Source organism: Xanthomonas sp. NCPPB 3761, assembly GCF_041475705.2.
Taxonomy (GTDB): Bacteria; Pseudomonadota; Gammaproteobacteria; order Xanthomonadales; family Xanthomonadaceae; genus Xanthomonas; species Xanthomonas phaseoli.
This window is the reverse complement of the sequence record NZ_CM191262.1, coordinates 2,933,504-2,989,434: the sequence shown is the minus strand read 5'-3', so window position 1 is coordinate 2,989,434 and position 55,931 is coordinate 2,933,504. Positions and strand designations below refer to the sequence as shown.

Annotated in this window: 54 protein-coding genes, 2 tRNA genes and 6 pseudogenes (2 of these 62 running past the window's edge); 55 read left to right on the top strand and 7 right to left on the bottom strand. The window is 61.0% G+C overall.

Annotated features, from left to right (window positions below; all coding sequences use genetic code 11):
• The 21 genes and pseudogenes from ACCQ00_RS13065 to ACCQ00_RS12965 all read left to right on the top strand — a co-directional run.
• Positions 1-31: the 3' end of a GPW/gp25 family protein gene (locus ACCQ00_RS13065; RefSeq protein WP_039575095.1), read on the top strand. 329 nt of this gene lie to the left of the window's left edge; 31 of the gene's 360 nt are visible here — the last part of the coding sequence; the start codon falls outside the window, past its left edge; it ends in the stop codon at positions 29-31.
• Between the two features lie 11 nt (positions 32-42).
• Entirely contained in the window at positions 43-1,209 is a 1,167-nt protein-coding gene (locus ACCQ00_RS13060) for a phage tail sheath protein (RefSeq protein ID WP_039575092.1), read from the top strand.
• A gap of 30 nt (positions 1,210-1,239) precedes the next feature.
• The gene (locus tag ACCQ00_RS13055; RefSeq protein ID WP_039436037.1) at positions 1,240-1,749 is read left to right on the top strand and encodes a phage major tail tube protein; all 510 of its coding nucleotides are present in this window, start codon (positions 1,240-1,242) and stop codon (positions 1,747-1,749) included.
• 44 nt (positions 1,750-1,793) lie between these two features.
• A complete protein-coding gene (locus ACCQ00_RS13050; RefSeq protein WP_039575090.1) occupies positions 1,794-2,096 on the top strand; it encodes a phage tail assembly protein in 303 nt (100 codons plus the stop codon).
• 8 nt (positions 2,097-2,104) lie between these two features.
• Positions 2,105-2,218 (top strand): GpE family phage tail protein, encoded by a 114-nt coding sequence (locus ACCQ00_RS13045; protein WP_005922203.1) that lies wholly within the window; start codon positions 2,105-2,107, stop codon positions 2,216-2,218.
• Positions 2,219-2,247: 29 nt separating this feature from the next.
• Positions 2,248-5,118 carry a phage tail tape measure protein gene (locus tag ACCQ00_RS13040; protein WP_372353947.1) on the top strand — a complete coding sequence of 957 codons (2,871 nt, stop codon included), beginning with the start codon at positions 2,248-2,250 and terminating at the stop codon, positions 5,116-5,118.
• Between the two features lie 12 nt (positions 5,119-5,130).
• Positions 5,131-5,529, top strand: a complete 399-nt coding sequence (locus tag ACCQ00_RS13035) for a phage tail protein (RefSeq protein WP_039575084.1) — start codon at positions 5,131-5,133, stop codon at positions 5,527-5,529.
• Positions 5,526-6,512, top strand: a complete 987-nt coding sequence (locus ACCQ00_RS13030; RefSeq protein WP_039575081.1) for a phage late control D family protein — start codon at positions 5,526-5,528, stop codon at positions 6,510-6,512. The genes ACCQ00_RS13035 and ACCQ00_RS13030 overlap by 4 nt, the downstream gene beginning before the upstream one ends.
• A gap of 229 nt (positions 6,513-6,741) precedes the next feature.
• Positions 6,742-7,844, top strand: a protein-coding gene (locus tag ACCQ00_RS13025) for an IS3 family transposase (RefSeq protein WP_099770619.1) whose coding sequence is annotated in 2 segments (ribosomal slippage) — positions 6,742-7,000 and positions 7,000-7,844 — 1,104 coding nt in all. Because the reading frame shifts where the segments join, the coding sequence is not laid out codon by codon here.
• A gap of 2 nt (positions 7,845-7,846) precedes the next feature.
• Positions 7,847-10,265 (top strand): annotated as a pseudogene (locus tag ACCQ00_RS13020) (toprim domain-containing protein).
• A gap of 323 nt (positions 10,266-10,588) precedes the next feature.
• Positions 10,589-10,807, top strand: coding sequence for a hypothetical protein (locus tag ACCQ00_RS13015; protein ID WP_039571414.1), 219 nt, complete (start codon positions 10,589-10,591; stop codon positions 10,805-10,807).
• Positions 10,804-11,091 (top strand): hypothetical protein, encoded by a 288-nt coding sequence (locus ACCQ00_RS13010; RefSeq protein WP_039571357.1) that lies wholly within the window; start codon positions 10,804-10,806, stop codon positions 11,089-11,091. The genes ACCQ00_RS13015 and ACCQ00_RS13010 overlap by 4 nt, the downstream gene beginning before the upstream one ends.
• Entirely contained in the window at positions 11,091-11,363 is a 273-nt protein-coding gene (locus tag ACCQ00_RS13005; RefSeq protein WP_039571362.1) for a hypothetical protein, read from the top strand. Before ACCQ00_RS13010 ends, ACCQ00_RS13005 begins: the two co-directional genes overlap by 1 nt.
• A 78-nt stretch (positions 11,364-11,441) precedes the next feature.
• The gene (locus ACCQ00_RS13000) at positions 11,442-11,867 is read left to right on the top strand and encodes a hypothetical protein (RefSeq protein ID WP_039571365.1); all 426 of its coding nucleotides are present in this window, start codon (positions 11,442-11,444) and stop codon (positions 11,865-11,867) included.
• Entirely contained in the window at positions 11,860-12,042 is a 183-nt protein-coding gene (locus ACCQ00_RS12995) for a hypothetical protein (RefSeq protein ID WP_039571368.1), read from the top strand. The genes ACCQ00_RS13000 and ACCQ00_RS12995 overlap by 8 nt, the downstream gene beginning before the upstream one ends.
• Entirely contained in the window at positions 12,035-12,307 is a 273-nt protein-coding gene (locus ACCQ00_RS12990) for a hypothetical protein (RefSeq protein ID WP_039571370.1), read from the top strand. Before ACCQ00_RS12995 ends, ACCQ00_RS12990 begins: the two co-directional genes overlap by 8 nt.
• Positions 12,304-12,528: a hypothetical protein gene (locus ACCQ00_RS12985; RefSeq protein WP_039571372.1), complete on the top strand. Its 225-nt coding sequence runs from the start codon at positions 12,304-12,306 to the stop codon at positions 12,526-12,528. The genes ACCQ00_RS12990 and ACCQ00_RS12985 overlap by 4 nt, the downstream gene beginning before the upstream one ends.
• Positions 12,525-12,797 (top strand): hypothetical protein, encoded by a 273-nt coding sequence (locus ACCQ00_RS12980; RefSeq protein ID WP_039571374.1) that lies wholly within the window; start codon positions 12,525-12,527, stop codon positions 12,795-12,797. The genes ACCQ00_RS12985 and ACCQ00_RS12980 overlap by 4 nt, the downstream gene beginning before the upstream one ends.
• Complete coding sequence (locus ACCQ00_RS12975; RefSeq protein ID WP_039571376.1) at positions 12,794-13,003, top strand: DUF7696 family protein; 210 nt, start codon at positions 12,794-12,796, stop codon at positions 13,001-13,003. Before ACCQ00_RS12980 ends, ACCQ00_RS12975 begins: the two co-directional genes overlap by 4 nt.
• 8 nt (positions 13,004-13,011) lie before the next feature.
• A complete protein-coding gene (locus ACCQ00_RS12970) occupies positions 13,012-13,218 on the top strand; it encodes a hypothetical protein (protein ID WP_099770618.1) in 207 nt (68 codons plus the stop codon).
• Positions 13,218-14,447: a site-specific integrase gene (locus ACCQ00_RS12965; RefSeq protein ID WP_372353946.1), complete on the top strand. Its 1,230-nt coding sequence runs from the start codon at positions 13,218-13,220 to the stop codon at positions 14,445-14,447. Before ACCQ00_RS12970 ends, ACCQ00_RS12965 begins: the two co-directional genes overlap by 1 nt.
• Before the next feature lie 77 nt (positions 14,448-14,524).
• Here the strand turns inward: ACCQ00_RS12965 and ACCQ00_RS12960 are convergent.
• Together ACCQ00_RS12960 and ACCQ00_RS12955 are read right to left on the bottom strand one after the other, a co-directional pair.
• A tRNA-Asn gene (locus tag ACCQ00_RS12960) sits at positions 14,525-14,601 on the bottom strand.
• 60 nt (positions 14,602-14,661) lie between these two features.
• Positions 14,662-15,189 carry a GspH/FimT family protein gene (locus ACCQ00_RS12955; protein WP_080948854.1) on the bottom strand — a complete coding sequence of 176 codons (528 nt, stop codon included), beginning with the start codon at positions 15,187-15,189 and terminating at the stop codon, positions 14,662-14,664.
• A gap of 154 nt (positions 15,190-15,343) precedes the next feature.
• On the opposite strand from ACCQ00_RS12955, the gene uvrB reads away from it, so the two are divergent.
• From uvrB to ACCQ00_RS12860, 19 genes and pseudogenes are all read left to right on the top strand, one after another.
• Positions 15,344-17,365, top strand: a complete 2,022-nt coding sequence (uvrB, locus tag ACCQ00_RS12950) for an excinuclease ABC subunit UvrB (RefSeq protein ID WP_039571390.1) — start codon at positions 15,344-15,346, stop codon at positions 17,363-17,365.
• 93 nt (positions 17,366-17,458) lie between these two features.
• Positions 17,459-17,533, top strand: a tRNA-Val gene (locus ACCQ00_RS12945).
• Between the two features lie 710 nt (positions 17,534-18,243).
• A complete protein-coding gene (locus ACCQ00_RS12940) occupies positions 18,244-18,486 on the top strand; it encodes a hypothetical protein (protein WP_011347916.1) in 243 nt (80 codons plus the stop codon).
• A 36-nt stretch (positions 18,487-18,522) separates the two neighbouring features.
• Complete coding sequence (locus ACCQ00_RS12935; protein ID WP_017155023.1) at positions 18,523-20,196, top strand: type IV secretory system conjugative DNA transfer family protein; 1,674 nt, start codon at positions 18,523-18,525, stop codon at positions 20,194-20,196.
• Between the two features lie 332 nt (positions 20,197-20,528).
• Positions 20,529-20,939, top strand: a complete 411-nt coding sequence (locus ACCQ00_RS12930; protein WP_039571393.1) for a TcpQ domain-containing protein — start codon at positions 20,529-20,531, stop codon at positions 20,937-20,939.
• Between the two features lie 125 nt (positions 20,940-21,064).
• Complete coding sequence (locus ACCQ00_RS12925) at positions 21,065-22,096, top strand: VirB8 family type IV secretion system protein (RefSeq protein WP_039571396.1); 1,032 nt, start codon at positions 21,065-21,067, stop codon at positions 22,094-22,096.
• The gene (locus ACCQ00_RS12920) at positions 22,093-22,860 is read left to right on the top strand and encodes a TrbG/VirB9 family P-type conjugative transfer protein (RefSeq protein ID WP_039571399.1); all 768 of its coding nucleotides are present in this window, start codon (positions 22,093-22,095) and stop codon (positions 22,858-22,860) included. The genes ACCQ00_RS12925 and ACCQ00_RS12920 overlap by 4 nt, the downstream gene beginning before the upstream one ends.
• A complete protein-coding gene (locus ACCQ00_RS12915) occupies positions 22,857-24,026 on the top strand; it encodes a TrbI/VirB10 family protein (protein WP_372353945.1) in 1,170 nt (389 codons plus the stop codon). Before ACCQ00_RS12920 ends, ACCQ00_RS12915 begins: the two co-directional genes overlap by 4 nt.
• Positions 24,027-24,031: 5 nt before the next feature.
• Positions 24,032-25,081 (top strand): P-type DNA transfer ATPase VirB11, encoded by a 1,050-nt coding sequence (gene virB11 / locus ACCQ00_RS12910; protein WP_005914233.1) that lies wholly within the window; start codon positions 24,032-24,034, stop codon positions 25,079-25,081.
• Positions 25,082-25,143: 62 nt separating this feature from the next.
• A complete protein-coding gene (locus ACCQ00_RS12905; protein WP_017158329.1) occupies positions 25,144-25,974 on the top strand; it encodes a lytic transglycosylase domain-containing protein in 831 nt (276 codons plus the stop codon).
• 57 nt (positions 25,975-26,031) lie between these two features.
• Complete coding sequence (locus ACCQ00_RS12900; protein WP_011051714.1) at positions 26,032-26,442, top strand: TrbC/VirB2 family protein; 411 nt, start codon at positions 26,032-26,034, stop codon at positions 26,440-26,442.
• A complete protein-coding gene (locus ACCQ00_RS12895; RefSeq protein WP_005914227.1) occupies positions 26,435-26,746 on the top strand; it encodes a VirB3 family type IV secretion system protein in 312 nt (103 codons plus the stop codon). The genes ACCQ00_RS12900 and ACCQ00_RS12895 overlap by 8 nt, the downstream gene beginning before the upstream one ends.
• A 101-nt stretch (positions 26,747-26,847) precedes the next feature.
• Complete coding sequence (locus ACCQ00_RS12890; RefSeq protein WP_039571408.1) at positions 26,848-29,301, top strand: VirB4 family type IV secretion/conjugal transfer ATPase; 2,454 nt, start codon at positions 26,848-26,850, stop codon at positions 29,299-29,301.
• 106 nt (positions 29,302-29,407) lie between these two features.
• Entirely contained in the window at positions 29,408-30,130 is a 723-nt protein-coding gene (locus tag ACCQ00_RS12885) for a hypothetical protein (RefSeq protein ID WP_039571411.1), read from the top strand.
• Positions 30,131-30,230: 100 nt separating this feature from the next.
• Positions 30,231-31,292, top strand: a complete 1,062-nt coding sequence (locus tag ACCQ00_RS12880) for a TrbL/VirB6 family protein (protein ID WP_372353944.1) — start codon at positions 30,231-30,233, stop codon at positions 31,290-31,292.
• Positions 31,293-31,310: 18 nt separating this feature from the next.
• A complete protein-coding gene (locus ACCQ00_RS12875) occupies positions 31,311-31,802 on the top strand; it encodes a DUF4189 domain-containing protein (protein WP_080948852.1) in 492 nt (163 codons plus the stop codon).
• 45 nt (positions 31,803-31,847) lie between these two features.
• Complete coding sequence (locus tag ACCQ00_RS12870) at positions 31,848-32,438, top strand: hypothetical protein (RefSeq protein ID WP_127446496.1); 591 nt, start codon at positions 31,848-31,850, stop codon at positions 32,436-32,438.
• Positions 32,439-32,474: 36 nt separating this feature from the next.
• Positions 32,475-33,800 (top strand): peptidoglycan-binding domain-containing protein, encoded by a 1,326-nt coding sequence (locus tag ACCQ00_RS12865; RefSeq protein ID WP_236493333.1) that lies wholly within the window; start codon positions 32,475-32,477, stop codon positions 33,798-33,800.
• A gap of 94 nt (positions 33,801-33,894) precedes the next feature.
• Positions 33,895-34,326, top strand: a pseudogene (locus ACCQ00_RS12860) (type IV secretion system protein); the annotation flags it as partial.
• Positions 34,327-34,430: 104 nt separating this feature from the next.
• Here the strand turns inward: ACCQ00_RS12860 and ACCQ00_RS12855 are convergent.
• A pseudogene (locus ACCQ00_RS12855) lies at positions 34,431-35,508 on the bottom strand (IS3 family transposase).
• Positions 35,509-35,651: 143 nt separating this feature from the next.
• Between ACCQ00_RS12855 and ACCQ00_RS12850 the strand changes: the two are divergent.
• The 4 genes and pseudogenes from ACCQ00_RS12850 to ACCQ00_RS12835 form a co-directional block, all read left to right on the top strand.
• Positions 35,652-35,942, top strand: a pseudogene (locus tag ACCQ00_RS12850) (DNA-binding protein); the annotation flags it as partial.
• A 133-nt stretch (positions 35,943-36,075) separates the two neighbouring features.
• Positions 36,076-36,252: pseudogene (locus ACCQ00_RS12845) on the top strand (XopE/AvrPphe family type III secretion system effector); the annotation flags it as partial.
• Between the two features lie 56 nt (positions 36,253-36,308).
• Positions 36,309-37,361, top strand: a complete 1,053-nt coding sequence (gene avrBsT / locus ACCQ00_RS12840) for a type III secretion system YopJ family effector AvrBsT (RefSeq protein WP_080949173.1) — start codon at positions 36,309-36,311, stop codon at positions 37,359-37,361.
• A 920-nt stretch (positions 37,362-38,281) separates the two neighbouring features.
• On the top strand, positions 38,282-38,614 hold the full coding sequence (locus ACCQ00_RS12835; RefSeq protein WP_039575256.1) for a helix-turn-helix domain-containing protein: 333 nt from the start codon (positions 38,282-38,284) through the stop codon (positions 38,612-38,614).
• 24 nt (positions 38,615-38,638) lie between these two features.
• Here ACCQ00_RS12835 and ACCQ00_RS12830 read toward each other — a convergent pair whose 3' ends face one another.
• Positions 38,639-38,767: a hypothetical protein gene (locus ACCQ00_RS12830; RefSeq protein ID WP_236493371.1), complete on the bottom strand. Its 129-nt coding sequence runs from the start codon at positions 38,765-38,767 to the stop codon at positions 38,639-38,641.
• Between the two features lie 121 nt (positions 38,768-38,888).
• Here ACCQ00_RS12830 and ACCQ00_RS12825 point away from each other — a divergent pair.
• Positions 38,889-39,391: pseudogene (locus ACCQ00_RS12825) on the top strand (IS3-like element ISXac2 family transposase); the annotation flags it as partial.
• Positions 39,392-39,429: 38 nt separating this feature from the next.
• Here ACCQ00_RS12825 and ACCQ00_RS12820 read toward each other — a convergent pair.
• A protein-coding gene (locus tag ACCQ00_RS12820) for an IS3-like element ISXac2 family transposase (protein WP_099770635.1) occupies positions 39,430-40,517 on the bottom strand; the annotation gives its coding sequence in 2 pieces (ribosomal slippage) (positions 39,430-40,265 and positions 40,265-40,517; 1,089 coding nt in all).
• 624 nt (positions 40,518-41,141) lie between these two features.
• Positions 41,142-43,046: a molecular chaperone HtpG gene (gene htpG / locus ACCQ00_RS12815; protein WP_039571786.1), complete on the bottom strand. Its 1,905-nt coding sequence runs from the start codon at positions 43,044-43,046 to the stop codon at positions 41,142-41,144.
• Positions 43,047-43,219: 173 nt separating this feature from the next.
• Here htpG and rsmD point away from each other — a divergent pair, with 173 nt between their 5' ends.
• From rsmD to ACCQ00_RS12785, 6 genes are all read left to right on the top strand, one after another.
• Positions 43,220-43,909, top strand: coding sequence for a 16S rRNA (guanine(966)-N(2))-methyltransferase RsmD (gene rsmD / locus ACCQ00_RS12810; protein ID WP_180301676.1), 690 nt, complete (start codon positions 43,220-43,222; stop codon positions 43,907-43,909).
• Positions 43,906-44,412: a pantetheine-phosphate adenylyltransferase gene (coaD, locus tag ACCQ00_RS12805; protein WP_008574388.1), complete on the top strand. Its 507-nt coding sequence runs from the start codon at positions 43,906-43,908 to the stop codon at positions 44,410-44,412. Before rsmD ends, coaD begins: the two co-directional genes overlap by 4 nt.
• Before the next feature lie 46 nt (positions 44,413-44,458).
• Positions 44,459-44,956, top strand: a complete 498-nt coding sequence (locus tag ACCQ00_RS12800; RefSeq protein WP_005931897.1) for a hypothetical protein — start codon at positions 44,459-44,461, stop codon at positions 44,954-44,956.
• A gap of 231 nt (positions 44,957-45,187) precedes the next feature.
• On the top strand, positions 45,188-45,472 hold the full coding sequence (locus ACCQ00_RS12795; RefSeq protein WP_003489796.1) for a YfhL family 4Fe-4S dicluster ferredoxin: 285 nt from the start codon (positions 45,188-45,190) through the stop codon (positions 45,470-45,472).
• On the top strand, positions 45,469-47,247 hold the full coding sequence (ggt, locus tag ACCQ00_RS12790; protein WP_372353943.1) for a gamma-glutamyltransferase: 1,779 nt from the start codon (positions 45,469-45,471) through the stop codon (positions 47,245-47,247). The genes ACCQ00_RS12795 and ggt overlap by 4 nt, the downstream gene beginning before the upstream one ends.
• Before the next feature lie 290 nt (positions 47,248-47,537).
• Complete coding sequence (locus tag ACCQ00_RS12785) at positions 47,538-49,298, top strand: glycoside hydrolase family 9 protein (protein WP_039571795.1); 1,761 nt, start codon at positions 47,538-47,540, stop codon at positions 49,296-49,298.
• 373 nt (positions 49,299-49,671) lie between these two features.
• Here the strand turns inward: ACCQ00_RS12785 and upp are convergent, their stop codons facing one another.
• Positions 49,672-50,304, bottom strand: coding sequence for a uracil phosphoribosyltransferase (gene upp / locus ACCQ00_RS12780; RefSeq protein ID WP_039571797.1), 633 nt, complete (start codon positions 50,302-50,304; stop codon positions 49,672-49,674).
• A 151-nt stretch (positions 50,305-50,455) separates the two neighbouring features.
• Between upp and ACCQ00_RS12775 the strand changes: the two genes are divergently transcribed.
• From ACCQ00_RS12775 to ACCQ00_RS12760, 4 genes are all read left to right on the top strand, one after another.
• The gene (locus ACCQ00_RS12775) at positions 50,456-53,014 is read left to right on the top strand and encodes a TonB-dependent receptor (protein WP_039571799.1); all 2,559 of its coding nucleotides are present in this window, start codon (positions 50,456-50,458) and stop codon (positions 53,012-53,014) included.
• Positions 53,011-54,132, top strand: a complete 1,122-nt coding sequence (locus tag ACCQ00_RS12770) for a phytase (RefSeq protein WP_039571802.1) — start codon at positions 53,011-53,013, stop codon at positions 54,130-54,132. Before ACCQ00_RS12775 ends, ACCQ00_RS12770 begins: the two co-directional genes overlap by 4 nt.
• A complete protein-coding gene (locus ACCQ00_RS12765; RefSeq protein WP_039571804.1) occupies positions 54,129-55,508 on the top strand; it encodes a purple acid phosphatase family protein in 1,380 nt (459 codons plus the stop codon). The genes ACCQ00_RS12770 and ACCQ00_RS12765 overlap by 4 nt, the downstream gene beginning before the upstream one ends.
• 375 nt (positions 55,509-55,883) lie before the next feature.
• Positions 55,884-55,931: the 5' portion of a glycosyltransferase family 32 protein gene (locus tag ACCQ00_RS12760; RefSeq protein WP_039571807.1), read on the top strand. It continues 660 nt past the right edge of the window; the window shows 48 of its 708 coding nt (coding positions 1-48); it begins with the start codon at positions 55,884-55,886; its stop codon lies off the right edge, out of view.

Genomic DNA, 55,931 nt, shown 5'->3' with positions numbered 1-55,931 from the left:
GACCATTCCGCTCCGCTTCCGCACGTCCTGATCGAGGAACCTATGTCCACTGCCTACCACCACGGCGTCCGCGTCATCGAAGTCAGCGCCGGCACGCGCACCATCCGTACCGTCTCCACCGCTGTCGTCGGCCTGGTCGCCACGGCCGCCGATGCGGATGAGAAAATTTTCCCGTTGAACAAGCCAACGCTGATCACCGACGTGCTCGGTGCAATCGCCAGCGCCGGCACCCAGGGCACCTTGCGCGCCACGCTGCAGGGCATCGCCGATCAGACCAATCCGGTGACCATCGTTGTGCGTGTGGCCGATGGCGAAGATGCTGCCAAGACGTCGAGCAATGTCATCGGCGAGGCCAAGTCCAGCGGCTATACCGGCCTGTATGCGCTGCTCGCGGCACAAGCACAGCTGGGCGTGCGCCCGCGCATCCTGGGCGCGCCGGGTCTGGATACGCTGCCGGTTGCCAAAGCACTGGCGACCATCGCAAAGAAGCTGCGCGCCATGGCCTATGTGCGCCCGGTGGCTGAGACCGTCGCCGAGGCCGTGACGTATCGCGGTCAGTTCAGCGACCGCGAGCTGATGCTGATCTGGCCGGACTTCCTGGCCTTCGACACCGCCACCAGCACCACGACCGCCGCGTATGCCACCGCACGTGCGCTCGGCCTGCGCGCCAAGATCGACACCGAGCAGGGCTGGCACAAGAGTCTGTCCAACGTGCCGGTGGCCGGCGTCACCGGCATCTCCAAGGATGTGCACTGGGATCTGCAGGATCCGGCTACCGATGCCGGTGTGCTCAACGAGGGCGACATCACCACGCTGGTGACGTTCAACGGGCAACGCTTCTGGGGGTCGCGCACGTGTGCGGAGGACAGCATGTTCACCTTCGAGACAGCCACGCGCACTGCTCAGATCCTGGCCGACACCATTGCCGAGGGCGTGGCGTTCTACGTCGATAAACCGATGCATCCCTCGCTGGTCAAAGACCTGCTGGAAACGATCAACGCCAAGTTCCGCGACCTCAAATCGTCCGGCTATCTGATCGATGCCAACGCCTGGTACGACGGCACCGTCAACAGCGCCACCACGCTCGCCGACGGTGCGCTGCGCATCGACTACGACTACACCCCGGTGCCGCCGCTGGAGAACCTGCAGCTGTACCAGAAGATCACCACCAGCTACCTGGCCGACTTTGCCGACCGCGTTAACGCGTAACGCACCTGACTTAGATTCCCGGAGAACCCCATGGCGTTGCCCAAGAAACTTAAGGCGCTCAACCTGTTCAACGACGGTGAGAGCTATCTCGGCCAGGTCGTCGAAGTGAAGCTGCCCACGCTGTCCCGCAAGATGGAGGAATACCGTGGCGGCGGAATGAATGGCCCGGTCGACATCGACTTCGGCCAGGAGAAGATCGAGCTGGAATGGAAGTGCGGCGGCCTGATGCGCGGCGTGCTGAACCAATACGGCGCAACCACCCACAACGCGGTACAGCTGCGCTTTGCCGGCGCCTACCAGCGCGACGACACCGCCGAGGTGGATGCGGTGGAGGTGGTCGTGCGCGGCCGCCACAGCGAGATCGATCCGGGCACCGGCAAGTCCGGCGATGACACCGAGTTTTCGGTCAAGACCTCGGCCAGCTACTACAAGCTGACCATCAACGGCGCCACCGTGATCGAGATCGATCTGGTGAACATGACCGAGATCGTCAACGGCGTGGATCTGCTCGCCGCTCAACGCCGCGCCATCGGCGCCTGACCTTTCCGGCCTGGCGCCGCCGGGCCTCCCCTTGAGACGTTCCGATGACCCCGACCTTTTCCCCCGCCATTTCCCTCGACCAGCCGATCGTACGCGGCGAGCAGACCATCACCGACCTCAAGGTGCGCAAGCCTGGCGCCGGTGAACTGCGCGGCCTCAAGCTCGCCGAGCTGCTTCAGATGGATGTCACTGCGCTGGCAACGCTGCTGCCACGCATTTCCTCGCCCACGCTGACCACCGCCGACGTCAATGCGATGGATCCGGCTGACCTGCTGACAGTCGGCCAGGAGGTCGCGCTTTTTTTCTTGCCGAAGGCACAGAGGGAAGCGGACTTCCCGACTGCGTAGAGGATGCGATGGCCGACATCGCGGCCATCTTCCATTGGCCGCCGTCTGAAATGGACGGCTGGTCGCTGCACGAACTCACGGCGTGGCGCGAGCGTGCCCGCCTGCGAAGCGGAGCCGAATGATGCCCCACCCGAACCATGAGGCCGCCTAAATGGCGGCCTCTGACAATCTGCGCCTGCAGGTCATCCTGGCCGCTGTCGATCGCGCCACCGGCCCGTTCCGCCGTGTGCTCAGTGGGAGCCGTGGCGTTGCCACCGCACTACGCAACCAGCGCGACGCGCTGCGTCAGCTCAACAGCCAACACCGCGACATCGGCGCCTATCGCGAGCAGGTCGCTATGGCGCAGCGCGCCAAGGCCGCGCTCGATGCGCAACGGCAATCGGTGCGCACGCTCGCCCAGCAGATCAAGGCGACCGGCACGCCTACCGCTGCAATGAATGCCGAGTTCGAGCGCGCTGTGCGCACCGCGCGCGAGCTCAAGACCGCACACGGCGCGCAGGAGGCCGGCCTACAGCGCCTGCGTGGTCGCCTGGAGACGGCCGGAATCAGCACCCGCGAGCTGGTCACGCACGAGCGCCGCCTGCGCAGCGAGATCGACAGCACCAATACCGCCATGCGCACCCATCAGCAGCGACTGGTGGCGATCGACGCTGCCCAGCGTCGCAGCGCCCGCATCCAAAGCGCCGGCCTGCAGGCGAGCGCTTATGGCGCCGGCATGGCGTTCGCCGGCCAGCGCGCACTGGGCGCATCTGTGCTGCCGATCAGCGATGCGATGGAGTTTGAGTCGGCCATGGCCGACGTGCGTAAGGTGGTGGACTTCAAGACGCCGCAGCAGTTCTTGCAGATGGGTCGCGATGTCGAGAACCTCTCGATGCGTTTGCCCATGCTGCCGGCCGAGATTGCCAAGATCGTCGCGGCCGCCGGCCAGGCGGCCATCCCGCGCCAGGAGCTGGTCCGCTTCGCCGAGGATGCGGCCAAGATGGGCGTGGCCTTCGACAGCAGCGCCGAGGAAGCCGGCCAGACCATGGCCACCTGGCGCACAGCGTTTCGCATGGGCCAGGCCGAGGTCGTCGTGCTGGCCGACAAGATCAACTATCTCGGCAACACGGGACCTGCCAGCGTCAACAAGATCAGCGCGGTGGTGAACCGCATTGGCGCCCTGGGCGAGGTGGCCGGCCTGCAGAGCGGACCGCTGGCGGCGCTGGGCGCCACCGTCGCCGGCATGGGCATCGAGTCGGAAGTCTCGGCCACCGGCATCAAGAACATGCTGCTCACCCTGGCCTCGGGCGAGTCGGCGACCAAAAGTCAGCGCGAGGCCTTCGAAAAGCTCAGCATCAAGGACACCGACATGGCCCAGGTCATGCAGAAGGACGCAGGCGGCGCGATCATGTCAGTGCTGCAGAAGCTGCGGGCACTGCCCAAGGCCGAGCAGGCCGCGACAATGACGCAGCTGTTCGGGCGCGAGTCGATTGGTGCGATCGCGCCACTTCTGACCAATCTGGAGCTGCTGCAGGGCAACTTCGCCAAGGTCGCCGACGCGCAGCGCTACGGCGGCTCGATGTCGGCCGAGTACGCATCGCGGGTGGCCACCTCGGCCAACTCGCTGCAGCTGCTGAAAAACACCGCTGTGGTGGTGTCGCAATCGATCGGTCAGGCGCTGCTGCCGCAGTTCAAGGAACTGACCGAGCGCACGGCTGGCGTGGTCGGCCAGGTCACGACGTGGATCCGCGCCAATCCGGTGCTGGTGGGTGCGATCGCCAAGACGGCGATCGCCGGCGCCGCGCTGGTCACGATCCTGGGCGGGCTGCTGGTGGCCGGCGGTGTGGCAGCGATGGCGTTCTCGCAGATCCACGGCGCCGTCGCGCTGCTGTCCGGTGGCGGTGGGTTCGGCGCACTGATCCGCCAGGTGCTGTCGTTCGGCGGCCGCGTGCTGCCGATGCTCGCCAATGGCGCACGCCTGCTGCTGCCGCTGCTCGGCGGCGTCAGCCTACCGGTGTTGGCGATTGGTGCGGCCGTCGCGGCGGTGGCGCTGCTGGTGTGGAAGTACTGGGGGCCGATCAAGGCCTTCGCCATCGGGGTGTGGCAAGGCATTGTCGATGTTGCCGCGCCGGTGCTGGCCGAGCTGCAGGCCGCGCTCGCGCCGCTCGGCCCGGTATGGGACACGGTGGCCGCCGCAATGGGCCAGGCCTGGGTGTGGGTCAAGCAGCTGCTGACGCCGTTTGAGGCCACCACCGCCCAGTTGCACGGTGCAACGCAGGCCGGGCGCGGCTTCGGGCAAATCCTGGGCGCGGTGCTGGTCACCCAGCTGCAGCTGGCGGTCAAGGCGATCGGCTGGCTGGTGCAGGCGTTTGTATATGTGCTGCCGGTGATCAAGCAGATCCTCGGCGGCGTCTGGCAAACCGTCCAGGGCACCTGGTCGTTGATCGTAGGCGTGTTCACCGGCAACGGCGATCGCATCCGCCAGGGGCTGCTGCAGCTATGGGCCGGCATCAACCTGCAGCTGGCCAACTGGCCGGCCCGGATGCTGCAGGCCGGTGCGGACATGATCACCGGCCTTGTGCAGGGCATCCGCTCCAAGCTCAGCGCCGCCAGCAACGCAATCGCCAGCGTGGGCACCGGCGTGGTCGATCGGTTCAAGGGCTTGCTTGGCATACACAGCCCCTCGCGCGTGTTCGCCCAACTGGGCGACTTCACCATGCAAGGCCTCACCGTCGGCCTACAGCGCGGCCAGGGTGCGCCTGTGCAGGCCGTCACGGCGCTCGGCAACCGCATGCGGGTGGTGGGCGCCGGCCTGGCTTTGGCGACGGCCACGGCGCCCGTGGCGGCGATCGACAGCCGGGCACCGCTATCGGCCCCTGTGCGCGCCGCCAGTGCGCCGGCAACCGGGAACAGCTACGTCATCCATGTCCATGCCGCACCGGGCATGGATGCCAATGTACTGGCGCGCGAAGTCGCTCGCCAGATCGAAGAGCGCGACCGGCGCGCCGCGGCGACCCGCCGCTCCAGCCTGCGCGACGACTGAGGATCCACCCCGATGATGATGTCCTACGGCACATTTGTGTTCGCCCTCGACAGCGCCGCGTTCCTGCAGCTGCAGCGGCAAATGAGCTGGCGCCATGCCACCAGCGAGCGCGTTGGCGCGCGGCCGGCCAGCCAGTTCTTGGGTCCGGGCGATGACACCGTCGAGCTGTCGGGCCTGATCGCGCCCGAACTCACCGGCACGCGTGCCTCGCTGGACACGCTGCGCGAGCTGGCTGCAGACGGCGAGCCATTGCCGTTGGTGGATGGTGCCGGGGTGGTCTACGGGCCGTATCTGCTGCTGACGGTCAACGAGACCGCGTCGCTGTTCTTCGAGGACGGCACACCGCGCCGGATCGAGTTCCAGCTCAGCCTGCGCCGCGCCGACGACATCGCGCCGGAGACGGCCGCATGAGCTACCCGATTCCACAGTGGCGGGTGGTGCTCGATGGCGTCGACCTCACCGAGCGCATTGCACCACGTCTGCTCGATCTCACCCTCACCGAATGCCGGGGCGGCGAAGCCGACCAACTGGATCTGCGCATCCACGACCACGACGGTAAGATGGCGCTGCCCAAACGCGGCGTACGCCTGGCTGTGGCGCTGGGATGGAAAGCCACCGGCCTGGTCGACAAAGGCACGTTTATCGTGGATGAGGTGGAGTACAGCGGCGCGCCGGACATCATCACTATCCGGGCGCGTAGCGCAGATTTGACTGCAAACATGCGCACACGCCGCGAGCGCAGCTGGCACAACACGACGCTGGGCGCCGTGCTCAATACGCTCGCCGGTGAGCACGGCCTGACGCCGCGCGTGGTGGAGGCGCTAGCGCGCATCAAACTGTCCCATCTTGACCAGGCCAACGAGAGCGATATGAATCTGCTCACTCGGCTGGGGCAACGGTTCGATGCGGTCGCGACGGTCAAAGCTGGGGCGCTTCTGTTTACACCGATTGGTGCCGGCACCACGGTGAGCGGCAAGCCGCTGCCGACTGTCACCCTGACACGGCGCGATGGCGATCAGCATCGCTACTCGGTGGCTGATCGCGACGCCTACTCCGGCGTGCGCGCCTACTGGGCAGACAAAGGCAAGGCGCGGCGGCAATCTGTGCTGGTAGGAACCGACGACAATGCTAAGAATCTTCGTGAGTCATATGCCGATGAAGCAACAGCACGCCAGCATGCGCATGCAGAGTTGGAGCGAGTCAAACGCGGCTTGGCGAAGTTCGACTACACGCTAGCAATAGGACGGGCAGATCTATTCCCCGAGCAAATTGTCATGGTGCGTGGGTTCAAGCCTGAAATTGATGCTCAAGCATGGTTAACTGCCAAGGTAACTCACACTATGGATAGCAATGGATTCAAAAGCTCCACAATCCTGGAAAGCGTACTCAGCTAGTGCGTTTGCTTATCTAATTTGGATATGGTGCATGCGGATGAAGTTAGGCCGGACCTCGATGCATTCACCCCAACAACAAGGATGGGCATGTTTAATTTAATAATTTCCTCCAACCCAGATATTCTGAAAGATAATTCCTTTGAACTGGACAGGAATCGCGTCGACGTCCCCCCGATTTTGAGTAGCACCGCAGTTTGGAGTCCAATTCCCTACCCCGAGGAGATTGGACGTGAAGAAGCGCTTTTCCGAAGAACAGATCATTGGCTTCCTGCGCGAAGCCGAAGCGGGCGTGGCGATCAAGGACCTGTGCCGGCGCCATGGCTTCAGCGAGGCCTCTTACTACCTGTGGCGCAGCAAGTTCGGCGGGATGAGCGTGCCCGATGCCAAGCGGCTCAAAGACCTTGAAACGGAGAACGCGCGGCTGAAGAAGTTGCTGGCCGAGCAGCTGTTTGAGAACGATCTGATCAAGGATGCGCTGCGAAAAAAGTGGTGAGCGCGCCGGCGCGTCGTGCGCTGGTGCGCGAGTGGATGGGGTGCGGTGCCAGCGAGCGCCGCGCCTTGGCAGCGATCGGCATGAGCGCCAGCGCGCTGCGCTACTGCCCACGCGAAGATCGCAACGTTGAGCTGCGCGAGCGCATCGGTGCGTTGGCGCATCGCCATCGCCGTTATGGCGTGGGCATGATCTATCTCAAACTGCGACAGGAAGGCCGCATCGTGAACTACAAGCGTGTGGAGCGGTTGTACCGCGAGCAGCAGCTGCAAGTCCGCCGCCGCAAGCGCAAGAAAGTCCCGGTAGGCGAGCGTCAGCCGCTGCTGCGGCCATCGCAGGCCAACCAGGTATGGTCGATGGACTTCGTGTTCGACCGCACTGCCGACGGTCGGGTGATCAAGTGTCTGGTGATCGTGGACGACGCCACGCACGAAGCGGTCGCCATCGAGGTGGAGCGCGCAATAGCGGGCCATGGCGTGACGCGTGTGCTGAATCGGCTCGCCATCCGCCGCGGCTTGCCGCAGGTGATCCGCACGGACAACGGCAAGGAGTTTTGCGGCAAGGCGATGGTGGCCTGGGCGCATGCGCGTGGCGTGCAGTTGCGACTCATCCAACCCGGCAAGCCGAATCAGAACGCCTACGTTGAATCGTTTAACGGCCGCCTGCGCGACGAATGCCTCAACGAACACTGGTTCCCGACACTGCTGCATGCACGCACCGAGATCGAGCGCTGGCGCCGCGAATACAACGAGGAGCGACCCAAGAAAGCAATTGGCGGCATGACGCCCTCCGCGTATGCCCAACAGTTGGCCAACGCCGCTATCATCAACCCCGGACTCTAAACCTGGCCGCTACTCAGGGCGGGGGGACGTCGCTGGCACCGCTGAAAGGCCTCTACAGCCAGGACAGCCACTACGATCGCAAAATCAGCGCCGGCACTGCGACCGTGCGGTTTCCGTTGGTCAAAGGTGGTTGGTGGGAACGCCTGATCGATCGCCCGCACCGCTTCGGCAAGCAGAAGGCGCGCTTTGCGCCGGGCCAGAGCTATGCAGGGGTGTGGTGGGCGGCGCCTGCCGCACTGACAGCCATGCAGACCGCGCGCGAGGTGTGGATCGTTGAGGGCATCTTCGATGCGATCGCGCTCCTGCAGCACGGCGTGTGCGCAGTGTCGGCCATGTCCTCCAACGCCTTTCCAGAAGAATCGCTGCGCGAGCTGGCAAAGGCACGCATGGCCGATCTTCCGACGCTCGTGTGGGCACTGGACAATGAGCCGGGCGCCCGTGCCTACACGCACAAGCACATCAAGCGCGCATCGGCGCTGGGCTTCGACTCGCGGGCGGCGCAAATCGTCCAGCGCGATGGCAAGAAGACCGACTGGAACGACCTGCACCTGCGCGCGATCGCGTCCGATGATCCCAAGCAGTGGGACAACGACGTCAAGGAAGCCCGCTATCAGGGCGACTTGCTCGTCGCCCGTTCGGCAGTCGACAAAGGCCTGCTGATGTTCGAGCACGACGGCCGCAATGACTTCTGGTTGGAGTACCGCTCCCGCCTGTACTGGTTCGATTTCGACACCCAGCGCTTCGACAAGCTGCGCAAGGAGAAGCTGGGCGACATCGATGCCGACGACGGCGACGAGGTAGCAACCGAGGATCTGAGGAAGATCAAGCGCGCTGCCTGCTCCGTCCAGAAAATCGCCAACTGCTACCCGGAAGCCCTCTATTTCCAGCGCCAGGAGGTCACCGACGAAAGCTGGTACTACTTCCGTGTCGATTTTCCGCACGACGGCCCCAGTGTAAAGGGCACCTTTACCGGCGGTCATGTCTCCAGCGCTTCTGAGTTCAAGAAGCGCCTGATTTCCCTAGCGGCCGGCGCCATGTTCACCGGTACCGGCCACCAGTTGGACCGCTTGATCGAAGAGCAGACCGAGGCGATCAAGACGGTGGACGCCATCGATTTCGTGGGCTACAGCAAGGAACACCGCGCCTACCTGCTCGGCGACATGGCCGTGCGCGACGGCGAGCTGGTAACGGCCAACGAGGAGGACTACTTCGAGTTCGACAAGCTGCGCCTGAAGACCACGCAGAAGTCCATCCGACTGGAGATCCAACGCGATGCGGAGGCGTTCCGCGTGGATTGGCTACCGTGGCTGTGGCAGTGCTTCGGCACGCACGGCATGGTCGCGATGACGTTCTGGTTTGGCTCGTTGTTCGCCGAGCAGATCCGCGCGGGCCACAAGAGCTTCCCGTTTCTTGAAGCCACCGGTGAGGCCGGCGCCGGCAAGACCACGCTGCTGACGTTCCTGTGGAAGCTGCTGGGCCGCTCGGACTACGAGGGCTTCGACCCTGCCAAGTCGTCCAAGGCCGGCCGCGCGCGCCATGGGTCAGGTGTCAGGCATGCCCGTCGTCCTGCTGGAGGCCGATCGCAGCGAGCCAGACAAATCCCACTCCAAGACGTTCGAGTGGGACGAGCTGAAAGACTTCTTCGGCGGCGGCACCCTGGCAACCCGTGGCGTGCGCAATGGCGGCAACGAGACTTACGAGCCACCGTTTCGCGGCACGATCGTGATCACCCAGAACGCCGCAGTGGACGCCAGCGAGGCAATCCTCACGCGCATCGTGAAGTTGCACTTCAAACGGCCGCAGGTCACCACCGAAAGCCGCATCGCGGCCGACAACCTCAATGCGCTGCAGGTCGAAGAAGTCAGCCATTTCCTTGTGCGTGCCATCCGCCAGGAACGCGCCATCCTCGATCTGTTCGCCGAGCGTGTAAAGGTCTTCGAGGCCAAGCTGCGCGCGCAACAAGATCTGCGCCTAGAACGCGTCATCAAGAACCATGCGCAGATGCTGGCGCTGTTCGACTGCCTGCGCCTGGTCGTCACCGTCCCTGACGACATGGTCGAGCAGACACGGCTCGCGTTGTTAGAAATGGCCCTGGAACGGCAGAAGGCGATCAGCGCGGACCACGCGATGGTCAACGAGTTCTGGGAGGTCTACGAATACCTCGAAGCCACCGGACACGGCAAAGCTGTGGTCAACCACAGCCGCGACGCGCAGCGCATTGCGATCAACCTCAATCACTTCGCTGCGCGGGCTGCTCAGTTCAGTCAGTCCGTGCCCGATCTAAAGGTGCTGCGAGCGCTGCTTGGCGACTCGCGCCGGCACAAGTTCATCGGCGCGAACGTGGCGGTCAACAGCGCCGTCCTCAAGGACGATCTGACCGGCGTCGGCACCACTGTGAAGTGCTGGGTGTTCCAAAAATGAGCGCGCTCGCACGTGTGGGAGATTTTGAGAAATTTTCGTTGACATCCGCCCAGGAGCGGAGCAACCATTACTCCGTCGCCGCACAATCGGCGACCGGGTTTGACAGCCTGAATCAACGGCGCACCAGCGCCCATCGACCGATGCACGGCGCTTTTTTTTCGCTCGCTGTGCAGTCGCGGGCGTTTGCCAGCCAGTTCTATGGCGGGCGGTGTGCGGAGGCCTTCGGGCCTGCCGGTTCCGTTGACCGGTCTGTCAACCGCGCACCGTCCGCCACCTCGTTTGACAGCGTCGTGGCGGACTCCAACTACAACGGAGCCTGCACCATGACCTACGACGCTCAAGAAGCGCCGGCCAATGCCGCGCGTCAGATCGCCCATTACTTCGGCCTGATTGCCGACACCCTCGATTGGAACCACACCGCCTGGCTCGCCCTGCAGGCGAAGCTGCAGGCCATGGGCAAAGCGCCCGAAGCACTGACGCTGGCCGATGCCGAGGCCGCCATTTCCAGCACCAATGCCGACCTGGTAGAGGTGCGCCAGTGAGCCGCCGCGACCTGCATAAAGCGCTGCGCGTCGCCCCCGGCGTCTACCTGCTCCTGCAGATCCGGGCGACCGACGTCCTGGCCGAACTGTACGCCGACAGCCTGCATGACCGCCCACCGGTCATGTTCGCCTGCAGCGCGATCGAAAAGGCTTCCGAGTTGTTCCTGGTCGATGACGGCACTGGCCTGGTCATCGGCTCGTTGCACGTGGTCATGCCCGAAGCCGAGGCCGCCTCCCTGCAGGAATGGGTGATTAAGCGCATGCCCGCATTGGAGGTGGCTTGATGGACGCCGCTCACCCATATGCGCAGCTGCCGGAAGACGCTGATTTCTCGATCAGCGAAGAAGAGCAATACCGCCTCTGGCGTGCGTACCACGCGGCCGCATTGCTTGCTGCGCTGACCAACGATATCGCGATCGAAGCAGGCATCAATCACGACGGACCAGCGGCGGTGGCCGAGTACATCCGCCACGAACTGCTCGATGTCCTCAATGGCGCGCAGCGCCTGCGTGAGCCTGACCCCAGCATCCCGCCATCCGGCGCCGACCTGATCTAACCCCGCAACAGCGGGCCGGCGGGCGGTGCTGTCACACCGCCCCAAGGCCCTCCACCAACGCAACTCAGGAGAGTCGATATGCAACAGCACACTGGAACACGTCCAGCCACGGCAGCACGTCCGTTGGCTTTGAGCACCGGACCTGGCGCGGAGGCTAGCACGCCGGCCGTTGCGGCCTACGATCGCGGCATGGGCGACTGCTCAGCGACCATCACCATGCACGTCACGCATGGCACGGTCGTGGTCACCGCCACGCTGAGCATGGGACCGCTTCGCGAGGCTCGCCAGTCGTGGGAGCGGCGTCGCGGCACCGGCACCGGCTGGAAACTCGTCGACGGCCCCCGCCTGTGGACGACGGCGGAAGACCGCATCAGTACGGAACTGGCCGAGTTCATGGACGGCCTGGACTTTCCCTTCGACCTGGCCAACATGCTGCCGCGCAGGCCCACCGCGGCGGCGGCCGCTGCGATGGCGCAGGCCGAACGGGAGGTGGCCCATGGGTGAGCTGCTGGCTTTGGCAATGATCCTGGCGCCGACGGCCGGTGGTGCCCTGGTCTACAAGCTGTGGGCCTCGCGCCGTCCGCGCCGCACTCAGACCGGCCTGGCTGTCGGACAGGTGCCGCAGCGGCTACATCGCCGCACGCGCATGGCCGTGCGGCGGGAGGCTGCTCATGGCTGATTCCGTCATCCTTCTTGGCCCGCAGGGCAGCGCCAAATCACTCAACGCCGAGGCTCTGTGTCAGACGCTCGGCCTGCAGGAGGTCATCGAGCTGGACGATATGTTGTTCGCGTTCCGCGCTGATCGCCTGGAGTCTTCCGGGCAGCTGATCCTGACCTGCGACGAACAGCAAGCGCACACCTGGTCGGTTCGCTGGGGTTTGCGCCTCATGCGTGTCGATGAAGCACGCGCCCAGCTCGGTGCCGCATGGAGGACGCAGCCATGAACCTGCAGCGCACGATCGAGGTTGCGCGCGCCGCCGCGCGCATGGGAGGCCCTGGCCCCTTGTCCACTGGGGAAGCACTCACCGCTGCTCTGGTGCTGAATCGTGCCGACTGGCTGGCCGAGATGGACTACACCATCGCCGAGGCACTGGACCGTATCGACTCCGACACCGTGCAGCATTTGCGCGAGGCTGAACGCGTGCTGCGCCGGGAGGTACCGTGACGCAGCGCCAGGTCGACCACGACACACCTCTGCCGCCCTGCGCGAACGGCCACGTCGCTCGCCACATGCTCGATGCCCGCCGCCTCGAGGCGGGCGGTGGGCACTTTATCGAATGCGTGTGTGGGCGGACACAGAAGCACCCCGGCTTCGAGTTGGCCATGACCGAATGGCGGCGTGCTCATCGCATCCGCACGCCCCGTCAGCCAAGGCCCAGCGCCCAGAACGTCGTGCAGCTCGGCCTGCGCTTCACCGGTGCGCGCCAGCGATGATCGATGGCGCAAATATGGAGGGGTTTCGCAGGGCTTGCGAGGCGCGGCACTGGCTACGGCAGGGCTACGCGGATGCAGCCAAGGTGCGCGAGCTGCGGCTCCGCATAGCCGCTCAGCGCGGCTATGCCGCTGCCGACTTGCTCGTGGAAGAAATGCGTGAGCAGTGGCGACGCCGGCGTGAGTGGATCGAGGTGCAAGTCGCGTGAGTAGTCCGATGATTACGTTCGAGGACCTGCGCCGCCTGTGCGCGCCGGCCGGTCCTGCTCCCCGTGTGTCGACGGTAGTGCGCTGGGCACGCGAGCAGGGAATTCTCTATAGGTACGACGGCAGGGGCGGAATCTGGACAACCCTGGACGCGCTCAATGCCGCATTGGGGCTGACCCAGAGCGCTGCTGAGCTACACAACAAGGAGCTGATCTGATGGGACGCGGCAGGAAGCGCAAGTTCAACCCGGATATTCCCAGGCACATCGACCAAGACGCCCTCCCAAAAGGCGTCTACTGGTCTGACGGGCGCTGGTACATCATCGAACCAAACCCCGAGGGCGGCCCCACGAGGAAGCGCACCATTGCCTACGCGGATTCGAGGTTATCCGACCTCCATGCGGCCAGAGAGGCATCCCGTGGTGCCGGCCTGGTCGGCTCCCTGCAGTACCTGGCCAACGCGTTCAAGCTCTCCACCGAATACAGCGACCTGTCTCGCAGCACCCGCGATGATTACGATCGCCATGCCGAGGTGGCCTGCGGCTACGTGCTGAAGGACGGCAGCCTGTTCGGGAGCCTGCAGGTGGACCGTCTGTCCGTTCCCCTGGTGCAGCGCCTGGTCGAAGCGCTCGCCAAGGGGCGGGAAGCAAGCACCGTGCAGCCCGCATTGCTTGCCCGTCCGTCCACAGCCAATCACACACTGCGGTATCTGCACCGGCTTTTTGCTTGGGGCATACGCATCGGCTATTGCAAGACCAACCCGGCCAGCGGTGTGCGCGGTGCAAAGGAGCGCGCGGATGCAAAGATGCCGGACCCGCAATCGTTCATAGCTGTGCTTGAGTTCGCCAAGTCACGCGCTGCATTGCCGCTACACGCAAAGGGAGCGGTCCCGCCTTACATGCCGGCGGTGATGGTACTGGCCTACAACGCACGTCTGCGCGGTGTCGAGGTGACCGACCTGACAGACGCGGACGCGCTACAGCAGGGAGTGCGCTGCACGCGCCGCAAGGGTTCTCGCGACAACATCACCGCCTGGAACGACGATCTGCGGTGGGCATGGACTTGGCTGCGCGACTACCGTGCTCAACGGATCCATGCGCACAAGCGACCGGTCCCCCTGCGCCCTGAGCAGCGCGGCTTGTTGGTGACCCAGACCGGCACGCGCTTGGCGCGATCAACATTGAAGACGGCCTGGCAGCGCTTGATCACGGCGGCGATCGAGGCCGGCGCGATCGAGGAAGAAGCCCGGTTCACGCTGCACGGCCTAAAGCATCGGGGCATAACTGACACCCGTGGTACGCGGGCGCACAAGCAAGATGCTGCGGGCCACGTCACGCCGCAGATGACGCACCGTTACGATCACGAACTGCAGGTGATTGCGCCGCCGGCGTTGCCTACCGATGAGGCCTTGGCGTTCGTTGACGTATTCAAGCCCTCAGAGTCGTGAGGGCTGTGAATTTTCCCGGCAATTTTCCCGGCGCAACAAAAAAGGGCTTGCGAGTTATCGCAAGCCCTTGATGTTTTTGGCGCCCGAAGTTGGACTCGAACCAACGACCCCCTGATTAACAGTCAAGTGCTCTAACCGGCTGAGCTATTCGGGCGGGGAGGCAAATTATAGGGAGGCTTGGCTGCATGTGCAAGCCCCCGTCGCGCCGCAAGTCTCAAGATGGACAAGGTTGCGGTAGGCGCGGCCGCAAGGAGCGAAGCCGGCCAGTCATGCTGACAATGACCTGACCCTCGAGGCCTCCATCTCGGCAGACGTTGAAGGTCACATTAGTCCCTAGCATGGTCCCTAGCGGACCAAAGCGCAGATGCGTACGTCCGGAAGTGGTGCGGACGCTTATCTTCGCGTCAACCTTGCCTGTTCCCGACGCGATGATGTCACTCGCACCATCGGGTCGGCGATTTCCATCCGGATCTGCAAACAACAGCCAGCCGTGCGTCCAATCGTGACCAGCTGCACAAGCATCTGATGACTCGCGCGGACACATTCCTACCGGGTCCCCGCGGGTAATTGAGGTCGATCTTGCAAGAGCCAAATGTGCAGCAAGTTCAAGCATGGCTGCCCGAACCTGATGCGTTCGGTGCAGCGCCGTCAAGGACGGTAGGGCGATGGATAGCGCGACCGCAAGTGCTGCGACCGCAATAGAACACTCAATGAGGCTGAATCCTCTGTGGGGTTGGTGCATATCCTTGCCAAGCCTCGAACCTTCGGTGAGCCTTAGAATCGGGTGCGGTTGACGTTTCCGCGATCGGCCTAAAGCCCGCAGGAAGGTAGGGAAACCGCAAACATCGCCGTCATCCGCCGTCGCTATACTCAGCGGTCGTCCGAAGGTGCGCTCCATGACCGATCGTTTTCAGCTCGTATCCCCTTACTCGCCGGCGGGCGACCAGCCTGCGGCCATCGACAAGCTGGTCGCCAACTTCGAAGCCGGGCTGGCCAAGCAGACGCTGTTGGGCGTGACCGGTTCGGGCAAGACCTACACCATTGCCAATGTGGTCCAGCAGGTGCAGAAGCCGACCCTGGTGATGGCGCCCAACAAGACGTTGGCGGCGCAGCTGTACGGCGAGTTCAAGTCGTTCTTCCCGCATAACGCGGTCGAGTACTTCGTCAGCTACTACGACTACTACCAGCCGGAGGCCTATGTGCCCTCGTCGGACACCTTCATCGAGAAGGACAGTTCGATCAATGAACACATCGAGCAGATGCGTTTGTCGGCGACCAAGACCTTGCTGTCCCGGCGCGATTCGCTGGTGGTGGCGACGGTGTCGGCCATCTACGGCCTTGGTGCGCCGGAGGACTACCTATCGCTGCGTCTGATCCTGTCGGTTGGCGAGCACATCGATCAGCGCCAGTTGATCCGCCATCTCACCGATCTGCAATACACCCGCAACGAGTTCGAACTCACGCGCGGTGCCTTTCGCGTACGCGGCGAGGTGTTGGATGTGTTCCCGGCCGAGTCGGATACCGAAGCCTTGCGCATCGAGTTGTTCGATGGGGACATCGAGCAGCTGACGTTGTTCGATCCGCTCACGGGCGAAACCTTGCGCAAGTTGCAGCGCTACACCGTGTACCCGAAAACCCATTACGCCACGACGCGCGAGCGCACCTTGAATGCGGTGGACACCATCAAGGAAGAGCTGAAAGAACGCCTGGAACAGCTCTACGCGCAGAACAAGCTGGTCGAGGCCCAACGTCTGGCCCAGCGCACGCAATTCGATCTGGAAATGATGGCCGAAGTGGGTTTTTGCAACGGCATCGAAAACTACTCGCGGCATCTCACCGGCAAGGCGCCGGGCGAGCCGCCGCCGACCTTGTTCGACTACCTGCCGCCGGACGCGCTGCTGGTCATCGACGAGTCGCATGTGACCATCCCGCAGATCGGTGCGATGTACAAGGGCGACCGTTCGCGCAAGGAAACGCTGGTGGAGTTCGGTTTTCGCTTGCCGTCCGCCTTGGATAACCGACCCTTGCGTTTCGAAGAGTGGGAGGCGCGTTCACCACGCAGCATCTATGTTTCGGCAACGCCGGGTCCTTATGAGGTGCGCGAGTCTGCCGGCGAAGTCACCGAGCTGGTGGTGCGCCCAACCGGTCTGATCGACCCGGTGGTGGAGATCAGACCGGTTGGTACGCAGGTCGACGACCTCATGTCCGAGGTTCACGAGCGCATCAAGCTCGGCGATCGCGTGCTGGTGACCACGTTGACCAAGCGCATGGCCGAGAACCTCACCGAGTACCTGGGAGAACACGGAATTCGGGTGCGCTACCTGCACTCGGATATCGACACCGTCGAGCGCGTGGAGATCATTCGCGACCTGCGCCTGGGCAAGTTCGATGTGCTCGTGGGCATCAATCTGCTGCGCGAGGGCTTGGACATGCCGGAAGTCTCGCTGGTGGCGATCCTGGATGCCGACAAGGAAGGCTTCCTGCGGTCGACCGGGTCGCTGATCCAGACCATCGGCCGTGCCGCACGCAATCTGCGCGGCAAAGCCATTCTGTATGCCGACAAGGTGACGCGTTCGATGCAGGCGGCAATCGACGAGACCGATCGTCGCCGCGAGAAGCAGGTCGAGTACAACCTGGAACATGGCATCACACCGAAATCCGTCGAACGGCCGATCGCCGACATCATGGAAGGCGCGCGTGACGATGCGGCCGACAAGAAGTCGGGCAAGGGTCGTTCGAAATCGCGTCAGGTCGCAGAGGAGGCGCCCGATTACCGTGCCATGAAGCCTGCGGAAGTCGCCGGCAAGCTCAAGAGTCTGGAGCAGAAGATGTATCAGCACGCCAAGGATCTGGAGTTCGAGGCCGCAGCTCAAATCCGCGATCAGATCCAGAAGTTGAAAGCGGCAAGTCTGGGCTAGGGCAGGCAGTAGTGGGGTGCTGAAGGGCTTGTAGTCCTTAAATCCCTGCGCTAGAATGCGCGCCCTGCACAGCGCAATGCTGAGGCAGGATTCGGGCGGTTAGCTCAGCGGTAGAGCACTACCTTGACATGGTAGGGGTCACAGGTTCGAACCCTGTACCGCCCACCACTCTAAGTCCAGATGGCACAGGGTCTTGAGTGGATTCAACATCGGCAGCAACGTCTGCCACTGACCCAAGTGATCCCAAGCAAACGCTCTTGCAGCGTTGGCATGCGTCAGCCCGGGTCTGCTGAACTTAAATCCCAGCCTTTCTGCACTTGCATATGTGCTTGCGCTGCGCGTCGCTTATCGACTGACGATGCCGAAGCGCCCGTCGCCTATGAAAGTGGCTGGCTGCGATCAAAACGTCCCGCCCAAGTGCGCGGCGTTGCCATGGCGATGCCGAATCGTGCTGCGCCATCTATCTGATCTACACGCTGCCGATGATGCGAGACGCCAGCGACGTCTCGCCCCATCCGAGCGATGAAGTGCCCGCGCGGCTTTCTTCCTATCTTGGAACAGTAGCTTGATCGATGGTCGCAGGAAGACTGTGCAGCGCTCTGGCTGATGGGGGCTTTTGCCGCGAATGGGTGCTTCATGCCGTAAGCCAGGCGATCGGAGTGACTTCCGGCGCGTAGCCGGTGGGCGGTCCAGGTCTCACCCCGGCCATATGCCTTTCGAAAGCGCGCCGGGAGTCCCTCGACTGCGAAAACGAGGGTTCCGTGCGGCCGTTTCGCGAGGCAGCGTTGTCGGCCGCAGCCCGGTCCGCCGAAACCGCTTTTACCGTCACACGTCTTGCTTTAGCATCGCCACCGCGCTGACGGAAAGGAAGGCTGGCGATGGACGAATATCAGCACACCGTGCTGACCAGGGGCGGATATCGCGTTGTGGCGATTACGCGTGACGAGGTGTACGCACCCGACGCGGTCGTGGCATACGCCGTTGTGACCGATGCGGGTACGCGAATCACGCCGGATTTGTCCCTGGACCAGGCCAAGGTCTGGATCGATTCGCTGGTGGAGAGCGAGAGCGGCGGGCGCAAGTCCGAGCTTGTCGACCATAAGCCGGTCGTGCGTCGCTAGCCCGCCGTCGTGATGTAAGCCTAAGGAGAAGGGCGCATGTCCAAACCCAAAATCATCGCAATTGCCACGCTGGTGGCGGTCCTAGTCGGATACTGCCTGTCTGGCTATCTGACCCTGCTGTTGCTGCGGCTCGACACCGGTCTGTACGGGTGGGACACCTACTACCGCTATTTCAGTGCGCTTGGGTTGCCCCAAGTGGCGCCTTACGCGACCAAGATCAAGATTGCGGGCGTGCTTGGATTCGGCCTGCCGGTGCTGGTCTGGGCGATTGCCGTTGTGCTCATCGTCAAGCCCAAGGCGCGCGCCCTGCACGGTGACGCGCGCTTCGCCGGCGCCGCCGATCTCTCCAAACATGGGCTGTTCAAGCCCAGCGGAAACGGCATCGTCGTCGGCAAGTTCAACGGCAAGCTGGTGCGATTGAGCGGCCAGCAGTTCGTGATTCTTGCTGCGCCGACGCGCTCGGGTAAGGGTGTGGGTGTCGTCATCCCGAACCTCTTGGAGTATCAGGAGTCGGTCGTGGTCCTGGACATCAAGCAGGAAAACTTCGACCTGACCAGTGGTTGGCGCGCCAGCCAGGGCCACGAGGTCTTCCTGTTCAATCCGTTCGCCGAAGATCGTCGCACGCATCGCTGGAATCCGTTGACCTACGTGTCGAACGACCCCGCATTTCGCGTTTCGGATCTGATGAGCATTGCGGCGATGCTGTATCCAGATGGGTCGGACGACCAGAAGTTCTGGGTCAGCCAGGCGCGTAATGCCTTCATGGCATTCGCGCTGTACCTGTTCGAAAACTGGGACGAGGAGCTCGCGCTCGGTTTTCCGGGCGGGGCGGGGGCCCCCACCTTGGGCGGGATTTATCGCCTCTCTTCGGGTGACGGCACCGATCTCAAGAAATACCTGAAGTCGCTGTCCGAGCGGCGGTTCCTCAGCAGCAACGCCAAGTCGGCCTTTGCCAACATGCTGTCCCAGGCGGATGAGACCTTCGCCTCGATCATGGGCACCTTGAAGGAGCCGCTCAATGCGTGGATCAATCCGGTGCTGGACGCCGCCACCAGTGCGGACGACTTCGTGCTCACGGACCTTCGCAAGAAGAAGATGACCATCTACATCGGCATCCAGCCCAACAAGCTTGCCGAAAGCCGCCTGATCATCAATCTGCTCTTCAGCCAGATCATCAACCTCAACACCCGCGAATTGCCCAAGTCCAACCCTGAGCTCAAATATCAGTGCCTGTTGCTGATGGACGAATTCACCTCGATCGGCAAGGTGGACATCATCGCGACCGCGGTAGCCTACATGGCCGGCTACAACATCCGCCTGCTGCCCATCATCCAGAGCATGGCCCAGCTGGACGCGACCTACGGTAAAGATCTGTCACGCACCATCATCACCAACCACGCCCTGCAGATCCTCTACGCACCGCGTGAGCAGCAGGATGCCAACGACTATTCCGAGATGCTGGGTTACACCACCATCAAGAAGAAGAATGTCACCCGAGGGCGGGAGACCACCCACAGCGTGTCAGAAGAGCGTCGGGCGCTGATGTTGCCGCAGGAACTCAAGGCCATGGGCAACGAGAAGGAAGTGTTCTTGTACGAGGGGATCCCGCATCCGGTGAAGTGCGACAAGATTCGCTACTACGAGGATCGCTACTTCACTGCGCGCTTGTTGCCGAAAACTGAAGTGAAAACGCTTACCATCAAAGTGTGATACTTGCCTCGTTTACGGTGCGGGGCCTGGCGCGCAATTCTTGACGGATCTGCTTGTTAAGGGCAAAGTTAGCAAGAATCTGCGGTATGGATAGATGGTCGTAGGGGAGCGGCGCCGGATGGGCCGTACTGGAGTAAGGCTATGGATGGTTTGTCAGCGTATTCATTCTTCTTGGCAGCACAGACTCGCAACTGGGGCGCCCCGGCGAGTTGGAGGACTGCGAGAAACGCATCAATAACAGGTTTCCTCCGGTACCCACTGGTGCGCGGAGGCTTAGTGCTGTCCGTCTTAAGCCCGAAATTTCATGAGTTGGAGAAGTCAGAGTGAATCCGATGTATGTGTCCAAGCTGTCGTTGGTGCTAGTGGCTGCAGCATTGGTAGGCGCGTGCGCGACCAAGCCGGCTCCTGACTTTGGTGGCCGTTGGAAGCACGTCAACCACTTTGACGAGGCGCCTACCGAGATCCCGCTCTACACCTCGTACACGTATCAGGCCACGCCCATGGACGGCACGTTGAAGACCATGCTGGAGCGCTGGGCGGCGGACTCCAATATGCAGCTGTCCTATAACTTGCCATCGGACTACACCTTGATCGGGCCGGTTTCCGAAATCAGCACGACCAGCGTCCAGCAGGCTGCAACCGAGCTGAGTGCCGTGTACGCAGCCCAGGGGGTTTCGGTGTCGGTTTCCGCCAACAAGCTGTTGGTGCAGCCAGTGCCGGTGTCGTCTGGCGCCAAGCTCTAAAGGTTGCTGTCGGCTCGATGCCTTTTAGGCATGGAGCTGGCGGTGTTCCTACCTTCTCAAGTACCCGCGACGCGTTGCGGCAATAGTTTCAGGCCTGACAAGGCCTTACGGTGACGGATCTAGACATGTTGCGTAAGAAGGTCAGTGAAAAGGACGGCTCCGCCCAAGTAGGTGCGGCCGTTCAAAAAGCGGTGAATTACGAGGTCAGCATTGCAGACCTCGCCCGTCGCAGCGAAAAGCGTGCCTGGATCGTGGCGACCTTGTCGATGCTGGTCACCGTCATGACAGCGGGCGGCTACTACTACATGCTGCCGCTGAAGGAAAAAGTGCCGTATCTGGTCATGGCAGATGCGTATTCGGGCACTAGTACCATCGCCAAGCTTGAGCCCAACTTTGGCGGTCGGACCATCAGCACCAGCGAAGCGCTGGCGCGCAGCAATATCGCGCGGTTCATTATTGCGCGTGAGTCGTTTGATCTTTCCATCATTGGTCAGCGCGATTGGAACACGGTCTCGGCTATGGGGGCGACAAATGTCGTGGGCGAATATCGTGCCCTCCACTCTGCCAACAACCCCTCTAGGCCCTTGAATACGTACGGCAAGCTCCGTGCGATCCGTGTCAATATTTTGAGCATTACCTTGATCGGCGGCAATGGAAAGGCATATACCGGGGCGACCGTGCGTTTCCAGCGAACCGTTTATGACAAGAACTCCACGGTTTCGACGCTGCTGGACAACAAGATCGCCACGATGGGGTTCGTCTACCAGGACAATCTTGAGATGAGCGATAGCTTGAGAGTGGAAAATCCCCTGGGTTTTCGGGTCACTGATTACCGCGTAGATAATGACTATTCCGCGCTGCCCGTTGCCCCAGCCGCTGGCGCGGTTATCAATGCTCAACCTCAGGCAGCACTGCAACAGCAGGCAATGCAGCAGCCGATGACCGGGATGGCCGATCCAAATGCAGCAGGTGCCACCATTGCACCTCAAGCGGGCGTTCCGCTGCAACAGGGCATGCAGCAGCAAGGTGGCGCGCCTCAGCAACAGGCGCAGCCAGCATTTCCTGATCAAATGCAGCCGGCCGGTCAGCTGCAAGCGCAGCCTGCAATGCAACCCCAGGGGTTGCCCAAGAATGTCAATGGAGCAAGTGGTCGATGAAACTTTTTAACCGATATAGGGTTGCGTTGGTGTCAGCGCTACCACTTGCGCTGTGTGCTTTGTCAGCAGCTGCCCAGGTGGTTCAGGAATATGAGTATGCGCCCGACCGTATCTATCAGGTGCGCACAGGCCTTGGCATTACCACTCAGGTGGAGCTAAGCCCAAACGAAAAAATTCTGGATTACAGCACCGGTTTCACCGGTGGATGGGAACTCACGCGGCGAGAGAATGTTTTTTATCTCAAGCCTAAGAATGTCGACGTCGATACGAACATGATGATTCGTACCGCGACCCATTCTTATATTCTTGAGCTTAAGGTGGTAGCGACAGACTGGCAGCGCCTTGAGCAGGCGAAGCAAGCGGGTGTCCAATACAAGGTTGTGTTTACCTACCCGAAGGACACGAGCTTCAATAATGTCGCGGATGCGGATGCTTCGAAGAATGGCCCGCTACTGAATGCCAAGATCTTGAAGGATCGTCGTTACTACTACGATTACGATTATGCGACACGAACCAAGAAATCCTGGTTGATTCCAAGTCGCGTCTATGACGATGGTAAATTCACTTACATAAATATGGATCTGACGCGTTTTCCGACTGGGAATTTTCCCGCGGTCTTCGCTCGCGAGAAAGAGCACTCCGAAGATTTTCTCGTTAATACGACGGTAGAGGGTAATACTCTGATCGTGCACGGAACCTACCCTTTCTTGGTAGTTCGTCATGGCGATAACGTCGTCGGTCTGCGAAGGAACAAGCAAAAGTGAACTCGAATATTCCAAACAGTCCTGATGAGCGCAGCCAGAACCATGGCGGGGATGAGCAGCGCAACGGCGACCACAACGAACGCAATAATCCCTACTTTGCGCGCCAGCAGGCCAGTGCAGAACCGGACCTGGATGCCAATGAGCCGATCTTAAGATCGAGCGACATCAAGCGACTTAATCGCAAGGCCCTGGTGTTTCTCGCAGCCATTGCGGCTCTATTGATTCTCGCAATCTTCTGGCTAGCGACACAGGGCGGGGAAGATTCCGTGCCTCCGAAGCCGCGTACCGAGACGGTGGTCGCACCTGCGTTGCCGCAGAGCATGACTGCGCCAGTTGAGGAACCGCCGGTCCCTTTAGCTCAGCAGCCAAGTCTGCCCCCACTACCGCCAATGCCGACCGACAATAGCGAAGAGGTCAGCTCCGCACCAGAACGTCAGCGTGGGCCAACGCTGTTGGAGCGTCGCATCCTTGCTGAGTCTGCTGCAAATAGCGGTGGGGTTCCCGGTCAAGTTGGGGCACAGCCTGCGCCTGCTCAGGAAGATAGTCCGGTCACGCTGGCCAAGCCGATCAGCAACCCGGACGGTCTGTTGGTGCGTGGTACCTATATTCGCTGCATCTTGGAGACCCGCATCATCTCCGATTTCGGCGGCTACACATCGTGCATCGTCACCGAGCCGGTCTACTCCATCAATGGGCACAACCTGCTTCTTCCGAAGGGGTCCAAAATGTTGGGGCAGTACAGCGCCGGTGAGCCGACCTCTCATCGTCTCCAAGTTGTCTGGGACCGCGTCACTACGCCTTCCGGTCTGGATGTCACGCTCATGGGTCCGGGCATCGATACGCTTGGAAGCTCCGGTCATCCGGGTAACTACAACGCGCATTGGGGTAACAAGATTGCTTCAGCCTTGTTCATCAGTCTGCTGAGCGATGCATTCAAGTACGCAGCGGCAGAATATGGCCCCGAGACCACAACGATTGGCGTTGGCTCCGGCATCATTACCCAGCAACCGTTTGAGAGTAATACCGCACGCAGCATGCAGCAGCTTGCGGAACAGGCGGTTGAAAAATCAGGACGTCGTCCTGCCACACTGACGATCAACCAAGGAACGGTATTGAACGTCTACGTTGCCAAGGACGTCGATTTCTCGGCTGTCCTGCCGAAGTGAATGAAATGGTTGCCATGACGATCGATGACTCCCCGACAGCGCGTATTTCTAATGACTTCCTGGACTACCAGTACTCCGTGCTGGGAATCCTGGACTATCTGAATTCGCCTGACGTGACCGAAATTTGCATCAATCGTCCTGGTGAGCTGTACCTGGAAACGATCCATGGATGGCAGCGAGTCGACGTGCCATCCCTCACCTACGACCGTGCGCGGCAGTTCTGTACGGCGGTCGTCAATGAGAGCAACACCGGGCAACGCATTACCGATGCCGATCCTGTCGTGTCGCTGACGTTTCCGACCGGGCAGCGCGCGCAGTTCGTCATGCCGCCCGCCTGCGATGCGGGCAAGGTGTCCATTACGATCCGACTTCCCTCGAAGCACACAAAGTCGCTGGAGCAGTACAAGCACGACGGTTTCTTCGACGAAGTGCTTGAGCAATCGGCGGATGTCAGCGATCACGACCAAGAATTGCTTGAGCTGCGCCGCAAGCGCGACTACGCAGAGTTCTTCAAGAAGTGCGTGCTTTACAAAAAAAACGTCGTTGTTGCTGGGGCGACAGGTAGCGGCAAGACCACCTTCATGAAGGCGCTGGTCAACCACATTCCAAGCGAAGAGCGCTTGGTGACGATTGAGGACGCCCGGGAGCTATTCATTAGCCAGCCGAACGCTGTGCACCTGCTTTATTCCAAGGGTGGTCAAAGCGCCAGCAACGTGACTGCTAAGAGCTGCATGGAGGCCTGCCTGCGTATGAAGCCAGACCGTATTATCCTTGCTGAGCTGCGCGGCGATGAATCGTTCTACTTCATTCGTAACTGCGCGTCGGGCCATCCCGGCTCTATCACCAGTTGCCATGCAGGAAGTGTCGAGCAGACCTGGGACCAGCTCGCATTGATGGTGAAGGCCTCCAATGAGGGCTCCGGTCTGGAGTTCGAGGTGATCAAACGTCTGTTGAGAATGACCATCGACATCGTGGTTCACATCAAGGCGCACGCTGGACGGCGCTTCATCACGGGGATTGATTTCGACCCTCTTCGCACGCTGCGCGGTGGCTAGGGCATCGACGTCATCGCTGATTTTGATCTGGTTTTGGAAGGAGTACTGACATGTTGCCTGGCATGGAACTGATGGGGTGCACTGGACTGGCCGTCCCCGGCGAGGTAATGCAACACGTTGTCCGTGTCGAGTCGTCGCGTAATCCCTATGCCATTGGTGTCGTTGGCGGACGCCTGGTGCGGGAGCCGCGCGGTCTGGCTGAAGCGGTCGCCACGGCGAAGATGCTGGAGCAGAAGGGGTACAACTTTTCGCTGGGTCTAGGCCAGGTCAATCGGTACAACCTGCAGAAGTACGGCTTGGCGACTTATGAGATGGCATTCGACAAATGCCCCAACTTGGTCGCCGCCTCAAAGATTCTGGCCGAATGCCACTCGCGTTCTGGCGCCAACTGGGGGAAGTCGTTTAGTTGCTACTACTCCGGAAATTTTGAAACCGGCTTCAAACATGGCTACGTGCAGAAGATCTACGCCTCCATTCGGCAGTCGGTAGCGTCTTCCGGTGCCGAGCCCATCGCAGTCGTGCCAACCCGCCAGGTGCAATTGAAGCCGGCGAATCCTCTGCGACAAGCTGCAGCCGAACTGGCAGACGCGATCGTGTCTCGTCGCATTCAGGATTTTGCCGGCGCGAGCCACACGGCGGCTTCACCGCCAGGGCCTATGCTATCCACGCCTACGACAGGGTATTCCTTGCCGAGCCGGGCGGCGCCTGTGGCTCCTGCAGCTGCTCCGGCAGAAAACGAGCTGTATGTAGTGAAGGCAACGGGGCAGGGGCGGGGGGTGGCGGTACCAGCCTCCGGTCCGCAAGCTTCGACGCTGATCGAGCAATCTGCACCCGTTTCTACGCAGCGAGCACCGCAAACAGTTCCGCAAGTGGATAGCGCATTCGTTTTTTAGGATGGAAATTGCCAAGGATATGGCTGCTGGACCCCCTCTGTTCCCAAGGAGTTAGACATGAAGTTTGAAATCGATAACAAGACGATCGCCGATGCCAAAATGGTCGGCACCCAGGCAGTAAAGGCATTGCTATTCATTTCGTTGCTGATGGTGGCCGGCGGTGCATCCGCAGACGGCAATGGTCTTGCAGACACCGACACCCGCGTGTGTGGCTTTTTGAATAATGTGACCAAGCTGTTGAACATGGGCTCGATCGCAGTGGTCACCATCGCAGTCATCGTGGCCGGCTACCAGATCGCTTTCGCACACAAGCGCATCTCCGAGGTCTCGCCAATTCTCATTGGTGGCGTTCTCATCGGTGCTGCTGGCCAGATCGCCAACATGATCCTTCAGAATAAAAACGGCAGTTCGGGTGATTGCTCGACGATCACCGGTTCGCTGATGCAGATCGCTCAATACTATGCATAAAGATGTACTCTTCCGCGGATGCACCCGCCCCGCCATGTTTTTGGGGGTGCCTTACATCCCCTTCTTCATTGGTGCGGGTGGTGGCTTGCTGTTGGGGATGTACATCAATCTTTGGTACCTGTTGACCATTCCAGTCATCATCTTTGCCATGCAGCAGATGGCCAAGCGTGACGAAATGATTTTCAGGTTGCTGGGATTACGCTGGCTGTTCCGAATGCGTGCGCGAAACCTTCAGCGTTATTCAGGAATGTGGGTCTTCAGCCCAAATGAATATCGCAAGAATCCCCCGGGAAAATCGCGATGAACACGTAGCCGTTTTACCAACCCCACGCATGCAACCCGCGTGGGGTTGGTGTTTCCGATGGTCGCTTGGTGTGATGCTTCCTCTCTAAATTTGGTAAGACCATGTTCAGTCCAGACAGTCCGATCAGCGAGTTTGTTTCCATCTCGACGCATGTTGCGCCGTCGGTCGTCAAGACGACTGCCGGTGACTATCTGTTGATCTGGCATCTGGGCGGTTTGCCGTTTGTTGGGCGAGACGAGTTCGAGCTCGAACAACGGCACAACACGTTTAACCGTCTTTTGCAGACCCTGCGCGCGCCGGATTTTGCCAACGTTGCATTTTGGGTCCACGATGTGCGGCGTCGGCGTAGAATCGGCACGGGCGGACGTTTCAAGCAGGCGTTCAATCAGAATTTGTCCGACGAGTATTACACAGCGCTTTCTTCGCAAAAGATCATGCAGAACGAGCTGTATTTCAGCATGATTTACAGGCCGGTGGTCACGGGACGTCGTTTAGTGGAGAAATCCGCGAACCCGGACAAGATTCGCGCGGAGGAAGAGCAGGCTGTTGCGAAGGTTGTCGAGCTCGCCACGAATGTGGAGGCTGTGCTCAAGGATTACGCTCCGTACAGGCTTGGCATGTACGAGGCAAAGAATGGCGTCGTCTTCTCCGAGACGCTGGAGTTCCTGGGCTACTTGTTGAACCGAATTGATGAGCCGGTGCCGGTCTTGCCAGCTCCGGTGCCCGCCTATTTGCCCGTCAGCAAGCATATGTTCGCTAACAAGACGGGCGATTTCGTCGTTCGGACTCCAGACGGAATCAATCACTTCGGCGCGATCCTGAACATCAAGGAATATGCGGACGGAACCTATCCTGGCATCCTCAATGGGCTGAAATATTTGGATTTCGAGTACGTCATGACGCACTCGTTCAGCCCGGTCGGCCGACATGATGCGCTGAAGGTGCTCGAACGCACCAAGGGAATGATGATTTCTTCAGGTGACAAATCGTCGACCCAGATTCGCGATCTCGATGTCGCGATGGACGATGTTGCCTCGGGAAATTTCGTGCTCGGTGAATACCATTTCACATTGGCGGTCTACGCCGACAGCCAGGAGAAGCTGGCCAGGCAGATCGCAACCACCCGCGCGGAGTTGTCCAATGCCGGTTTCGTGTCGGCCAAGGAAGATCTTGCGATCGCGTCGTCATTTTATTCGCAGCTGCCGGGCAACTGGCGCTTCCGTACGCGCATTGCCAATCTGAGCTCGCTCAATTTCCTCGGCTTGTCACCGCTGCACAATTTCGCCCAGGGCAAACAGCACAGCAATCCGTGGGGCGACTGCGTCACGACGCTGCAGACAACCAACGGGCAGCCGTACTACTTCAATTTTCATGCGACGCATCCGTCCGAAAACTCCCTGGGAGAGAAGGCCATCGGTAACACGATGGTGATCGGTAAGTCGGGTACCGGTAAGACGGCGCTGATCAACTTCCTATTGAGTCAGGTGCAGAAGTTCGACCCGATTCCGACCATCTTCTTCTTCGACAAGGACCGCGGCGCGGAGATTTTTGTGCGCGCCTGCGGCGGCAACTATCTGGCGCTGGAAAATGGGTCTCCGACCGGTTTCAATCCTTTTCAGTGCGAGCGCAATGACGCCAACACCCAGTTCCTGGCCGAGTTGATCAAGGTGCTGGGCGGCAAGGCCGAATACAGCGCACGTGAGGAAGAAGATATCTATCGTGCGGTGGAAGGCATGCTGGACACGCCGATGCACCTGCGCAGCATGAGCAATTTCCGCAAGAGTCTGCCCAACATGGGCGACGACGGTCTGTATGCGCGTCTGCGCCGCTGGACCGCTGGCAATTCGCTCGGTTGGGTGTTCGACAATCCTGTGGACACGATCGACCTGACGCGCGCATCCATCATCGGGTTCGACTACACCGACGTGATCGACAACGCCGAAGTGCGCGTGCCGGTGATCAACTACCTGCTGCATCGCCTGGAAGCGCTGATCGACGGGCGCCCGCTGATCTACGTGATGGACGAATTCTGGAAGATCCTGGACGGTAAGGGCGGCCTGAAGGAATTTGCCAAGAACAAGCAGAAGACCATCCGTAAGCAGAATGGCTTAGGGATTTTCGCCACGCAGAGCCCCGAAGACGCGCTGGCCAGCGACATTGCCGCCGCGCTGATCGAGCAGACGGCGACCATGATCCTGCTGCCGAACCCGAATGCCAGCCGCGACGATTACATCGAAGGGCTCAAGCTCACCGACGCCGAATACCAGGTGGTGGTGTCGCTTGACGAGCGTTCGCGCTGTTTCCTGGTCAAGCAGGGGCATGCCTCGGCGGTTTGCCAGCTCAACCTGCGCGGGATGGATGATGCGCTGTCGGTGATTTCCTCGTCCACCGACAATATCGAAATCATGCACCAAATTCTGGCGGGCAAGGCCGGCAAGCTTGGTGTCACCGTGGACCAACTGACGCCGGAGCAATGGTTGGCTGACTTCTATGCCAATCGCAAGGGTTCCGGTAAGCGCAAGTCGGCCAAGGACATGGAGGTCGAAGATGCATGACCGGCCCACGCGATCGCAGCAGTTTCAACCCGCACCATCTTCATTTGTGTCACAGGAGGCGAAGAACACCATGACAACCACGTTCAGACATTTTTCCCGAATCTTCATGGGACTGGTGCTGCTCAGCATGGCGGGAGTGGCCAGTGCGCAATGGGAAGTGGTCGACAAGGATCTCAACACGAAAACCAAGGAAATTCAGGATTCGCTCAAGCTTGGGAAAAAGCCCAAGGACAAGGACAGCGGGACAGAAGTCGACAAACCCAAGGAAGAGCTCAAGGTGGTCCCGGATGACTACGGGATTGCGGATTGCTCTAGCACCACGGCGGGTACGCCGGTGGCGACCCAGCAAAAAGAAGCTTGCGAGCTGATTCAGCGCACGCGCAATTCGCAGTACAACTACATGGTGGCGATGTACGACATCACCAAAAAGCGTCTTGAGCGCCTGCGCAAGATCGAGCAAGAGCGTACAGCGATCAAAGACACCGAACTGGGCAAGTTGGAAGACAACACCAACAAGCTGATCGCGCTGAAGGCGCTGATGGACATTGATCGCCAGCAAATGGAATCGGCGATGTTTGCATATCAGACGCGGCTGGGGTTTTTGACCAAACAGCAGGATGCGCAGGCGTGGGCGGCGATGCGGGGTAAGAAGGCTCCCTCCGGTGATCCTTCCAGCCAAGGCGGAGTCGGCAGCTTCTTCGAGAGTCTGGGCAACACCTTGGGTGATTTCGGCAAGTCGGTGGTTGCCGGCGTCGCGATGAAGGCGGCGCTGGACTCGGTCCGGTCCGACAAACCTCGTGATATGAAGCCGATGGAACTAGGGAATTGATAACTTGGCACGTGCAGGATGCGCGTGCCGTTGCAGGTGTAATCGAACCTGGAGCCGCGAGTGCTCCACGGCCTGGCCGTCCAGTGGAATGTGGTGACATATGGATTTTCTGAGCAGTCTTGGTAATTACGCGTTCTTCTCGCTGATCAACGATTTCTTGCGCGATGAGATCGATATTTTTCAGTGGACGCTCCTGCAGCGGACCTCGGCCTTGATTGGCGTTGTGTCCTTGACGGTGTTGACGCTGTGGATCATCTTCCAGGGGTATCGCATCGTGACCGGCCAGTCCCGCGAGGCGGCCATGGGCTTGGTGGTGACGGCGCTGCGCGCCTCGCTGATCATCGCCCTGGCGACGAGCATGGCGGAGGGTTCGTCAAAACTGTACTGGACGCTGACGGAGGGTGTCAGCCAGTCCATTACCCAAGTGGTGACCGGGGATTCGAAAAGTCCCTACAATGCGATCGACAAGAATCTGGGATTGATGCAGATCGCGATGATGAGCATCGATCAGATCCAGACAGCCGGCAACCAACAGCGCGACGACGAGAAGACCCGTGCGCGCTGGTTCACTGGGGTAGGGATGGCTGGCCCCGGCGTGGTGGGTGGCTCATTGCTTCTGTTGAACAAGATTGGGATGGCGCTGTTTGTGGGCTTCGGTCCATTGTTCATCATGTGCCTGTTGTTCCAGGCGACGAAGTCGTTGTTCAGCAAGTGGCTGCTATACGGGTTAGGTATGGTGTTTTCGTTGTCGGTGCTGAGCTTCACGGTGAGCCTGGCGACGAAGGTGGTTGGCGCAGTGGCGCTTGCGTTCCTGGTGAAGTACGCGATGCCAGGCTCAAGTGGCGAGGGCATCAGCAGCATGGCGTTGCAGCAAGGAGGGTTAGGCTTGGTGATGACGACGTTGATCGTAACCGCTCCCCCGATGGCAGCGGCGTTCTTCCAGGGCACGCTGGGTCAGTTCACGGCCTACTCCGCGCTAGGGCAGCTGGACCGGGCCAATCAGGAGCCGGGGGCTGGTAGGCCTTATCAGCCTGCACCGCCTGCTAGTAATACTGATAGTCGACGTGCGGAAGACTCCACTAGTATGCCTACAGTAATGCGTAGAGATTCTGCTCCGTCTCAAGAGGCTAGTACAGGTGATCGTGGTCTTGCGCAAAAATAAAACACTTAGGTGAAAAAAATGATTCGTCTATTGCTGGGTATTTTTTTAAATACGGTTTTAGTTGTTGTTGCTTCTGCACAAACTGCCTGCCCTGTGGGTGTCAGTCCGGGAAGCCCACAATGTGGGCCCGATTCTGGCACATCTAGAGGGGATGCTGCCGCGTCTCCACCAAGGCCAACAGGCGAGTGGATTAAAACTTGGGGCGCAATTGCTCGTTCTAACTCTACTGGCGAAGCTGGGAGTGCAGTAGGCAAATTTTCTGAGGGGGAAGCGGAGCAAGCTGCAATTCGACAATGTGCTTTAGGGGGGGCGGGAGACTGCGAGGTGCGATTGAGTTATCAGAATCAGTGTGCCGCACTTGTGTCATCGCAATCCCGGAGTTTTTATCAGTCGTCTGCTACAGAAAAGAACGCTATTCAGCTGGCGGTTAAAGCTTGTGAGGCGACTAATAGTGGGTCATGTAAAGTCGCGTATTCCGAGTGTTCTAAGCCAATATTTCGAAAGTTCTAACGATTTTTTTGGCGGTTTCCTGTTTAAAACATTGATGGAATTTCAATGATTAAGAGCTCAAAAATTTTTAATTTTTTTCTTATTTTAGGTTTGCCTTTTATTGGTGCTTGTAAAGAAGATTCGTCTCAAAAAGAAGCTGTCGCTAGTCAATCGCAAGATTCGCAACAGAAAATTAATAATTCTGCTTCTAAGCCTGAAAGTTCAATGGTGAGTGAGCCCTCGCAGAGTTTATCCGTTGCCGAGCAAAATGCAAATGCAGGGCCAAATCCTGAGTCTGTTGATATTAAGAAAATCGCAGCTGGGCTTAAGGAAGGTATGCCATACGGCGATTTGCGCAAGAGCGTGATTTCTGGGAACTGGAGGCCGAAAGAACATCCGGAATGCAAAAAAAACGTGATTGGCGATGACTTCGAAAGTATATGTTCGAAGAATCCGAAACAGTGTGCAGTGTGCGACGAGTTGCCTGAATTGGATGTGTGTAGTGGCGACGGACATTGTATAACAGAGTTTTCTAGCAGCGACGGCAGTAAAGTTTTGAAGGTTTCTACCTACGGCGAAATTCAGGATGGACTGGTAGATGGTAGTGAATCTCGGCTTTTTGTTTCATGGTGGGATGTTTCACCTAAAGCTGACTGATTTGAATCGTTTATAAAATCACAGGAGGTGCTGGATATGAGTAGTCCCTTGGCAGATTTGATTCAACGCGGTGAATCCGGGCGTGACAATTACAATGCTTATAACCGGGGCACATATGTTGGAGCTGATGGTCGGGAGCATATTCGTGGAAGCACCGGCCCGTTAGATTTTTCAGGCATGACTGTCGGTGAGGTAATGGATAGTCAGGCTTTGCCTAGAGGCGATGAAGATCGACTTTTTGCAGTGGGTCGCTATCAGGTCATACCTTCTACGATGAAGGATGCGGTGAATAAATTGTGCCTTGAGCGCTCTCAGGAATTCACGCCAGAGCTCCAAGATCAAGTATTTTCAGATTATCTAATTACTCATAAAAAGTCTGCAGTTCGTAACTATATTACCGATGCATCCGGTTCCTCGTTGAATAGTGCGCAGAAAGCGCTCGCGCAAGAGTGGGCCAGTATTGCCGATCCAGGTACTGGGAAAAGCTATTATGACAAGCCGGGCGGTTCTAATCACGCTTCGATCACGAGCGCAGAGACAGAGCAGGCCTTGAATACGATGCGTCAATCGTATCGTTCGGCGATCGAAAGTGGGGTGCCCCCGGAGCAGGCATGGGAGCAAATCAATTCCCAGCCCGCCAAACAGCTTTCTGCACCTCAGCATGCAAATCGCAACACGTCTCATGACGGCAAGCTAGAACGAGGCGAGCGCGTTGATCAGGTGAAGCAGTTGCAAGGCCAACTTGCGCAACTCGATGCTGTTGGCCGCGACGGCAAGCCCTTGCACGCCGATGGTGACTTCGGCGCCAACACCAAATACGCGGTCGAGCAATTCCAGCATGCGCATGGTTTGCATGTAGACGGTGTGGTTGGGCAAAAGACGCGGGCAGCATTGGGACAGGCGCTGTCCCAGTATTCCAATAAACATATGGAGCAAACTGCCTCTCCCTCTTCGCAAGCGCTATCTTCGTCCGGCCCGTTGTTGTCCGACCCGCGTCATCCAGACAACGGCATGTTCGTCGGCACGGTAGGCAAGCTGGAAGCCCTGGGCGAGCGCGGCGGCTTTGCCAACCGCAAAGAACTTGAGCAGGCAGCCGGACAAATCGTGTTTGAGTCCAAGGTGAGCGGTCTACAGCGCATCGATCATGTCGTGCCGAACAAGAGCGGAGACGGCTTCTTCGCAGTGCAGGGCGAGATGACCGACCCCGCGATGCGTCGTGTTTTCGTCGATCGTGATCAGGCACAAGGGCATTCCTTGGAGCAGAGCAGCCGACAGGTCGCCGAGGAAAATCAGCGCCAGACAGCACAGATGCAATCGCAGGTGCAGACGCAACAAGCTGCTTCGCCTGCGATGTCGATGTAACAAATTGTGATTTTTTAAGCGGAATTGCGTTCTTACCGAGGCCAGCTAAATAGCCTCGGTCCAACGCGCCGAATGCTGTGATCTGACACCCTAGATCTTTATTCAGGGGTACCGCATCGTGACCGGCCAGTCCCGCGAGGCGGCTATGGGCTTAATGGTGACGGCGCTGCGCGCCTCGCTGATCATCGCCCTGGCGACGAGCATGGCGGAGGGTTCGTCAAAACTGTACTGGACGCTGACGGAGGGTGTCAGCCAGTCCATTACCCAAGTGGTGACCGGGGATTCGAAAAGTCCCTACGATGCGATCGACAAGAATCTGGGATTGATGCAGATCGCGATGATGAGCATCGATCAGATCCAGACAGCCGGCAATCAACAGCGCGACGACGAGAAGACCCGCGCGCGCTGGTTCACTGGGGTAGGGATGGCTGGCCCCGGCGTGGTGGGTGGCTCATTGCTTCTGTTGAACAAGATTGGGATGGCGCTGTTTGTGGGCTTCGGTCCATTGTTCATCATGTGCCTGCTGCGACGTCCCCCCGCCCTGAGTAGCGGCCAGGTTTAGAGTCCGGGGTTGATGATAGCGGCGTTGGCCGGTAATCCCCCCACTTTTAGCGGTCGCCAGAAGTGGAGCTAAGCGGCCATCGCCAACTTCATGGCAGGCGTGATGCCGCCGAGCGCCATATTCGGACGCTCGTGGTTGTACGTCCATAGCCAGCGGGTGGCTTTGTCCTGCACCTGGTCGATGGTGTCGAACAGGGTTTGGGCGAGCCAGGCGTAGCGGATGGTGCGGTTGTAGCGTTCAACGTAGGCGTTCTGCTGTGGCTTGCCCGGCTGGATGTGCTCGACCCGGATACCATGCCGCTGCGCCCAGGACAGCAACGCGCCACTGATGTATTCAGGGCCGTTGTCGCAGCGGATCACGGCGGGCTTGCCGCGCCACTCGATGATCTGCTCCAGCGATCGGATCACACGGGCTGACGGCAGCGACAGATCCACCTCGATCCCCAGCCCCTCGCGATTGAAGTCGTCGAGCACATTGAACAGCCGGAAGCTGCGGCCGTCGGCCAACTGGTCGTGCATGAAGTCCATCGACCAGACCTGGTTGATAGCCTCCGGCACCGCCAGAGGCTCGGGCCGCTCACGCACCAGCCGCTTCCTCGGCTTGATCCGCAGGTTCAACTCCAGCTCGCGGTAGATCCGGTAGACCCGCTTGTGATTCCAGCCAAAGCCCTTCACGTTAGGTAGCACAGGCCAAAGCCCCAGTCGCGATGGGCGGTCGTCAGGCGGACCAGCCAGTCGGCGATCCGGGCGTTCTGCTCGCTGGCCTTGGCCTGGTAGCGGAAGCAGGTCTGGCTCACCGCGAAGGCCTGGCAGGCGTGGCGGATGTTCGTACGCCCGCTCGTGACTGCCGATTGGGCCATCTCGCGTCGCTGAGATGGCCTCACCATTTTTTTGCGAGCGCTTCCTTCAGCAGGTCGGTACTGAGCTGCGCCTCGGCGTACATCTTCTTGAGCCGGCGGTTCTCCTCCTCCAGCTCCTTCATGCGCGCGACCATGGACACGTCCATGCCGCCGAACTTGCTGCGCCACTTGTAGAACGTGGCCGAGCTGATGCCGTGCTCGCGGCACAGCTCCGGCACGGGCGCACCGGCCTGGGCCTGCTTGAGCACGGCGATGATCTGGCTGTCGGTAAAGCGGGACTTCTTCATGGAACCTCCTCGAGAAAGGATACGAGAAAATTCCACTTCTGGCGTCTGCTAATGGGCGGGGGGATTACCGTCCCCTGTAGAGTTTGAACGGCGCTACGCGCAACGAGGGTCTTGAGTGTCTACGGAACCCTGGGCGTATCACCCAGCAACGCGAGCACGACGCGCTGCGCCTGGCGGCCGCCGAGCACCAAGCCCTGCAGGTGCGCTGGACCTACGATGTCCACGCGCTGGAAGGCGTACGCACCGAACTGGCGGCGGCGCGGACCGAGCTGGTCGAAGAGCGCCAGCGCCGGGAACACGCCGAGGCGGACACCTTGCGGGCCACGGTGCGCCTGAGCACGCTGGAACAACTCCTGGCGCAGCTGCGGCCAGCGCACTCCGTCGGCGAACCCGAAAACGCCATCGCAGCCGGTGCAATGCCGGCAGGCAGATGATCAGCCGCTTGGCGAAGACTCGGGAATCCCCCCGCATCAATGCTTCGTCGCCCCAGCCAGGATTTCGGTGAGGCGGAGCGAATCGGAAAGCTTCTCGCCAAGCTTGCTTCCACACTTACTGCAGGAGATCGACATGGGTCTATGCAATTCAAAGCCGAGCGTGTTGGGTTCACCCGTAGCGGGTTCACCTGAGCATTATTTCACCCACACCGCAGAGCAGACCACGCCCTCTACGCCTTCATCCCCCGAGGCGCCCATGTCACCCAGCATGCATGGCTTGGTGACACTCGTCTCTTTGGGAACGGGGCGGACTTTTTAATCATCGTTAGGTATTGCACGACAAATTCAAATTAAAAGTTAATATATATGAAGAATTTTATGCGTTCACTTGGCTTTGGTTCTAGCCGTTCTAGCCGTTCTAGTAGCTCAAATTGGAATGAACAGCAAACTGATAATGACGAGCAAACGCCTGCCTCAAGTCCTTCCACGAGCCCTTCCCAAACTAGCTCGGCATTTTCTGCGCTCCCGGAACGCCCACGCAAAAAAGCTATTGCGCTGGAAGAATCGCTGAATAGTTCAAATAATATTCCTTATGAAATGCGGATGTATGCGGAGGCTGCATTATCTGCCGCGAAGCATGGAAGTTCCGAAGCTATAACAAAAGCTGATGTTGAAAATAAATATTATTTAGCACATGCATATAATGAGAGATTTCCAGAGCTCCATCTTAGCTGTCACGACTCCGCCCAATCCTTTTTTTCCGAATTTATGACTTCTGGAAAGCAGGCTTGGCGATCAATCGTTCGCCTATCTCCTTCGAGCCTGCATCATGCGGCGATTGACGTTAGATTTAAAGATGGGAAGCGTACGATGTTGGTAATTGAGCCAGCACTTGCCTACGGAATGGAAGACGGCGAAATTAAGGTTATGGCCGGCTATGAAACATTAGGGAAGAATGTTCAGAATTGCCTTGGTGAAAATGGAGACATGGCGGTCATTCAACTGGGCGCGCAGAAGTCTCGTTTTGATTGTGTTATTTTTTCATTGAATATGGCTCTGTGCGCTTATCAAAAAGACAGCGTTTTTGACAATCTTCACGATTGTTTAAGAAGAAACGTTCGATGCTTTTCGTCCGGGGAGAGGAAGTCCATTCTGCATAAGAATATAGAGTTCATAGAGGGCGACAAATTTTTACCGCCAATCTTTTATAAGCATTCACACTCTAGAGGGGTTGTAGGCGAATTCATATCGAATCAGCCTGAATATGCTCATAAAAATGTGAGCACAGGACGCACCAACCCAAATGAAGATCTTTCCGAAAGAGTAGAAAACTTTCGTGTGCGAAGAGGTGACCTAAGCTATAGCATGTCGATTGAGGCATCTCGATTGAGGAAAATTAGGAAAACTATTGAATCATAATTCGTCGGCCTGAATAATTACTTCATGCGCCTATGCAAGTCAAAGGGTTCAAGTCGAACCACAAGCGTGTTTATCGCATCTACCGCGAGTTTGGAGCTGAATGAGGCCGGCAGGGATTCGTGCAAAAAAAACCAAAATTTGGATAACTTGCTGTTAGTAAAGATTTTTTGCAGATTCCTGCCGGCCATCAATCCCGGCCGCGTGTACTTCCGAACAGTCCTTGCGTGCTCTGCTGTGAAGCCGGCGGCATCCGTGTGTTACCCACACTGCGACCGACCGGTCTCGCACAGTCGCCGCAAGACAGTTGCAGCGTGCCGAACCTCAAAAGGGACGAGGTAGTGGGTGAGCCGATGGAAGCGCCGTTTTATCTGGCAACTTCATTTTTTCACAAAAGAGAACGGATTCTGCGAGTCATTTTACACTTATGCTGGCTAAACCCCGATATTGCGATTGCCCCGTTCGAGGGTCGGCAGGGATTCGTGTAAAGGCCTTCGCTAACAGCAAGTTAGCTCACTTTTGGCTGTTTTTTACACGAATCCCTGCCGACCCTCAATAACGCGCGATTCCACGCACTGGCGCGGCGGACAGTGGTCAGCGGTCGTGACAGGCCTTTTGCCTACCGCCTCGCAATAAATTTTCTACTGCGCCGGTTCAGCGGCATTTGCGGGGCGTTGCCCGCAAAGCCTTGCGGGATAAGGCTTTCGCGTGCAAACGGTGTTTTCGCTTCGTCGAATTCGTGCACTTAACGGGCGTTGATAAGTGCATACAAGTACAGCTATAATTCCGCCTATCGCTTTTTGACACCTTGAATTCCCCATCCACTTTCGCCATGCGAAGCTGATGCAGACACCTCAAATCCTCGCTTGCCCTGGCCGCTTCGCGCCCACGGCCCCAGACACACTCCTGGTGAGGTACAGACTATGAACACTCAGACCACTCAGAATCCTTTCGCGCTGTTCTCCGACGATCCGGCCGAGTTCAATAAGCAAGACTTAAAAGCCAAGCTCGGGATCACATTGATCCAGCTCATCCGTGCCAAAGGCTGGACGCAGGCCACCACCTCCGCACATTTGAAGGTCGCCCAGCCACGCATCAGTGACTTGATGCGCGGCAAGCTGGACCGCTTCTCCATCGATGCATTGATGGAAATGATGTTCCGTGCCGGCTATGCGTTCGACTACCTGTTCGATTTCTCGGGCGATGACAAGGCACAACCGCGCCTGGAAATGAAATTGAAAAAGGCGATGCTGTAACAGCATCGCCTCCTTCTCCGCTAGCTACTGGTCTGCGCCCAGTTGCTTCAGCCGTTCCGCTGTCGTTGCGATCAACTGCCTGTCCGGACCCTGGCCGGTCTTGGACGTGGCATGCAACACCACCACACTGCCGTTCTTACGTTCCACGTACATGCAGCGGTAGGCGGGGCTTCCATTGATTTTTAACTCGATGACGCCCTTGCCTGGTAATCCCCCCGCCCATTAGCAGACGCCAGAAGTGGAATTTTCTCGTATCCTTTCTCGAGGAGGTTCCATGAAGAAGTCCCGCTTTACCGACAGCCAGATCATCGCCGTGCTCAAGCAGGCCCAGGCCGGTGCGCCCGTGCCGGAGCTGTGCCGCGAGCACGGCATCAGCTCGGCCACGTTCTACAAGTGGCGCAGCAAGTTCGGCGGCATGGACGTGTCCATGGTCGCGCGCATGAAGGAGCTGGAGGAGGAGAACCGCCGGCTCAAGAAGATGTACGCCGAGGCGCAGCTCAGTACCGACCTGCTGAAGGAAGCGCTCGCAAAAAAATGGTGAGGCCATCTCAGCGACGCGAGATGGCCCAATCGGCAGTCACGAGCGGGCGTACGAACATCCGCCACGCCTGCCAGGCCTTCGCGGTGAGCCAGACCTGCTTCCGCTACCAGGCCAAGGCCAGCGAGCAGAACGCCCGGATCGCCGACTGGCTGGTCCGCCTGACGACCGCCCATCGCGACTGGGGCTTTGGCCTGTGCTACCTGTACCTGCGCAACGTGAAGGGCTTTGGCTGGAATGGTAATCCCCCCACTTTTAGCGGTCGCCAGAAGTGGAGCTAAGCGGCCATCGCCAACTTCATGGCAGGCGTGATGCCGCCGAGCGCCATATTCGGACGCTCGTGGTTGTACGTCCATAGCCAGCGGGTGGCTTTGTCCTGCACCTGGTCGATGGTGTCGAACAGGGTTTGGGCGAGCCAGGCGTAGCGGATGGTGCGGTTGTAGCGTTCAACGTAGGCGTTCTGCTGTGGCTTGCCCGGCTGGATGTGCTCGACCCGGATACCATGCCGCTGCGCCCAGGACAGCAACGCGCCACTGATGTATTCAGGGCCGTTGTCGCAGCGGATCACGGCGGGCTTGCCGCGCCACTCGATGATCTGCTCCAGCGATCGGATCACACGGGCTGACGGCAGCGACAGATCCACCTCGATCCCCAGCCCCTCGCGATTGAAGTCGTCGAGCACATTGAACAGCCGGAAGCTGCGGCCGTCGGCCAACTGGTCGTGCATGAAGTCCATCGACCAGACCTGGTTGATAGCCTCCGGCACCGCCAGAGGCTCGGGCCGCTCACGCACCAGCCGCTTCCTCGGCTTGATCCGCAGGTTCAACTCCAGCTCGCGGTAGATCCGGTAGACCCGCTTGTGATTCCAGCCAAAGCCCTTCACGTTGCGCAGGTACAGGTAGCACAGGCCAAAGCCCCAGTCGCGATGGGCGGTCGTCAGGCGGACCAGCCAGTCGGCGATCCGGGCGTTCTGCTCGCTGGCCTTGGCCTGGTAGCGGAAGCAGGTCTGGCTCACCGCGAAGGCCTGGCAGGCGTGGCGGATGTTCGTACGCCCGCTCGTGACTGCCGATTGGGCCATCTCGCGTCGCTGAGATGGCCTCACCATTTTTTTGCGAGCGCTTCCTTCAGCAGGTCGGTACTGAGCTGCGCCTCGGCGTACATCTTCTTGAGCCGGCGGTTCTCCTCCTCCAGCTCCTTCATGCGCGCGACCATGGACACGTCCATGCCGCCGAACTTGCTGCGCCACTTGTAGAACGTGGCCGAGCTGATGCCGTGCTCGCGGCACAGCTCCGGCACGGGCGCACCGGCCTGGGCCTGCTTGAGCACGGCGATGATCTGGCTGTCGGTAAAGCGGGACTTCTTCATGGAACCTCCTCGGGAAAGGGGACGAGAAAATTCCACTTCTGGCGTCTGCTAATGGGCGGGGGGATTACCCACCCAGCTTCATAGCCATCAAGCTGCGGATTCAGCGCGCGAGGCAATGATGGGATTTTTCCCACTTCAAACTGTTGGGCTAATGAGGTTTGAGTGGCCAGAAGCAATGGAAGGCTAAAAAAAATCCCTGCCATTTTTATAAGTGGGGTTGATGCATGTCCTTGGTCAGTCCGGAGCCTGTTTACTATGCCCTCGGCGACTAAATTAAGCCATCCATTGCTCATTATTAATTCCTAAGTATCTTCTGTTAGTAGATTTTTGGAAGGGGCGGTTGAAAAATCGTGCTTGAAGTTTTCAGCCTGATCCTAGCTAGGATCCACTTGAGTGAAGTCTGGCCTATAGTCGAGTGCTACACGGGGGGCTCTGGCGGCCATTGAAATTTCTAGTGAGCTTACACCGAATATGCCCTTCATCGCCTCATTGTCTTTGCTGTGATTTCCTTGTATGGCCATCATGGATGGCGCGTACTTCCGCATCAATCGGCGTGACAGCTGGTGCCCAAACGCAAAGACCGGCAATAAGCCGGTCTTTGCGTCACACACAAGGCCTAGTGACTTACACCGCCAACTCCAACAACAACTTATTCAATCGCCTTACATACCCGGCCGGATCCTTCAGGCTATCGCCCGCAGCCAGGGCAGCCTGGTCGAACAACACCCGACTCAGGTCACCGAAGCGATCCATATCCTGTTCCGCATCCAGCTTTTCGATCAGCGGGTGGGTGGGGTTGAATTCGAACACCGGCTTGCTTTCCGGCACCGCTTGGCCGCTGGCTTCCAGCAGCTGGCGCATCTGCAGGCCCAGGTCGCCTTGGCCAATCGCCAGGATGGCGGGGGAATCGGTCAGGCGGTGCGAGACGCGTACTTCAGCCACGTCGTCGCCGAGGGCGGCCTTGATGCGCGAGGCCAGGCCTTCCTTGGATTTGGCGAGGTCTTCCTGCGCCTTCTTGTCCTCTTCCGAATCCAGCTTGCCCAGGTCCAGGTCGCCGCGGGCCACGTCCACGAACGACTTGCCGTCGAATTCGGTGAGGTAGCTCATCAGCCATTCGTCGATGCGGTCGGTGAGCAGCAGCACTTCGATGCCCTTCTTGCGGAACACCTCAAGATGCGGGCTGTCCTTGATCTGCGCGTAGCTCTCGCCGGTGAGGTAATACAGCTTGTCCTGGCCTTCGGCCAACCGGCTGACGTAATCGGCCAGGCCCACGCTCTGCGCGCCAGTGGTGTCGTGCGTGGACGAAAAACGCAGCAGGCCGGCGATCTTTTCGCGGTTTGCGTAATCCTCGGCCGGGCCTTCCTTCAATGCCTGGCCGAAGTTGCGCCAGAACGTGGCGTAGTCGTCCGGCTTGTCCTTGGCCAGCTTTTCCAGCATGTCCAGCGAGCGCTTGGTCAGCGCCGACTTCATCGAATCGACCACCGGGCCGGACTGCAGGATTTCGCGCGAGACGTTGAGCGAGAGGTCCGACGAATCCACCACGCCCTTGATGAAACGCAGGTACAGCGGCAGGAACTGCTCGGCCTGGTCCATGATGAAAACGCGCTGCACGTACAGCTTCAGGCCCTTGGCCGAATCGCGGTGGTACAGGTCGAACGGCGCGCGGCCTGGTACGAACAGCAGCGAGGTGTATTCCAGCTTGCCTTCGACCTTGTTGTGGCTCCACGCCAGCGGGTTGCCCGCGTCGTGGGCGATGTGCTTGTAGAACTCCTGATACTCCTCGTCCTTGATCTCGGACTTGGGGCGCGTCCACAGTGCACTGGCGCGGTTGACCGCTTCCCACGCCGGCTCTGCCGGCTTGTCGGCCTCATCGCCGTAATGCTCCTTGCGCATCTCGATCGGCAGGCCGATGTGGTCGGAGTATTTCTTGAGGATGCCGCGCAGCGTCCAGCCATCGGCAAACGATTCTTCGCCTTCCTTCAGGTGCAGCACGATGCGGGTGCCGCGCTCGGGCTTGTCGACGCTGGCGACCTCGAATTCGCCTTCGCCGCGCGAGGACCAATGCACGCCTTCGCTGGCCGGAAGGCCGGCGCGGCGCGAATACACGTCCACCTGGTCGGCGACGATGAAAGCGCTATAGAAGCCCACGCCGAACTGGCCGATCAGGTTGGCGTCCTTTTTCTGGTCGCCGCTCAGGTGCTTGAGGAAATCGGCAGTGCCGGACTTGGCGATGGTGCCCAGGTGCGAGACCGCATCCTCGCGGCTCATGCCGATGCCGTTGTCGTCGATGGTGACGGTGCGCGCGTCCTTGTCGTAGTCGACGCGAATGCGCAGCTCGCCGCTGCCTTCCAGCAGCTCGGGCTTGACCAAGGCTTCGAAGCGCAGCTTGTCGGCGGCATCGGCGGCATTGGAGACCAGCTCGCGCAGGAAGATTTCCTTGTTCGAGTACAACGAATGGATCATCAGCTGCAGCAGCTGCTTGACCTCGGTCTGGAAGCCGAGCGTCTGCTTATCGGTTTCAACGGTCATTGGGGTCGTGCTCCGTGGTGGTCCAGGCCGCAACGCGGCCGATGGCCTGGGGGATGCGGGCTTCTGCCGATTTTTCAAGGCGGCCTGCACGCATGTCCCGCGCGTGGCGGCCGGCGTGGGGGAGGGCGGCTGCAGCAACGGCAGCGGTATCATGGCCGGCCATTCGTCCTGCCTTGAGCCATGTCGCCAACTGCGCTGCTGCCGTGCTGCACCCGCCCACCATCGACAGGTGCGTGGCGATGAGCCGCCCGCCGCGGCCGGCACCACGTGGCACGGAAGGGCAAGTGCGCATCGTCGGCGGGCGCTGGCGCAATACCAGGCTGGCAGTGCCGGATTTGCCCGGCCTGCGCCCCAGCAGCGACCGCGTGCGCGAAACGGTATTCAACTGGTTGATGCCGCGCCTGCCCGGCGCGCGTGTGCTGGATCTGTTTGCCGGCTCGGGCGCGCTGGGCCTGGAGGCAGTGTCGCGCGGCGCTGCGCATGCCACCCTGATCGAACGCGACCCCGGCCTGGTGCAGCGGCTGCGCGAGCACGTGGCCCGGCTCGACGCCGCCACCCAGGCGCAGGTGCTGCAGGAAGATGCGCTGCGCTGGCTGGAGCGTGCGCCCGCAGCGCTGGCCGATATCGTCTTTGTCGACCCGCCATTCGCGGCCGACCTGTGGCCGGGTGTGCTGGAGCGTCTGCCGGCGCATGTGGCCGCCGACGCCTGGCTCTACCTGGAAGCGCCCGCCGATGCGCCGCCGCTGCTGCCGGCCGGCTGGCATCTGCACCGCGAGGGCGCCACCCGTGAGGTGCGCTATGCGCTGTACCGCCGGGCCGCTGCTACACTGAAGAGCGATCCGACCCCGGTAGTCTCCGTATGAGCGTTGCCAATAGCCGCACCGCTGTCTATCCCGGTACCTTCGACCCGATCACCAATGGGCATATCGACCTGGTGAATCGCGCCGCGCCGTTGTTCGAGCGGGTGGTGGTGGGCGTGGCGTACAGCCCCTCCAAGGGCCCGGCGTTGTCGCTGGAGCGCCGGGTGGCGCTGGCCCAGGAAGCGCTGGCGGCGCATACCAATGTGGAAGTGCGCGGTTTCGATACCCTGCTGGCCCATTTCGTGCGCGAGATGGGTGCCGGCGTGCTGCTGCGCGGCCTGCGTGCGGTGTCCGACTTCGAATACGAATTCCAGATGGCCAGCATGAACCGCCATCTGATTCCGGAGGTGGAAACGCTGTTTCTTACCCCGGCCGAGCAATACAGCTTCATCTCGTCCTCGCTGGTGCGCGAAATCGCGCGGCTGGGCGGGGATGTGTCCGGCTTCGTGCCGGCATCGGTTGTCGAAGCGTTGCGGCAGGTGCGGCAGTCCCGCGCGCAGGCCTGAAGAGTTGCAGTCACATCACCACACGCATTTCAAAGGGAGGAGTTTCATGAAACACACCATGCGCGCTCTGGCGCTCGCTTCGATCGCCGCTCTGGCGGTCACCGCCTGCAAGAAGGAAGAGCCGGCGCCGACCGCTGCCGCCGCGCCGGCCCCGTTGACCGCACCGGCCAAGGACGACAACGCCGGCTGGAAGAAGTACCTGCAGGAAGTGGTCGGCCAGAACCTGGGCACCACCACCAACAGCCCGTTCCTGTACTACTTGCCGCCGGAGTCCGATGCCGAATTTGCCGGCAGCTACGAACGTCAGCTGGAAAGCGTCAAGACCGCACTGGCACGCGGCGTGCAGCCGGGCAACATGCTGGCCTTCGGTTCGTCGGCGTCCAGCAAGATGGCCGACCTGATCGATGCAGCGTTCAAGGACGTGGCACCGGACTCGATGAAGGGTGTGCGCGTGCTGTTCATCGGCAACGCCGCCGACAACGCGCGTGTGCAGACCATCGTCCAGCCAAAGGGCGCGGAATACATCTTCGTTGAAGCCAAGTAATGCCGTGCCAGGCCGGATGCGCGCGAGGGCGCATCCGGCCGCAGCCTGGGAATGCACCATGCTGCCGAGTTCGCACTCCACCGGAGCCGGCCGTGTCAGGCCGGTGTCCGACAGCGCCCACGGCGTTGTCCACCTGCCGCTTCGCGCCATCTGCGCCCGGCTGCAGCAGCACATTGCGTTCCAGCGCCTGCGGTTGCAGCGCGCCGTGTCGCGTCGCATCGTAGTGCCGATATGTCTCTGAAAATCAACGAGCTCTGCGTCAACTGCGACGTCTGCGAGCCGGCGTGCCCGAACCAGGCCATCTCAATGGGCGAAACCATCTACGTCATCGACCCGGCACGTTGCACCGAATGCGTGGGCCATTTCGACGAAGCGCAGTGCGTGGTGGTGTGCCCGGTCGAATGCATCGACCCGGATCCGGCCATTCCGGAAACCCATGATCAGTTGCTGGCCAAGCTGATGCAGTTGCAGCGCGATCATCCCGAACTGTACGAACAGGAGCCCCCCGCCCCGTGAGCACTTTTTCCCGACGTTTTTCTTCGCGCGGCGTGTTGCTGCTGGCCTTTGTGCTGGCGCCAGCGGCCTGGTGCGCCGATGCCGCCAAGCCGGCGACGGCCACCACCGCAGCGGTTGCCGCGCATCCGCCCGGTGCGGCGATCGCCAGCGGCCATGCGCTGGCCACCGATGCCGGCCTGCAGATCCTGCGCGAAGGCGGGAATGCGTTCGATGCCGCGGTGGCGGTGTCGTCCACGCTGGCGGTGGTCGAGCCGATCAGCTCGGGGCTGGGCGGCGGCGGGTTTTTCCTGCTGCACGACGCCAAGACCGGAAAGGACGTGATGCTGGACGCGCGCGAGACCGCGCCCGCGTCGGCCACCGAGGCGCAATTTCTCGACAAGAACGGCGAGCTGGACCGCGACCGTTCGGTCAACGGCCCGTGGTCGGCGGGCATTCCGGGCTTGCCTGCAGCGCTGGTGGAGCTGGCTGCCAAGCACGGCCGCCTGCCGCTGAAGCAGTCGCTGGCGCCATCGATCCGTATCGCGACCGAAGGTTTTCCGGTCTACGCGCGCATGGCCAAGGGCTATGCCTCGCGGCGCGAGGTGATGGAGCGTTACCCCGGGACGCGCGAGGTGTATCTGCGCGGCGGCAAACCCATTGCCGAAGGCGATACCTTCAAGCAGCCGGAGCTGGCGCATACGCTGCAGCTGCTCGGCGACAAGGGCTTCGACGGCTTCTACAAGGGCGAGACTGCCAGGAAGTTGCTGGCCGGCGTGAAGCAGGCCGATGGCCAGTGGAGCGCGGCCGAGCTGGCCGGGTACCGGGTCAAGGAGCGCACGCCGATCCAGTTCGACTACCGCGGCTGGAAGATCACCACGGCGCCGCCGCCGTCGTCCGGTGGTATCGCGCTGGCGGCGATGCTGCAGATCCTGGAAGGCTGGGACTTGAACAAACTCGACGACGTGCACCGCACCCATCTGGTGGTGGAATCGATGCGCCGCGCCTACCGTGATCGCACCTTCTTCCTGGGCGACCCGGACTTCGTGGACGTGCCGCAGCGCGTGCTGACCAGCAAGGATTACGCGCAAGGCCTGCGTGCCACCATCAACCCGGACAAGGCGACGCCCAGCGATCTGCTGTCGGGCAATCCCACGCCGCTGGAAGACGACGAGACCACGCACTTCTCCATCATCGATGGCGAAGGCAACCGGGTCGGCGCCACCCAGACGGTGAACCTGCTGTACGGCTCGGGACTGATTCCCAAAGGCACCGGCGTGTTGCTCAACAACGAGATGGACGACTTCGCGCTCAAGCCGGGCACGCCGAATGCCTTCGGCGTGATGGGCTATGCCGCCAACGCGCCCAAGCCGGGCAAGCGCATGCTCAGCTCGATGACGCCCACCTTCATGGAATCGGCCGACAAGGCGATCGTGCTCGGCACCCCGGGCGGCAGCCGCATCATCACCATGGTGCTGCTGGGAATCCTGGGCTACGACGCCGGCCTGGACGCGCAGGCGGTCAGTGCGCTGCCGCGCTATCACCACCAGTGGCTGCCGGACGTCATCGACGCCGAGACCGACGCGTTTTCGGCGCAGACCGCCAAGGGCCTGCAAGCGATGGGGCATGCACTGAAACTGCCCGGCGACACCGCCGAAGGCGGCCGCGGCTCCAGCCATGTGTGGGGCAACCTGCAGACGGTGGAGTGGGACAAGCGCAGCAACGTGCTCAGCGGCGGCAGCGACCCGCGCAACCCGGTGGGCAAGGCGCAAGTGCAATTGGACGCGGCGGCACGCTGAGGCGTGAAGCCCATTGCATCGGCGCCCGGTAGCCGGCAACCCGGCCGGGCGTCGTGCGTGGTCTGGATCAATCGCAGCAGATGCAGTGCGACCGTGGTTGCCTTAGGTTGGCGCATTTGTCGGCGGCCGGGCATGCGCCTGAGCGCTGGCACGCAGTGACGATGCGCGCAGCATGGCGGCGTGCGAGGCGGTCCGCGCAACGGGCGCATCATTGCAGCGATGCGGATCGACGCGTGGGCGATGCCGGCATTGGACTTGTCGCTGCAAGATAATGCGGCGACCATCGCGGCATGACTATCTTCAAGACTCTGCTCACCAGCCTGATGCTCGTTCCGCCCGTGTTCGCCTGCTCTGCCGAGACGCCTGGCAGGCAGGAAGCCGTGGCGACCAGCAACACCATCCACGTCAACCAGCTGGGCTATCTGCCGGGCTCGGCAAAACTGGCCATCGTCGGGTTGCCGCAGCAGGGCGCGGCGAACCGTGCGGACCGCTTCACGGTCGAAGATGCACAGGGACGCAGCGTGTTGCAGGCGACCCTGCAGCCGGCCGCGCTGTGGTCGCCGGCCGGTCAGCAGGCGCGGGTGGCGGATTTTTCCGGGCTGCGTGCGGCCGGGACCTATCGGTTGAAGGTCGACGGGCTGCCGGCATCGGAGACCTTCGCCATCGACGCGCATGCCTATCAGCCCCTGGTCGATGCAGCGTTGAAGGCGTTCTACTTCAACCGTGCCAGCACCGCACTGCCGGCACGCTACGCCGGGCGCTATGCGCGCGCGGCCGGGCACCCGGATACGCAGGTGCGCATCCATCCGTCCGCAGCGTCTGCGACGCGTCCAGCCGATAGCCTGATCAGCGCGCCCAAAGGTTGGTACGACGCGGGCGACTACAACAAGTACGTCGTCAATTCCGGCATCAGCACCTACACCTTGCTGGCGGCCTACGAGCAGTATCCGGCGTTCTTCAAGTCCAAGCCGCTGACCATTCCCGACGATGCGCCCGGCGTGCCCGGCATCCTGCAGGAGGCCTGGTGGAATCTGGACTGGATGCTCGCCATGCAGGACCCGGCCGATGGCGGCGTGTACCACAAGCTCACCGACAAGCAATTCGATGGCCTGGTGATGCCAGAGCAGGCCACGCAGCCACGCTACGTGGTGATGAAGACCACTGCCGCGACCTTGGACTTCGCTGCCGTGATGGCCGTGGCCAGTCGCGTGTATGCGCCGTTCGAAAAGCAGTATCCAGGTCTGTCGGCGCGCATGTTGAACGCCGCGCGGGCTGCGTGGGTATGGGCGAAGCAGCATCCGGATGTGATCTACCATCAGCCCAGCGACGTGCGTACCGGCGGCTACGACGATGCGCACCTGGATGACGAATTCGCCTGGGCGGCGGCCGAGTTGTACATCGCCACCGGCGAGGATGGGTTCTACGACGCGATGATCGCGCGCAACGTGCCAGCCACCGTGCCGTCGTGGGGCAATGTCGGTGGACTGGCCTGGATGTCGTTGGCCGGGCATCGCGACCAACTCACAGCGCATGCCGATCGCGCGCGGATCGAACGCGAGATCACCGGGCTGGCACAGCGGCTGGCCGACACCTGGCAATCATCGGCATGGCGGCTGGCGATGAATGACGGCGATTTCGTGTGGGGCAGCAATGCAGGGGTGCTCAACCGCGCGATGATGCTGCTGCAGGGCTACCGGCTGACGCAACAGCGGCAATTTCTGGATGCGGCGCAATCGCAGCTGGACTACATCCTGGGCCGCAATCCGCTGGGGCTGTCGTTCGTGACCGGGATAGGCAGACGCTCCCCGATGCATATCCATCACCGCCCCTCAGAGGCCGATGGGATCGAAGCGCCGGTGCCGGGTTGGCTGGTCGGCGGCCCGCAGCCAGGGCAGCAGGACGCCAAGGAGTGCAAGGTGCCGTATCCCTCCAAACGGCCGGCGTTGTCGTACCTGGACAACTTCTGCAGCTACTCCACCAACGAGGTGGCGATCAACTGGAATGCGCCGTTGGTGTATGTGAGCGCGGCGATCGAGGCGTCGACGCACTAAAGCATCGCTGATCAAGCCGATGCCGCGGCTGTTCCTTCTCCCACCGGGAGAAGGTGGCGCGCAGCGCAGGATGAGGGTACGGCGTCGGCAGGAATACTGATACACCGTCCCCTCATCCAACCCCTCTCCCGCAGGAGAGGGCTCAAGCTGCTGCAATTCATGCTGCCTGCGTACCAAAGGTTCGGTCACCAGCAGCTCTGAATGACGCTTTTAGCCATGCCAGCAACATGATCGAGATCGGACGCGCTGCGGCATTTCCTGCTGCCGTCGGGAGAAGGTGGCGCGTAGCGCCGGATGAGGGTAGGGCGGCAGCAAGAACACTGGCATGCCGTACCCTCACCCCAATCCCTCTCCCGGGGGAGGGGGATTGAACTCACTCCATCCGCGTCCCAAAAATCCGGTCGCCTGCATCGCCCAGGCCGGGCAGGATGTAGCCCTTGTCGTTGAGGTGGTCGTCGATGGCCGCGGTATAGACCTCGACATCCGGGTGCGCCGCTTCCAGCGCTTTCAGGCCCTCCGGCGCAGCGACCAGGAAGATGCCTTTGATGCGCCGTGCGCCCGCGCGCTTGAGCATGTCGATGGTGGCAATCAGGGTGCCGCCGGTGGCCAGCATCGGGTCCAGGATCAGGGCGTCGCGTTCTTCCAGGCGGCCAGTGAGGCGTTCGAAATAGGGCACCGGTTGCAGGGTCTCTTCATCGCGCTGCAGACCGACCACGCTCACGCGCGCGGCAGGAATCAATGCCAGTACGCCGGGCAGCATGCCCAGGCCGGCGCGCAGGATCGGTACCAAGGTGATCTTGGCGCCGGCGATGCGCTGCACCGTCACCGGGCCCGCCCAGCCCGGCTGGGTGTGCGATTCGGTGTCCAGGTTGGCGGTGGCCTCGTAGGCCAGCAGCGTACCCAGTTCGGTGACCAGTTCGCGGAAGCCCTTGGTGCTCAAGGCGGCATCGCGCAGCAGGCCGATCTTGTGCTGGACGAGGGGGTGGCGGACTTCGACGATTTTCATTGGCAGTGGCAGGCGGGGAAGGGGCACAGTGTGCCGCAGCCGCGCAGTGTGTCGCCACACTTCGGATGTGATCGCCGATGCATATGTCATGTCAGTGAAACGTCGTAGACATAGTGTGCCCACCCATTCTTAACCGATTGGGGAAGCACCCGTGTTGAACAAGACTCCGCTCTGCCTGGCGATCACGCTGACGTTGGCTGCGGCCACGTGGAGTTCGCTGGCGCATGCGGCCGAGGGTGCGGCCACCGGCGGCGCTGCCAGCGCTGCGGCAATCGACCTGGAGCGGCTGGAGGTGCGCCCGCAGCTGGAAGCGCAGGAGCGCGCAGTGGATCTCAAGCGCGCCTCCGATGCCATCCAGGACGCGGTTGCCTCCGATGCGATGGGACGTTACCCGGACAAGAATGTTGCAGAATCCTTGCAGCGCCTGCCCGGCGTCAGCGTTACGCGCGACCAGGGCGAAGGCCGTTTTGTCGTCATCCGCGGCCTGGATTCGTCGCTCAACAGCGTCACCATCGACGGCATGACCATGGGCACGCCGGAAGACGGCACGCGCTCTGCGCCGCTGGATGTGATTCCTTCCGATTCCACCGAGCGCCTGAAGGTGGTCAAGTCGCCGACCCCGGACATGCCGGGCGACTCCATCGGCGGCGCGATCCAGGTGGAATCCACCTCCGCCTTCGATCGCGACGGGCGCACGGTGCGCGGCTCCATCGAAGCCAGCCACCAATCGCTGTCGGGCAAGACCAGCCCGAAAGGTGCGTTCAACTACAGCGACATCTTCAATGGCACCTTCGGGGTGGCAGTGGGTGTGAACTATCAGGACCGCGAGTTCGAATCGGACAATACCGAAGTGGCCTACGACACCTTCGACGGTGGCGCCGACGACGATCTGTTCGCCGGCGAAGTGCAACGCCGCAAATACTTCATCGAACGCACCCGCATGGGCGCGAACCTCAATCTGGACTGGCGCCCGGATGCGGATAACCGCTACTACCTGCGCACGCTCTACAGCCGCTTCGACGATGCGGAAACGCGCCAGCGCACCATCTTCGGGTTGAGCGATGGCCAGGTCAGTGCCAATGGCGACGGCACCTACAACGTGGCCGACTTGCCGGCAGACAGCATTTCCAAGCGCGTGCGCTACCGCACCAAGAAGGAAGACACCATGGCGTTGAGCGTGGGTGGCGAAAACCGCCTGAGCGCTGCCACCGTGGACTACAAGCTGGGCTACACCAAGACCCGCGAGCGCGTGAACGATGAAAAGGAAGCGCGCTTCAATTACGACAGCGACGATCTGTCGGCCACGGTGGATCAGCGTAGCGGCATTCCGAAGCTGGGCTTCTCCGACAACGGTTGGCAGAGCAACGATGACTTCGTGTTCGATCGCTTCGTGATTGCGCCCACGCAGGTGAACGACAGCGAGCGCAGCGCGCAGATCAACGTGCGTTTTGACGGCGAGCATTCCAGCCTGAAGATGGGCGTGCTGGGCCGCTGGCGCGAGCGCGGGGTGAATGTGGACGAAAGCGAGCTGCGTCGCGGGCCGGCCATCGACCTGAGCGACTGGACCACCGCCGCGCCCGAACACCGTGGCGGCACCTTGGGCCAGAGCATCAGCTCGGACGGCATGCGCCGTTACTGGAATACCTCCGGCGATCTGTACAGTGCACGCCCGCAAGACGTGGGCGGCAACCTGCAGACCTCGCTGCAGGACGATTACACGGCCACCGAAGATGTCTTCGCCACCTATGCGATGGGCACCTGGGACATCGGTGCGCTGCGCATGATTGCCGGCGTGCGCGTGGAAAATACGCAGTTCAATGCCACCGGCAACCAGGTGGACGTGTCAGCCAATGGCCGCACCGCCACGGTGACGCCGCGCGAGGCGTCCAGCAGCTACACCAACGTGCTGCCCGGCCTGCATCTGCGTTACGACAGCGGCAATGACTGGGTGCTGCGCTTTGCGGCCAACAAGACCTTGGCGCGCCCGGCGTTCGGCGACGTGTCGCCGCGCGTGAGCATCAACCGTGGCGATAACGAGGTGAGCCTGGGCAACCCCGATCTCGATCCGTACCGCTCGCAGAATCTGGACCTGTCGTTCGAAAAATACATCGGCAGTACCGGCGTGATCTCGCTGGGCGTGTTCCACAAGTCGATCGACGACTACATCGTGCAGACCATCAACACCAACGATGCGGAATTTCCGGGCCTGCAGGTCACACGCTCGATCAATGGCGACACCGCCAAGGTGCGCGGCGCGGAATTCAATTGGCAGCAGACCCTGGACTTCCTGCCCGAGGGCTGGAATGGCCTTCTGGTGGGGGCCAGCGCCACGGTGCTGGATAGCGACTTTAATCCGGGGCTGGAAAATCGTGCCGGCGATGACTTCACCTTGCCGCGTTCGTCCAAGCGCATCTACAGCGGCCACCTGGGCTACGAAAAATACGGCTTCAGTGCGCGCGTGGCGGCGGTGTATCGCAGCCAATATCTGGACACCATCGGGCAGAGCCGTGCGTACGATATCTACGTTGCCCCACACACGCAGCTGGATTTCAGCATGAACTATCAATTCAACAGCCACGTCAGCCTGTATCTGGAAGCGCAGAACCTGCTGGATGAGCCGTTGGAGCTGTATCAGGGCATCCGCTCGCGCACCCTGCAGAATGAAGAGTACGGCCGCACCTATGCGCTTGGCCTGAAGGTGGCGCTGTGATCCCACTACGCACCGTTGTGCAGGTCACGCTGTTGTCCTCCGCCGCCGCATTGGTCGGTTGCGCCAGCGCTCCGGCCGGCCGCGAAGCCGACGAAGCGCTGCTGAAAGATCCCTTGCTCAGCGAAGCCAAGGTTGCGCACGAAGTGGTGCCGGAAGCCTTCATCACCGCGCTGACGCCATCGGACAACCTGGATTCGCCGGCCAGCTGGATGGCGCCCGATGGCCGCCGCTGGGTGATCGCCACGGCCAAGGGCACGCATGCGCTGGTGGTGTTCGACGGCGACAGCGGCAAGCGGCTGCGGGTGGTCGGCGGCAAGGGCAAGGCCCTGGGCAAACTCGACCGCCCCAATGGCATTTCGGTAGTCGATGACCTGGTGTTTGTGGTGGAGCGCGACAACCGGCGCGTGCAGGTCTTCTCCTTGCCCGATCTCACGCCGGTGACGGCGTTTGGCCAGAACGAACTGCGCGAGCCCTACGGCCTGTGGGTACGCAAGCACGATGGCGGCTACGAGGCGGTGGTCAGCGACAACTACATGTCGCCGGCCAATAAGGATCTGCCGCCGCCGCTGGCCGAGCTTGGCCAGCGCTTTCGGCGTTATCAGCTCAATGCCGCAGGGCAGGGCTGGCAGGCACGCCTGACGCAGAGTTTTGGCGATACCAGCGAAGCCGGTGCGGTGCGGATTGCCGAATCGGTGTTCGGCGACGAAGCCAATGCGCGGCTGATGATTGCCGAAGAAGACGTGGCCGTGGGCACCCAGTTGCGCGAGTACGGCATGGACGGGCGGTATCGCGGCCGCAACGTCGGCAGCGGGCTGTTCAAGGCGCAGGCCGAGGGCATCAGCTTGTTCGCATGCAGCGACGGGAGCGGCTACTGGATCGCCACCGATCAGTTCAAGGACCGCAGCGTGTTCCAGCTCTTCGATCGCAAGACGTTGGCGCATGTCGGCGCCTTTGCCGGCCGTGTGACCGCCAACACCGATGGCGTGTGGCTGGATCAACGCGGCGATGCGCGCTTTCCGGGCGGCGTGTTCTACGCGTTGCATGACGACCAGGCAGTGGCCGCCTTCGATTGGCGCGATATCGCGCGTACATTGCGCCTGAAGGAGTGCACGCCATGATGGCCGCGCGCAGATCGGTCTCTGCGTTGCTTGCGGCGGTCGCAACCATGAGTGTTCCCGCGTCGGCTGCCGACCGTGCTGCCGAACCCAATACGCAGGTGCCGGCGGGTTCGACGCATTACGTTGCCGATGGCTTCCCGGACCGCATCGTCGCCACGCCGGCGCAAGACGCGGCCACCGGGTTCGCCGTGGCCTGGCGCACCGATGCCAGCGTCGACAGACCCTGGCTGGAACTGGTGGTCGCCGGCGATTCGCCGGATGTAGGGTCGCCACGACGCATCCGGGCGAGCACGCTGACGCTCGCCAGCGAAAACGGCAGCTCGCATCACCATCGCGCCGATGTCGATGGGCTGCAGCCGGACACGATGTACGCCTACCGCGTGCAGGGGCAGGGAACCTGGGGCGCATGGAATCACTTCCGCACGGCTGCCGCAGCCACCACGCCGCTGACCTTGCTGTATTTCGGCGATACCCAGAACAAGAACCTCAGTCTGGTCTCGCGGGTGATCCGTCAGGCCTGGCGCTCGGCACCGGACGCGCGGCTGGCCTTGTTCGCCGGCGACCTGGTCAGCGGCAAGGACGGCCAGGACGACAACGAATGGGCCGAGTGGTTCGAGGCCGGGCGCTGGCTGCTGGAAGGCACTGCAGTGGCGCCGGCGCCGGGCAATCACGAATATCGTGAAGAGGGCGAAGACACGCCGCAGGCAACCCGCGTGCTCGGCAGTCATTGGCCGGTGACCTTTGCATTGCCGCGCAACGGACCTTCGGCCGCCGCGCGTACCAGCTACTGGTTCGACTACCAGGGCGTGCGCATTGCCGTGCTCGACGGTACCTCGGCGCTGGATCTGGGGACCGGCCCCGCGCAGGCGCAGTGGCTGGACAAGGTGCTGGCCGACAACCCGCATCCCTGGTCGATCGTGCTGATCCATCAGCCATTCTTTTCGCCGCGTGCCGATCGCGAAAACGAAAAGTTGGTCGAGCAGGTGCTGCCGGTGATCCGCCGCCACAAGGTGGATCTGGTGCTGCAGGGCCACGACCACACCTATGGCCGACGTGGTGATGCGGCAGGGCAGGCGACGCCGGTCTTCGTGGTCTCGGTCGCCGGGCCCAAGCAGTACCGCCTGTCGGACATGGCGCGCACTACCATGCGCCCGGTGGGTGAAGACACCCAGCTTTACCAGGTGCTGCGGCTCGACCAACAGCATTTGGTGTATGAATCGCGTACTGCCACCGGACGTCTCTACGACGCGTTCGAACTGCAACGCGACAGCAACGGCAGCAAACGCTTGGTCGAACGCGAAGCCGGGCGCATCGCGCCGCGTAATTGTCCGCGCAGCGCAACGCTCAAGGGGCGTGCGGATCGATGCTGGGAATGAGCCCGGGCAGGCAACCGCCTGCCCGGCAATGCCATGCTGCCGGTGGGCGGAGCCAGCAGTGCGCAGACAATCTGCAAGCTGCGCGTACCTGGTGACGTGCAAGTTGCCAGCTTCTTTGACGTGCCTGATCGCCGCCTTGAATATGACAAGGCAGCAAGCGGTTTAAGCCGGATTTTGACTGCATTTACGCGCTGTTTCAGAACTTCGCATCCGCATAGATGATTTCTATGATCGTGCGGTTGATCATCATGTACTGCGATTTATGTCACGTCGATAGTGCGACTACGGTTGGTACGGCCGAGCCAGCAACCAGGTAGCCGAATCGATGCGGCGCTGCGGGGGCGGCTTGGTTCCCCCACAGCCCGAGTCGCCCCCATGATCCCCCAACTGATTCACCTGACCGCACCCACCAAGCAGCTGCTG

Coding starts and splice junctions, on each gene's coding strand:
- ACCQ00_RS13060 (WP_039575092.1), top strand. CDS start 43: ATGTCCACTGCCTACCACCACGGCGTCCGCGTCATCGAAGTCAGCGCC.
- ACCQ00_RS13055 (WP_039436037.1), top strand. CDS start 1,240: ATGGCGTTGCCCAAGAAACTTAAGGCGCTCAACCTGTTCAACGACGGT.
- ACCQ00_RS13050 (WP_039575090.1), top strand. CDS start 1,794: ATGACCCCGACCTTTTCCCCCGCCATTTCCCTCGACCAGCCGATCGTA.
- ACCQ00_RS13045 (WP_005922203.1), top strand. CDS start 2,105: ATGGCCGACATCGCGGCCATCTTCCATTGGCCGCCGTCTGAAATGGAC.
- ACCQ00_RS13040 (WP_372353947.1), top strand. CDS start 2,248: ATGGCGGCCTCTGACAATCTGCGCCTGCAGGTCATCCTGGCCGCTGTC.
- ACCQ00_RS13035 (WP_039575084.1), top strand. CDS start 5,131: ATGATGATGTCCTACGGCACATTTGTGTTCGCCCTCGACAGCGCCGCG.
- ACCQ00_RS13030 (WP_039575081.1), top strand. CDS start 5,526: ATGAGCTACCCGATTCCACAGTGGCGGGTGGTGCTCGATGGCGTCGAC.
- ACCQ00_RS13015 (WP_039571414.1), top strand. CDS start 10,589: ATGACCTACGACGCTCAAGAAGCGCCGGCCAATGCCGCGCGTCAGATC.
- ACCQ00_RS13005 (WP_039571362.1), top strand. CDS start 11,091: ATGGACGCCGCTCACCCATATGCGCAGCTGCCGGAAGACGCTGATTTC.
- ACCQ00_RS13000 (WP_039571365.1), top strand. CDS start 11,442: ATGCAACAGCACACTGGAACACGTCCAGCCACGGCAGCACGTCCGTTG.
- ACCQ00_RS12995 (WP_039571368.1), top strand. CDS start 11,860: ATGGGTGAGCTGCTGGCTTTGGCAATGATCCTGGCGCCGACGGCCGGT.
- ACCQ00_RS12990 (WP_039571370.1), top strand. CDS start 12,035: ATGGCTGATTCCGTCATCCTTCTTGGCCCGCAGGGCAGCGCCAAATCA.
- ACCQ00_RS12985 (WP_039571372.1), top strand. CDS start 12,304: ATGAACCTGCAGCGCACGATCGAGGTTGCGCGCGCCGCCGCGCGCATG.
- ACCQ00_RS12975 (WP_039571376.1), top strand. CDS start 12,794: ATGATCGATGGCGCAAATATGGAGGGGTTTCGCAGGGCTTGCGAGGCG.
- ACCQ00_RS12970 (WP_099770618.1), top strand. CDS start 13,012: ATGATTACGTTCGAGGACCTGCGCCGCCTGTGCGCGCCGGCCGGTCCT.
- ACCQ00_RS12965 (WP_372353946.1), top strand. CDS start 13,218: ATGGGACGCGGCAGGAAGCGCAAGTTCAACCCGGATATTCCCAGGCAC.
- ACCQ00_RS12955 (WP_080948854.1), bottom strand. CDS start 15,189: ATGCACCAACCCCACAGAGGATTCAGCCTCATTGAGTGTTCTATTGCG.
- uvrB (WP_039571390.1), top strand. CDS start 15,344: ATGACCGATCGTTTTCAGCTCGTATCCCCTTACTCGCCGGCGGGCGAC.
- ACCQ00_RS12940 (WP_011347916.1), top strand. CDS start 18,244: ATGGACGAATATCAGCACACCGTGCTGACCAGGGGCGGATATCGCGTT.
- ACCQ00_RS12935 (WP_017155023.1), top strand. CDS start 18,523: ATGTCCAAACCCAAAATCATCGCAATTGCCACGCTGGTGGCGGTCCTA.
- ACCQ00_RS12930 (WP_039571393.1), top strand. CDS start 20,529: ATGTATGTGTCCAAGCTGTCGTTGGTGCTAGTGGCTGCAGCATTGGTA.
- ACCQ00_RS12925 (WP_039571396.1), top strand. CDS start 21,065: ATGTTGCGTAAGAAGGTCAGTGAAAAGGACGGCTCCGCCCAAGTAGGT.
- ACCQ00_RS12920 (WP_039571399.1), top strand. CDS start 22,093: ATGAAACTTTTTAACCGATATAGGGTTGCGTTGGTGTCAGCGCTACCA.
- virB11 (WP_005914233.1), top strand. CDS start 24,032: ATGGTTGCCATGACGATCGATGACTCCCCGACAGCGCGTATTTCTAAT.
- ACCQ00_RS12905 (WP_017158329.1), top strand. CDS start 25,144: ATGGAACTGATGGGGTGCACTGGACTGGCCGTCCCCGGCGAGGTAATG.
- ACCQ00_RS12900 (WP_011051714.1), top strand. CDS start 26,032: ATGAAGTTTGAAATCGATAACAAGACGATCGCCGATGCCAAAATGGTC.
- ACCQ00_RS12895 (WP_005914227.1), top strand. CDS start 26,435: ATGCATAAAGATGTACTCTTCCGCGGATGCACCCGCCCCGCCATGTTT.
- ACCQ00_RS12890 (WP_039571408.1), top strand. CDS start 26,848: ATGTTCAGTCCAGACAGTCCGATCAGCGAGTTTGTTTCCATCTCGACG.
- ACCQ00_RS12885 (WP_039571411.1), top strand. CDS start 29,408: ATGGGACTGGTGCTGCTCAGCATGGCGGGAGTGGCCAGTGCGCAATGG.
- ACCQ00_RS12880 (WP_372353944.1), top strand. CDS start 30,231: ATGGATTTTCTGAGCAGTCTTGGTAATTACGCGTTCTTCTCGCTGATC.
- ACCQ00_RS12875 (WP_080948852.1), top strand. CDS start 31,311: ATGATTCGTCTATTGCTGGGTATTTTTTTAAATACGGTTTTAGTTGTT.
- ACCQ00_RS12870 (WP_127446496.1), top strand. CDS start 31,848: ATGATTAAGAGCTCAAAAATTTTTAATTTTTTTCTTATTTTAGGTTTG.
- ACCQ00_RS12865 (WP_236493333.1), top strand. CDS start 32,475: ATGAGTAGTCCCTTGGCAGATTTGATTCAACGCGGTGAATCCGGGCGT.
- avrBsT (WP_080949173.1), top strand. CDS start 36,309: ATGAAGAATTTTATGCGTTCACTTGGCTTTGGTTCTAGCCGTTCTAGC.
- ACCQ00_RS12835 (WP_039575256.1), top strand. CDS start 38,282: ATGAACACTCAGACCACTCAGAATCCTTTCGCGCTGTTCTCCGACGAT.
- ACCQ00_RS12830 (WP_236493371.1), bottom strand. CDS start 38,767: ATGTACGTGGAACGTAAGAACGGCAGTGTGGTGGTGTTGCATGCCACG.
- htpG (WP_039571786.1), bottom strand. CDS start 43,046: ATGACCGTTGAAACCGATAAGCAGACGCTCGGCTTCCAGACCGAGGTC.
- coaD (WP_008574388.1), top strand. CDS start 43,906: ATGAGCGTTGCCAATAGCCGCACCGCTGTCTATCCCGGTACCTTCGAC.
- ACCQ00_RS12800 (WP_005931897.1), top strand. CDS start 44,459: ATGAAACACACCATGCGCGCTCTGGCGCTCGCTTCGATCGCCGCTCTG.
- ACCQ00_RS12795 (WP_003489796.1), top strand. CDS start 45,188: ATGTCTCTGAAAATCAACGAGCTCTGCGTCAACTGCGACGTCTGCGAG.
- ACCQ00_RS12785 (WP_039571795.1), top strand. CDS start 47,538: ATGACTATCTTCAAGACTCTGCTCACCAGCCTGATGCTCGTTCCGCCC.
- upp (WP_039571797.1), bottom strand. CDS start 50,304: ATGAAAATCGTCGAAGTCCGCCACCCCCTCGTCCAGCACAAGATCGGC.
- ACCQ00_RS12765 (WP_039571804.1), top strand. CDS start 54,129: ATGATGGCCGCGCGCAGATCGGTCTCTGCGTTGCTTGCGGCGGTCGCA.